Origin of the sequence: Caldovatus aquaticus (genome assembly GCF_019458025.1) — a bacterium.
In the GTDB taxonomy this organism is placed as follows: Bacteria; Pseudomonadota; Alphaproteobacteria; order Acetobacterales; family Acetobacteraceae; genus Caldovatus; species Caldovatus aquaticus.
Genome location: NZ_JAHZUY010000006.1, coordinates 1 through 55521, shown reverse-complemented (window position 1 = coordinate 55521; position 55521 = coordinate 1). Strand labels below are relative to the sequence as shown.

Genomic DNA, 55521 nt, shown 5'->3' with positions numbered 1-55521 from the left:
CGGCGCTCGGCGGCGAGGTCCACGGGCGGCGGCGCGCCCTCCTCGCGCCCGGCGATCTCGCGCAGCCAGAGCGACTGGCCGAGATGCCCGCGCGTCGCGCCGACCAGGACCAGCTCGCAGCCGGGGACGAGGGCGAGGCCGATCGCGCGCGCCGCGTCCTCGATCACGCCGACGCCGCCGATCGCCGGGGTGGGGAGGATCGCACGGCCCTCGGTCTCGTTGTAGAGCGAGACGTTGCCGGAGACGACCGGGAAGTCGAGCGCGCGACAGGCCGCCGCCATGCCACGGATGCAGCCGGCGAACTGGCCCATGATCTCCGGCTTCTCGGGGTTGCCGAAGTTCATGTTGTCGGTGATGGCGAGCGGCGTGGCGCCGGTCGCGGTGATGTTGCGCCAGGCCTCGGCGACCGCCTGCTTGCCGCCCTCCTCCGGGTCGGCGGCGCAGTAGCGCGGCGTGCAGTCGGTGGTGAGGGCGAGGGCGCGGCGGTGGCCCTCGATCCGGACGATGGCGGCGTCGGCGGCGCCGGGGCGGCGGACCGTCTGGCCGCCGACCGTGCTGTCGTACTGGTCCCAAATCCAGCGCCGCGAGCAGAGGTCGGGCGAGCCGACCAGGCGGCGCAGCGCCTCCTCGATGCCGACCGGGTCGGGGACGGAGGCGGGATCGAGCGGGGGCGGCTTCGGCGTCTCCGCGGTGGGGCGGCGATAGAGCGGGGCCTCGGATTCGAGCGGGGCGAGCGGGATGTCGGCCTCGACGGCGCCCTTGTGGCGGATGACGATGCGGCCGGTGTCGGTGAGCCGGCCGATCACCGCGAAGTCGAGCTCCCACTTGCGGAAGATCGCCTCCGCCTCGGCCTCGCGGCCGGGCTTGAGGATCATCAGCATCCGCTCCTGGCTCTCGGAGAGCATCATCTCGTAGGCCGACATGCCCTCCTCGCGCTGCGGCACGGCGTCGAGGTCGAGCTCGATGCCCATGCCCCCCTTCCCCGCCATCTCGACCGAGGAGGAGGTGAGGCCGGCGGCGCCCATGTCCTGGATGGCGACGATGGCATCGGTCGCCATCAGCTCGAGGCAGGCCTCGATCAGCAGCTTCTCGGTGAAGGGGTCGCCGATCTGCACGGTGGGGCGCTTCTCCTCCGCGTCGGCGGAGAATTCGGCGGAGGCCATGGTAGCGCCATGGATGCCGTCGCGCCCGGTCCTGGAGCCGACATAGACGACGGGGTTGCCGACCCCGGTCGCCCTCGCGGTGAAGATGCGGTCGGCGCGGGCGATGCCGACCGTCATGGCGTTGACCAGCGGATTGCCGTTGTAGGCGGGGTGGAAGTTGACCTCGCCGCCGACGGTCGGCACGCCGACGCAGTTGCCGTAGCCGCCTATGCCACGCACCACGCCGTCCAGGATGCGGCGGGTGAGCGGCAGCTTCGGGTCGCCGAAGCGCAGCGCGTTGAGGTTGGCGACCGGGCGCGCGCCCATGGTGAAGACGTCGCGCAGGATGCCCCCCACCCCGGTCGCCGCGCCCTGATAGGGCTCGATGAAGCTCGGGTGGTTGTGGCTCTCCATCTTGAAGACGGCGGCGAGGCCGTCGCCGATGGCGATCACGCCGGCGTTCTCGCCCGGGCCCTGGATCACCCAGGGCGCCCTGGTGGGCAGCTCGCGCAACCACACCTTCGAGGACTTGTAGGAGCAGTGCTCCGACCACATGACCGAGAACACGCCGAGCTCGGTCAGGCTCGGCACGCGGCCGAGGATGGCGAGGACGCGGCCGTATTCCTCGGGCGTGAGGCCGAACTCGGCGGCGAGCTGTCTCGCGCGCCCGGCGGGGAGCGGCTGGGGGGCGGAGTCGGCGGTCATCGGCGGTCTCAGGCGGGGGCGGCGGCGAGTGCGTCCACCAGGCTCTCGAACAGCGGCAGGCCGTCGGTGCCGCCCAGCAGCGGGTCCACGTAGTTCTCCGGGTGCGGCATCAGGCCGAGGACGCGGAGGTTGGGCGAGAGGATGCCGGCGATGTTGCGCGCGCTGCCGTTCAGGTTCGCCTCCGCGGTCGCCTCGCCGCGGGCGTCGCAGTAGCGGAAGGCGACGAGGCCCTCGCCCTCCAGCCGGTCGAGCGTCGCGGCGTCGGCAAAGTAGTTGCCGTCGCCGTGCGCCATCACCGAGCGGAACACCGCCCCCTGCTGCCAGCGGCCGGTGAAGGGCGTGCCGGCGCGCTCGACGCGCAGGTGGCAGTCCATGGAGAGGAAGCGGAGCGAGGCGTTGCGCAGAAGGGCGCCGGGCAGCATCTGGGCCTCGCAGAGGATCTGGAAGCCGTTGCAGACGCCGAGCACGTGGCCGCCGCGCGCGGCGAACTCCCGCACCGCGCGCATGATCGGCGAATGCGCCGCGATCGCGCCGCAGCGCAGGTAGTCGCCGTAGGAGAAGCCGCCGGCGAGGACGACGAGATCGGTGCCGCGCGGCAGCTCGGTCTCGCGGTGGAACAGCAGGGCGGGCGGGCGGCCGGCGGCGCGCTCGAGCGCGATCGCCATGTCGCGCTCGCGGTTGGTGCCGGGGAAGACGATGATGGCGGCGTTCAGGGAAGCCTCCTTCGAGCCGGGGGCCGGGGAGAGATGGCGTGCGCCGGGCCGGGCCGGAAGCCCGTCCGACCCGGCGGGCGCCCTCACCCGCCCTGCCAGATCCTCAGCCAGTTCAGCCCGCCGAGCGTGGCCAGGGTGACGAGCACGGCGATCGCGGCGGCGGTGACCCAGCGGTTCAGCGCCCGCTTCTGCGCCGCGATCCAGCCCTCGACGAGGCCCGGACGGCGCCTGCCCGCCGCGCCGGCGCGGGCGGCGGCGCCCATCCGCTCCTCGCGCCAGCGCAGCCCGGTCGCGATCACCACCGTCAGGACGACCATCACGACCAGGCTGGCCTTGATCATCGGCGCCCTCCCGGCGGCGCGGCGGCCCTCGCCGCCACCTCAGGCGATCTCCACGCGGTAGCTCTCGATCACCAGGTTGGCGAGCAGGCGCCGGGCCATCTCCTCGGCCTGCGCCTTCGCCTTCGCGGGATCGCTCTCGGCCAGTTCGAGCTCGATCACCTTGCCCGCGCGCACCTCGCCGACGCCGGCGAAGCCGAGATTCGCGAGAGCGTGGCCGATCGCCTTGCCCTGCGGGTCGAGGACGCCGGCCTTGGGCATGACGGTGACGCGGGCGCGGATCACTGCATCAGCTCCGGGCCCTTGAGGTCGCGCACCCCGGCCTCGGGCAGGATGCCGAGGCGGCGCGCCACCTCCTGGTAGCCCTCCTCGACCCGGCCGAGGTCGCGGCGGAAGCGGTCCTTGTCCATCTTCTCGCCGGTCTTGGCGTCCCACAGCCGGCAATTGTCGGGCGAGATCTCGTCGGCGACGACGATGCGCATCTCGTCGTTCTCCCACAGCCGGCCGAACTCCAGCTTGAAGTCCACGAGCAGGATGCCGACGCCGAGGAACAGGCCGGAGAGGAAGTCGTTCACCCGCAGCGCCAGCGCCACCATGTCGTCGAGGTCCTGGGTGGAGGCCCAGCCGAAGGCGGTGATGTGCTCCTCGCAGACCATCGGGTCGCCGAGCTGGTCGTTCTTGTAGTAGTATTCGATGATCGAGCGCGGCAGCCGCGTGCCCTCCTGGATGCCGAGGCGCTGGGAGAGGCTGCCGGCGGCGATGTTGCGCACCACCACCTCGAGCGGGATGATCTCCACCTCGCGGATGAGCTGCTCGCGCATGTTGAGGCGGCGGATGAAGTGGGTGGGGATGCCGATCTCGCCGAGGCGCAGCATCAGGTATTCGCTGATGCGGTTGTTCAGCACGCCCTTGCCGGTGATCGTGCCCTTCTTCTGCGCGTTGAAGGCGGTGGCGTCGTCCTTGAAGTACTGCACCAGAGTGCCGGGTTCGGGGCCTTCGAACAGGATCTTGGCCTTGCCCTCGTAGAGCTGCCGGCGTCGCGCCATGGTCGGGGAATCCTCAGATCGCCGCGGTCCGAGGGAGGGGCCGGGCGTGTCGGAGGCGATATAGCAAGGCGGGGCCGGCGAGGCCACCCGGCGCCCCGCGCACGGCAGGGCGCGGGGAGGAGGATGGGCGGCCGGCCCGCACGGCCGGCCGCCGCGCCGCCCAGGCCATGACGGTCCAGGCTTGGCGGCGAGCGCTCCCGGCGAGAGGGCATCGGGCCGGCCTTCCGCCGCCATCAATAACATTTCGGCAACCAGCCATTCATGCGGGCCGGAAGGACAGGAACGGCCCGAAGGAATCGTCAGGCCAAAATTGCATGGCTGAAATGCTCGCATAACGTGGCCGATCATCCTGGCGAAAAAACGCCTTCTTCCAGGGAGCGGCCGGCCCCGAAGATTTCAGCCGCGCCGGAATTCCACCCTGCCTGCCCCATTTTCTCCGCCGCCCGCCTGTGGCATGGACCCCGTTCCAACCCAAGGAGAACCCTGCTGGCCATGCCGAGCGACCGCGACGCCCCCGACGCTCCCCGCCCCCTCTCCGCCGATCTCGGCTGGATCCTCCTGTTCGTCGCCGTAACGGCCTTCGCCGTCGCCGGCATGATCGGGGTGGTGCGGCTGTAACCGCCCCCACTCCCCGTCCGGCAGCCGCCCGCGGCTTCCGCCCGCGCGGGCCGCGGCTACCCGTCCGGCCGTCCCCGCCGCATACGCCCGCGCGACAGCTCGGTGACGACCCCGTGCAGGGTGCGCAGCTCCTGCTCGGTGACCTCGCCGCGCTCGAACCAGTGGCGCAGGTTGCGGATCATGCCCGGGCGCTTCTGCTCGTGGTCGAGGAAGCCGCTGGCGTCCAGCTCCGCGATCAGGCGATCGAGGAACGCCTCGAGCTGGGCCTTGGTGGCGGGGCGGGTCTCGTTGGTCATCAGCACGCGCGGCGGCGTGGCCTCGGCCGCCGTCCACCACTCGTAGGCCAGCACCATCACCGCCTGGGCGAGGTTCAGGCTCATGAAGGCGGGGTTGAGCGGGTAGCGCACCAGCGTGTCGGCGCGCGCCAGGTCCTCCGCGGTGAGGCCGGCGCGCTCGGGGCCGAACAGCACCGCGGCGCGCAGGCCGCGCGCGGCGATGTCGCGCAGCTCGGCAGCGGCGGCGCGCGCCGTGAGCACCGGGATGATCACGTGGCGCGGCCGCGGACAGGTGGCGAGGACGCGGTGGCAGTCGGCGACGGCGCTGGCGACGTCCGGGAACACCTGCGCCGCCTCGAGGATGCGGTCGGCGCCGGCCGCGGCGCGCCAGGCGTGGGGCTGCGGCCAGCCGTCGCGCGGCGCCACCAGGCGCAGATGGAACAGCCCGCCATTGCCCATGGCACGGGCGACGGCGCCGATGTTCTCGGCGAGCTGCGGACGGACCAGGACGATGATCGGGCTCTCCCCGGGCGGCGGGGCGAGGTCGGCGCCGCCGTCGCGGCCGGTCATGCGCGGCGCCAGGTGGTGCCCTGGGGGCCGTCCTCGAGGACGATGCCCCGGGCCGCCAGTTCGTTGCGGATGCGGTCGGCCTCGGCGTAGTCCCGGCGCCGGCGCGCCGCGGCGCGGGCGGCGATCGCGGCCTCGATCGCCGCGACGTCCTCGCCGCCATGCAGCCAGGCCACCGGGTCGGCGGCGAAGAGGCCGAGCGGGGCCGCGGCGCGGCGGAACGCCTCCGCCGCAAGACCCGGGACGACCGGCCAGTCGCGGCCGATGCGATGCAGCACCGCAGTCGGCGAGCCGCCGACGCTCGCGACATTCTCGAGCGTGCGCAGGTCGCGCAGGCGGGCGAGCGCGAGCGGGGTGTTGAGGTCGTCGAGCAGCGGCGCGATCGCCCATTCCGCCATCTCGGCGATGCGCGCCTGGTCGGCGGGCGGCGCCGCCGCGCGCGACAGCATGGCGTAGACGTCGTCGAGCTCCTTGCGCGCCTCCTCGAGCGCGGGGAAGCTGAAGTCGAGCTCCTGCCGGTAGTGGGTGCGCAGCAGCAGCAGCCGGAACGCCTCGCCGGCCCACGGCCCGCGCGCGAGGATGTCGCGCACGGTGAAGAAGTTGCCGAGCGACTTCGACATCTTCTCGCCGTTGACCAGCAGCATGCCGTTATGCAGCCAGTACCGCGCCATGATGGGCGTGCCGAAGGCGCAGCGGCTCTGCGCGATCTCGTTCTCGTGGTGCGGGAAGATCAGGTCGTGGCCGCCGCCGTGGATGTCGAACACCTCGCCGAGATACTTCCACGACATGGCGGAGCACTCGATGTGCCAGCCCGGCCGGCCGCGGCCCCAGGGGCTGTCCCAGCCGGGCAGCTCGGGCGGCGAGGGCTTCCACAGCACGAAGTCGGCCGGGTCGCGCTTGTAGGGCGCGACCTCGACGCGCGCGCCGGCGATCAGCTCCTCGCGCGAGCGGCCGGACAGCCGGCCGTAGTCCGGGAAGGTGGCGACCGAGAACAGCACGTGGCCGTCCGCCACGTAGGCGTGGCCGCGCGCGATCAGGCGCTCGATCAGTGCGACCATCTCGGGGATGGAGGCGGTGGCGCGCGGCTCGTGGTCCGGAGGCAGGCAGCCGAGCGCCGCCATGTCGCGGTGGAACTCCGCCGTGGTGCGCTCGGTGATGGCGGCGATCGGTTCGCCGGTCTCGAGGGCGCGCGCGTTGATCTTGTCGTCCACGTCGGTGATGTTGCGCACGTAGGTGACGCGCGGGTAGAGGCGGCGCAGCAGCCGGTAGAGCACGTCGAACACCACGACCGGCCGCGCGTTGCCGAGATGCGCGAGGTCGTAGACGGTGGGGCCGCAGACATACATGCGCACATGCTGCGGGTCGAGCGGGACGAAAACCTCGTCCGCGCGGGTCAGGCTGTTGTGCAGGATCAGCTCGGGCATGTCAGCTCGCGGAGGTGGCGGCGCTGCGGAGGCGCTGCGCGGCGCGCTCGCGCCCGATCAGCGGCAGCAGGGTCTTGAGGTCGGGGCCGTGCTCCTCGCCCGTGAGGGCGAGGCGCAGCGGGCGGAACAGGGCGCGGCCGCTGCGGCCGGTGCGCGTCCGGAGCGCCTCCGTCCAGGCGGACCACGTCGTCTCGTCCCAGGGCTCGGGCGGCAGGGTGTCGAGCGCGGCGCGCAGGAACTCCCCCTCCCCCGGAAGCGCCGGCGGGACGATGGTGCCGCGCACCACCTCCCACCAGACGCGCGCCTCGGCGAGAAGATCGAGGTTGCCGCGCACCGCGAGCCAGAAGCGCTCGTCGGCGCCCTCCGGCAGCCTGTCGCGCACCGCCTCGAACGGCGCCTCGCGCAGCGCGCGGCGGTTCAGGGCGAGGAGCTGCTGCGGATCGAAGCGCGCGGGCGAGCGCGAGACCTGGGCGAGGTCGAATTCCGCGACCAGCTCGCGCGGCATCGCCGGGCGCGGGTCGCGCGCGGTGCCGAGCGCGGCGAGGTAGCCGGCGAGCGCGGCGGGCTCGATCCCGTCGCGGCGGAGCTGGCGCAGCGAGACGCTGCCGAGGCGCTTGGAGAGCGGGCCGCCCTCGGCGTCAACGAGCAGCGGCAGATGGGCGAAGGCGAGCGCCGCCGGGTCGCCGCCGAGCGCCTCGTAGAGGTCGAGCTGGATGCCGGTGTTGGTCACGTGGTCCTCGCCGCGCACCACATGGGTGATGCCGGTCTCGAGGTCGTCCACCACCGACGCGAAGGTGTAGAGCGGCGTGCCGTCGGCGCGGATCAGCACGGGGTCGCTGACGGCCTGCAGCCGCACCTGGCGCTCGCCGAGCACCAGGTCGCGCCAGGCGATGGTGCGCGCGGAGAGCAGGAAGCGCCAGTAAGGCCGCTTGCCGTTGGCGAGGGCGCGCTCGTACTGCTCGCGCGTCATCTTGAGCGCCTCGCGGTCATAGACCGGGGGGCGGCCCTCGCGCAGGCGCCGCTCGCGCTTGGCGCGCAGCTCCTCCTCGCTCTCGAAGCAGGGGTAGAGGCGGCCCGCGGCCTTCAGGCGCTCGGCGGCGGCGGCGTAGCGGTCGAGGCGGTCGGACTGGCGCAGGAACTCGTCCCAGTCGAGGCCGAGCCAGCGCAGGTCCTCCTCGATCGCGGCGGCGAACTCGGGCTTCGAGCGTTCGCGGTCGGTGTCGTCGAGCCGCAGCAGGAAGGTGCCGCCGTGGCGGCGCGCGACGAGCCAGTTGACGAGCGCGAGGCGCGCGTTGCCGACATGGAGGAAGCCGGTCGGCGCGGGGGCGAAGCGCAGCTTCATCCCGGCGCCCGCCGCCGGCGGGGTCCGGGCGCGGCGCAGCGGCGCGCGCTGCCGGCGCGGCCGCTCACGGCTCCTCGTCCCCCTCGTCGCCGCCGGCGTAGCGCCGCGGATCGAGGGCGCGCCAGTTGCGCTCCTCCGCGTCGGCGACGGGGATGCGGGCGAAGTCGCGCAGCTCGGTGGCGCTGCGCCAGGCCTGGTCGTCGCGGCCGACGATCTCGGCATCCTCGCCGTAGGCGAACCAGGCCTCCAGCACCTGCTCCGGCGTCATGCCGGGAGCGCGGCAGCGCTCGACCGAATCCCGCACGTAGCGGCGGGCGAAGGCGTTGGCGTGCGCGAGCGTGGCGAAGCCGCGGACCACCTCGACCGGCTCGCTGCCGTTGGCGCCGGACAGGTCGCGGATGCGCACCGCATAGCCGCCGGGGGTGCCGAACAGCCCGCTGTCGAAGACGCTGCCGCCGCTCATGCCACGAGGTCCGTGAAGCCGTTGGTGATGGGGTAGCGCCGGTCGCGCCCGAAGGCGCGCTGGGTGATCTTCACCCCCGGCGGCGCCTGGCGGCGCTTGTACTCGGCGCGGTCGAGCATGCGCCAGACGCGCAGCACCATGGCGCGGTCGAACCCTTCCGCGACCATCGCCTCCACGCTCTTCTCGCCCTCGACCAGGCCCTCCAGGATCGCGTCCAGAACCTCGTAGGGCGGCAGGGTGTCCTGGTCCTTCTGGCCGGGCTTGAGCTCGGCGGAGGGCGGCTTGGCGATCACCCGCTCCGGCATCACCGGGCCGCGCGGGCCGAGCGCGCCGGGCGGGAGGTTGGCGTTGCGCCAGCGCGCGAGCGCGAAGACGGTCGTCTTGTACACGTCCTTCAGCACCGAGTAGCCGCCGCACATGTCGCCGTAGAGCGTGGCGTAGCCCACGCTCATCTCGCTCTTGTTGCCGGTGGTGAGCAGCATGTCGCCGAACTTGTTGGACAGCGCCATCAGCGTGACGCCGCGGATGCGCGCCTGGATGTTCTCCTCGGTGGTGTTGGGCGGGAGGCTGCCGAAGGCCGGCGCCAGCATGGCCCGGAAGGCCTCCATCGCCGGGCCGATGCCGATCGTCTCGTAGCGGATGCCGAGCAGGTCGGCGACGGCGGCGGCGTCCTCCAGGCTCTCGCGGCTGGTGTAGGGCGAGGGCAGCATCACCGCGCGCACGCGCCGCGGCCCGAGCGCGTCCGCAGCGACCGCGGCCGAGAGGGCGCTGTCGATGCCGCCCGAGAGGCCGAGCACCACGCCGGGGAAGCGGTTCTTCTCCACGTAGTCGCGCAGGCCGAGCATCATCGCGCGGTAGATCTGCTCGAGGCGCGGCACCGGCGGCGGCAGGGGCCGCGGCGCGCAGACCAGGCGCCCGCCCTCGCGCCGCCACTCGGTCAGCGCGATCGCCTCCTCGAACATCGGCAGCACCGCGGCGAGCGAGCGGTCGGGGTTGAGGACGAAGCTCGCGCCGTCGAAGACGAGCTCGTCCTGGCCGCCGACCTGGCCGAGGAAGACGAAGGGCAGGCCCGTCTCCACCACCCGCGCGATGCCGAGCTGGAGGCGGCGCTCGTGCTTTTCCGCCTCGAAGGGCGAGGCGTTGATCGAGAGCAGGATCTCGGCGCCGCTCTCGGCCAGCGTCTCCGAGACGGCCTGGAACCACCAGTCCTCGCAGATCATCAGGCCGAGGCGGAAGCCGCGGAAGGCGACGGGCCCCGGACACGGACCGGGATCGAAGACGCGCTTCTCGTCGAACACGCCGTAGTTCGGCAGCTCGTGCTTGGCGCGGCGGGCGAGGGTGCGGCCGCCCTCGAGGACGAACAGTGCGTTGTAGAGCTTGTCTCCGTCCTGCCAGGGACCGCCGACCACGAGGCCGGGGCCGCCATCCGCCGTCTCCTGCGCGAGGTCGGCGATGGCGGCGGCGCAGGCCTCGACGAAGGCCGGCTTGCGGACCAGGTCCTCCGGCGGGTAGCCGGAGATCGAGAATTCGGGCGTGACGACGAGATCGGCGCCGTGCCGTGCCGCTTCCGCCCGCGCCCGGCGGATGCGCTCCGCATTGGCGCGGAGGGCGCCCATGTGGGGGTTGATCTGGGCGAGCGCGATGCGGAGCGTGTCGGCGGCGGCCATGGCTGCCGGAACCTAGGGAGGCGGGGGGTGAGGGTCAACGCGCGGGGCCGGGCCACCCCCCGCGGCGCCGGTCAGGTCGCGGCCCCGGCGGCCGCGCCCGTGCCGCCGCGCCGCCGTTCGCCGTTGCGGCGGAGGAGGAATTCGCGCCCGACCTTCACCCGCGGCGTGCCGTCGTATTCGACGATGTCGGCGGTGGCGTAGGTCTCGCTCCAGGCCTCGGGGAGGAAGCTCCCGGTGCCGACCAGGTCGATCGGCGCCCGGGCCTCCGCCATCACCCGGCACTTGGCGACATTGAAGCCGGAGGAGGCGACGATCCGCACCTTGGGGAAGCCGGCCTCGTCCAGCGCCTCGCGCATGCGCCAGATGGCGGCGGCGGAGACGCCGGTGCCGACCAGGTAGCGCAGCTCCGTCTCGCTGCGGTAGCGGCGGATCGCCTGGGGCGCGTGCCGCTCCAGCACGGCGTAGCTCTCCGCCGGGTCGAGGGTCTCGAGGAAGCGGCCGCCGTGGGTGTCGAGGCGCACCGCGAGGCGCCCGGCGGCGGCGAGCTCGGGGAAGCGGCGGCAGACGGCGAGGCCGTCCGTCACCTCGCGTCCGAAATAGTCCGTGAGGACGGTGAGGTCCTCGTCCGGGAAGGTCTCGTGGAACATCTCGGCGGCGCGCACGGTCGAGCCGGCGTAGCCGATCAGCGCGTGCGGCATGGTGCCGCGCCCGCGCGCGGCGCCGAAGTAGTGCGCGGTGGCGTCGCTGGCGCCGCCGATGAAGCCCCTGGCGCCCTCGCGCCGCGCCGCCGCGCTGCCGACGGCGGCAGCGTACTCCATCATCTCCTGCATCTCGAAGCCGGCGCAGTGGCGCGCCTCCATGGCGAGGAAGGCGACCTGCGGCAGCTCCAGGCACATCTGGTAGGCGTTGTGCGCGGCGACGCAGGGCGGGCCGAGCTTCTGCAGGTAGATCGTCTCGAGATCGGCGAGCTGCGCGAGCGAGCCGGTGATGTAGAAGATCGGGTCGCCGGCGCCGACCCAGCGGCCCTCCTCGTGCATCAGCTCGATCTCGAAGCGCGTGCCGCGCGCGGCAGCGACGCGCTCGAGCCATTCGATGGCAAGGCGCGGGGCGGAGATGACGGGGCGGCGCATGAACACCGCGTAGGTGACGCGGCAGTCGCCGAAGCGGGAGACGATCGCCCGGGTGCGGTTGAAGTAGCTGTCGGTGCGCGCGGCGATGACGGCGTCGGAGACGTCCGAGGCGGACGGCTCCCGCCCTGCCGCCGGCCCCGCCGTCACGGCGCCGCCGCCCGCGCCGTCACTGCGCCGCCTGGGCCGGCGCGGCGTCGGCCCGCGCGCGGCGCGCCTTCAGCTCCTCGGCGAGGAGGAAGGCGAGCTCCAGCGACTGCTCGGCGTTGAGCCGCGGGTCGCAGAAGGTGGCGTAGTTGGCCGCGAGGTCGGCCTCGGAGAGGCGGTGCGCGCCGCCGAGGCATTCCGTCACCTCCTGCCCCGTCATCTCGACATGCACGCCGGCGGGCCAGGTGCCCTCCGCGTGGTGGACCTCGAAGAAGCGGTGCACCTCGGCGAGGATCGCGTCGAAGCGGCGGGTCTTGTAGCCGTTCACGGTGGTGGTGTTGCCGTGCATCGGGTCGCACAGCCAGACCACGTGGCGCCCGGCACGCTGCACGGCACGGACCAGCGGCGGCAGCTTCGCCTCGACCTTGTCCGCGCCCATGCGGGAGATCAGGGTCAGGCGCCCCTTCTCGTTCGCCGGGTTGAGAATCTCGGTCAGGCGGACCAGCTCGCCCGCGTCCATGGTGGGCCCGACCTTCATGCCGATCGGGTTCCTCACGCCGCGCAGGAACTCGACATGGGCGCCGTCCGGCTGGCGGGTGCGATCGCCGATCCAGAGGAAGTGGGCGGAGCAGGCGTACCAGTCGCCGGTGGTGGAATCGATCCGCGTCAGCGCCTGCTCGTAGGGCAGCAGCAGGGCCTCGTGGCTGGTGTAGAAGTCGGTCTCGCGCACCTCGCGCAGCTCGCCCATGCCGCAGGCGGACATGAAGTTCAGCGTCTCGTCGATGCGGTGCGCGAGGTCGGCGTAGCGGTCGGCGAGCGGGCTGCGCCGCACGAAGCCGAGGTTCCAGCGGTGCACCTGGTGCAGATCGGCGTAGCCGCCGGTGGCGAAGGCGCGCAGCAGGTTGAGCGTGGCGGCGGACTGCAGGTAGGCGAACTCCATCCGGCCCGGATCGGGAACGCGCGCCTCGGCCGTGAACTCCGGGCCGTTGATGATGTCGCCGCGGTAGGAGGGAAGCGTCACGCCGTCGCGCGTCTCGGTGTCGGAGCTGCGCGGCTTGGCGAACTGGCCGGCCATGCGGCCGAGCTTCACCACCGGCAGGGCGGCGCCGAAGGTCAGCACCACCGCCATCTGCAGCAGCACGCGGAAGGTGTCGCGGATGATGTTGGCGTTGAAGTCGGCGAAGCTCTCGGCGCAGTCGCCGCCCTGGAGCACGAAGGCCTGGCCGTCCCCGGCGCGGGCGAGCGCGGCCTTGAGGCGCCGCGCCTCCCCGGCGAAGACCAGGGGCGGGAAGCCCGCGATCCGGCGCTCCATGGCCTCCAGACGCGCGGGGTCGGGGTAGTCCGGGACCTGCCGGATCGGCATGGCCCGCCAACTGCCCGGGTGCCACGCGGCGCGCGCCGTGTTCATCAGCCAACTCTCCCTTGCGAGCGCGGGAGATTAGCGCCCGGCGGCCCGGCGATCCACGGGGGGAGGGCCCGGCCCGGGCTATTCCGCCGCCCGGGCCTTCTCGGGCAGCCCGGCCTCGCGGACACGGGTGCGGAGGGTGACGAACTCCTCCGCCGCGGTCGGGTGGATGCCGATGGTCCGGTCGAAGTCCTCCTTGGTCGCGCCCATCCCCACGGCGATGCCGATGCCCTGCATGATCTCGGGCGCGTCCTCGCCGAGCATGTGGGCCCCGAGGACCTTCCGGCTGCGCTGGCAGACGACGAGCTTCATCAGGGTGCGCCGCGGCCGGCGGCTGATGGTGTGGCGCATCGGGGCGAAGCGGGTGAGGTAGATGTCGCAGGGCCCCTGCGCCGCGGCGTCGGCCTCCGTCATGCCGACGGTCGCGATCGGCGGGGCGGAGAAGACGGCGGTCGGGACGTTGCGGTAGCTGACGCGGCGCGGCGCATTGCCGAACAGCGTGTCGGCGAGCGCGTGGCCGGCGGCGGTGGCCATCGGCGTGAGGTTCAGCTTGTCCGTCACGTCGCCGATGGCGAAGATGTGGGGCCGGGTGGTGGCGTGGTCCTCGTCCACGATCACCGCCCCTTCCTCGGTGCAGGCCACCCCCGCCGCCTCCAGGCCGAGGCCGCGGGTGTTGGGTGCGCGGCCGGTGGCGAAGAGGACGCAATCGGCCTCGATCTCGTCGCCGCGGCGGGTGCGGAGGACAAGCGCCCGGCCGCGGCGCTCGAGCGCGGCGGGCTGCTGGCCGGGGTGGAGGCGGATGCCCTGGGCGTCGTAGGCGTCGCGCAGCGCGGCGCGCAGGTCGTGGTCGAAGCCGCGCAGCGGCAGGTCGGCGCGATAGACCAGGTCCACCTCGGCGCCAAGGCCGTGGTAGATGCCGGCGAACTCCACCGCGATGTAGCCCGAGCCGACGATGGCGATGCGCCGCGGCCGGGCGTGCATGGTGAAGACGTCGTCCGAGATCAGCCCGAGCTCGGCGCCCGGGATGTCCGGGCGCGTCGGGCGGCCGCCGGTGGCGATGACGATGCGCTCGGCGGTGACGCGGGACTCGCCGACCTGGAGGGTGTGCGGATCGAGGAAGGCGGCGCGGCACTCGAAGACGGTGCAGCCCGCGTTCTCGAGCAGGCTCCGGTAGAGGGCGGAAAGGCGCTGCACCTCGGCGTCGCGGGCGGCGGCGAGCTTCTCCCAGTGGTGCGGGCCCTTGCGCACGTCCCAGCCGAAGGCGGCGGCATCCTCGATCCAGGCGCCGTATTCGGCGGCATTGACCATGATCTTCTTCGGCACGCAGCCGACATTGACGCAGGTTCCGCCCCAGAAACGCTCCTCGGCGACGGCGACGCGCGCGCCGTGGCCCGCGGCGATGCGTGCGCAGCGCACGCCGGCCGAGCCGCCGCCGATGACGAAGAGGTCGTAGTCGTAGGGCATCGCGGGGGGATCCTGGGCTGTGCCTCGCCGGCGGGCGGACCGGCCGGCCTCCGGCCTGAATGCCCGCTTCGCGCGGCGGGCGCCAGGGGTTGCGCCCGGGCGCCTCCCGCGCCGGCCGGGCGAAGGGCCGGCGCTCCGGGTTCGCGCCGGGCCGGGCGCGGCGCGAGGCATCCGCTGCCGGCGAGAGGGGCGCGCCGGAGAGGAGGCACCGGCCAGGCGGGTCGCAGCGGCCCGGAAGCCCCCGATGCCGCCCGACTTTCCGATGGCACAACGGTTTCCGAGTTGATAACGTCCGCGTGAACCTGACCGAGGGGGATGGGCATGGTTCGCGCCAAGCTGGCCGGTGCGCTGTTCGGTCTTGCCCTGCCGGTCGCGCTTGCCATGCCGGCGGCGGCGCGGTCCGGCCTGCCGGGTCCTTCGGTGCCGGCCGCGCCGGGGCCGGCGCCGGTCAGCGAGCAGACGCTGCGGGCCGGCGCCTTCCGGATCGCGGACATCCCCGTGTACTGCGGCCCGGTTCCCACGGTCGTGGTGCCCCGTCTCGGCGACCTCGCGCAAGCCAGCCCGAGGCCGACGCAGATCCTGCTGCACCCGGCGTTCTTCGAGCAGGACCCGCTGGTCCAGTTCTTCGTGTACGGCCACCAGTGCGCGCACGTGAACGGCGTGAAGGCCGAGGCCCAGGCGGATTGCGCGGCCATCCGCCTGGGCCTGGCCATGGGCTGGTTCACCGCGGACACCCTTCCGTACCTGCTCGAGGAGCTCGAGCGGGGCGTCCCCGGCTGGACCCATTCGCCCGGCCCGCAGCGGGTCCGGGCCATCCTTCCCTGCGCGCACGCCCGCCCGCCCCGATGAGGCCGGGGGGCGGCGGACCTCCCTCCCCCCGGCCCCCGGCGGGCGGCCGCCCGCCTCAGGTGCCGATGCCGCCGAGGGCGAGGTACTTGATCTCGAGGTACTCCTCGATGCCGTAGTGGCTGCCCTCGCGCCCGAGGCCGGACTGCTTGAAGCCGCCGAACGGCGCCTCGGCGGTCGAGATGATGCCCTCGTTGATGCCGACAATGCCGTATTCCAGCGCCTCGGCGACGCGGAAGATGCGGCCGACGTCGCGGGCGTAGAAATAGGCGGCGAGGCCGAACTCCGTGTCGTTGGCGAGGCGGATCGCCTCCTCCTCGGTCCTGAAGCGGAACAGCGGCGCGACCGGGCCGAAGGTCTCCTCCCGGAAGATCAGCGCGTTCGGCGGGACGTCGGCGAGGACGGTCGGCTCGAAGAAGTTGCCGCCGAGCGCGTGCCGCTTGCCGCCGGTGACGATCCGCGCGCCCTTGGCCACGGCGTCGGCGATGTGCTCCTCGACCTTCGCCACCGCGGCGGCGTTGATGAGCGGGCCCTGCGTGACGCCGGGCTCCATGCCCGGGCCGACCTTCAGCGCCTCGACCGCGGCCTTCAGCTTCTTGGCGAAGGCGTCATAGACGCCGTCCTGCACCAGGATGCGGTTGGCGCAGACGCAGGTCTGGCCGGTGTTGCGGTACTTCGAGGCCATCGCGCCCTGCACCGCGGCGTCGAGGTCCGCGTCGTCGAAGACGATGAAGGGGGCGTTGCCGCCGAGCTCCATCGAGGTCCGCTTGATCGTCGGCGCGCACTGCGCGAGCAGCACCCGCCCGACCTCGGTCGAGCCGGTGAAGGAGAGCTTGCGCACGATCGGGTTGGAGGTGAGCTCCTTGCCCGTCTCGCCCGAGGGGCCGGTGATGACGTTGCACACCCCGGGCGGCATGCCCGCGCGCTCGGCCAGCACCGCGAGCGCGAGGGCCGAGAACGGCGTCTGCGAGGCCGGCCGGATCACGCCGGTGCAGCCCGCGGCCCAGCCGGGCCCGGCCTTGCGGGTGATCATGGCGGAGGGGAAGTTCCAGGGCGTGATCGCGGCGAAGACGCCGACCGGCTCCTTCTGCACGATGATGCGCCGGCCCTTGGCGTTCTGCGGGATGGTCTCGCCGTAGACGCGGCGCGCCTCCTCGGCGAACCACTCGATGAAGGAGGCGGCGTAGGCGACCTCGCCCTTGGATTCCGCGAGCGGCTTGCCCTGCTCGGCGGTCATGATCGCGGCGAGGTCGTCGGCGTGCTGGTGCATCAGCTCGGCGAGGCGGCGCAGGATCGCGGCGCGGTCCTTCGCCAGCATGGCGCGCCAGGCGGGCCAGGCGGCGTTCGCCGCCTCGATGGCGCGGCGGGTCTCGGCGGCGCCCATGGCGGGGACGGTGCCGACGAGCTCGCCGTTGGCGGGGTTCCTCACCTCGATGGTGCGGCCGCTGTCGGCCTGCACCCATCGGCCGGCGATGTAGTTCGCCTGGCGCAGCAGCTCCGGGTCCTTGAGCGGCAGCTTGGCGGTGACATCGAGCATGGCGGCGTCTCCCCGTTCGGGCGTGCGGGGAGGATAGGCCGATGGCGGGAGGCTGTCAGCCCGGGCGCGCGGCGCGCCCCGCGCCGCTACTCCACCGTCACGCTCTTGGCGAGGTTGCGCGGCTGGTCCACGTCCGTGCCCTTCAGCACGGCGACGTGATAGGCGAGGAGCTGCACCGGGATCGCATGCAGGATCGGCGCCACGAAGGGGTGCACGCGCGGCAGCTCGATCACGCGCTCGGCGAAGCGGCGCAGCGCCGGGGCGCCCTCGGCGTCGGTGAAGACCATCACGCGCCCGCCGCGCGCGGCGGCCTCCTGCAGGTTGCTCGCGGTCTTCTCGAACAGCGGGCCGGAGGGGCAGAGCGCGATCACCGGCACCGCCGGGTCGATCAGCGCGATGGGGCCGTGCTTCATCTCTCCGGCGGCGTAGCCCTCGGCGTGGATGTAGCTGATCTCCTTGAGCTTGAGCGCGCCCTCGAGGGCGATCGGGTAGAGGTTGCCGCGGCCCAGGAACAGCACGTCGCGCGCCGGCGCCACCTCCTGCGCCAGCGCCTGGATGGTCCTGCCGTCCTCGAGCAGCGCCGCGGCGTGGCCGGGCAGCTCGAGCAGCGCCGCGGTGAGCCGCGCCTCCTCCTCCGGCGCGAGCCGCCCGCGCGCGCGGGCGAAGCCGATGGCGAGGGAGGCGAGGACCGAGAGCTGCGCGGTGAAGGCCTTGGTCGAGGCGACGCCGATCTCCGGCCCCGCGACGGTGAGGAGGCGCGCGTCGCTCTCGCGCGCCATGCTGCTCTCGTCCACGTTCACCACCGCGAGCGTCCGCTGGCCGCCCGCCTTGAGCAGGCGCAGCGCGGCGAGGGTGTCCGCCGTCTCGCCGCTCTGGCTGACGAGGAGCGCGGCGCCGCCCTCGGCGAGCGGCGGGTCGCGGTAGCGCAGCTCGCTCGCGATGTCGGCCTCGACCGGGATGCGGGCGAGCCCCTCGATCCAGTAGCGGCCGACCAGGCCGGCGAGGAAGGCGGAGCCGCAGGCGGTGACCGTCAGCCGCGGCACGGCGGCGGGATCGAAGGGCAGCGGCGGCAGCGCGACGGCGCGGGTCGCGGGCTCGACGTACTGGCGCAGCGTCTCGCCGATCACCACCGGGTGCTCGTGCAGCTCCTTCTCCATGAAGTGGCGGTAGTTGCCCTTGCCGGTGGCGGCGCCGGACAGCGCCGTGACGCGGACCTCGCGCTCCACGGGGCGGCCGAGGGCGTCGAAGAAGCGCGCGCCGGTGTCCGACAGCACCGCCCAGTCGCCCTCCTGCAGGTAGGCGATGCGGCGCGTCAGCGGCGCGAGGGCGAGGGCGTCGGAGCCGACGAACATCTCGCCCTCGCCGTAGCCCACCGCGAGCGGCGCGCCCTGGCGCGCGGCGATCAGCGTGCGCGGATGGCCGGCGAACACCATCGCCACGGCGAAGGCGCCGTGCAGGCGCCGGAGCGCGCGCGCCGTCGCCTCCTCGGGCGAGGCGCCCTGGGCGAGCAGCCAGTCGAGCAGGCGGGTCAGCGTCTCGGTGTCGGTCTCGGTCTCGAACTCGGCGCCCCGGGCCTCCAGCTCGGCGCGCAGCTCGGCGTGGTTCTCGATGATGCCGTTGTGCACCACCGCCACGCGGCGCGTGGCGTGGGGGTGGGCATTGCGCTCGGTCGGCGCGCCGTGCGTCGCCCAGCGGGTGTGGCCGATGCCGGTGGTGCCGGGCAGCGGCGCGCGCTCCAGCGCGGCGGCGAGGTTGGAGAGCTTGCCCTCGGCGCGCCGCCGCTCGATGTGGCCGTTGACCAGGGTGGCGATGCCGGCGCTGTCGTAGCCGCGGTATTCGAGGCGCCGCAGGGCCTCGAGCAGACGCGGCGCGGCCTCCGCGCGCCCGACCACGCCGACGATGCCGCACATGGCTCAGCCCCTTCCCTGCCGTCCCCCGACGCCGCGCCCCGGCTTCACCGCCTGGCGGCCGCGCGCGATCGCCAGCGCGTCGTCGGGCACGTCCTCGGTGATGACGCTGCCGGCGCCGACCAGCGCCCGCGCGCCGACGCGCACCGGCGCGACGAGGGCGGTGTCGGAGCCGATGAAGGCACCCGCGCCGATCTCGGTGCGGTGCTTGGCGACGCCGTCGTAGTTGCAGGTGATGGTGCCGGCGCCGATGTTGGCGCCGGCGCCGATGGTGGCGTCGCCGAGATAGGCGAGGTGGTTGGCCTTCGCCCCCTCCCCCAGCACCGCCGCCTTCAGCTCGACGAAATTGCCGACATGGGCGCCGGCCTCGATCACCGTGCCGGGACGGAGCCGGGCGAAGGGGCCGACGACCGCGCCGCGCCGCACGACGCAGCCCTCGAGGTGGGAGAAGGCGCGGATCTCCGCCCCCTCCTCCACCGTCACGCCGGGGCCGAACACCACGTTGGGCCCCACCGTCACGTCCGCGCCGAGCCGCGTGTCGTGGCTGAGGAACACCGTCTCCGGCGCGACCAGCGTCGCCCCCGCCTCCAGCGCGGCGGCGCGCAGCGCGGCCTGGACCGCAGCCTCGGCCGCCGCCAGCTCGGCGCGGCTGTTGATGCCGCGCAGCTCGGCCTCCGGCGCCTCGACGGCGACGCAGCGCCGGCCCTCGGCGCGGGCCAGCGCGACCACGTCGGTCAGGTAGTACTCGCCCTTGGCGTTGTCGTTGCGCACCGCGCGCAGCCAGCGCAGCAGGTCGGCGGCGCGGGCGCAGAGGACCCCGGCGTTGCACAGCCCCTCGGCGCGCTCGGCCTCGGTCGCGTCGGCCCACTCGACGATGCGGGCGACGCCGCCCGCGCCGTCGCCGATGACGCGGCCGTAGCGGCCGGGATCGGCCGGACGCATGGCGAGCAGGGCGAGGTCCGCCTCCCGCCGCGCCGCGCGCAGGCGGCGCAGCGTCGCCGGCCGGATCAGGGGGGTGTCGGCGTAGAGCACGGCGGCGTCGCCCTGCCATCCCTCGAGCAGCGGCGCGGCCTGCAGGGCGGCGTGCGCGGTGCCGAGGCGTTCGCGCTGCACCGCCACGGGATGCGGCGCGGCGGCCCTCTCCAGCGCCGGCATGTCCGGCCCGACGACCACCACCGTGCGCTCGAACGCCGCCTCCACCGCCGCGAGCAGGTGGCGCAGCATGGGCCGGCCGGCGATCGGGTGCAGCGCCTTGGGCAGCGCGGAGCGCATCCGCGTGCCGAGCCCGGCGGCGAGGACGATGGCGACGGCGGGGGCGGCCGGATCGGTCATGCCGACCGGTTAAGCCGCCGCCGGCAGCGGGGCAAGCGCCGTTCGGGACCGCCGCGGTCAATCCGTTTTGCGCGATGTGACCGGCGTCCCGCCCCGCAGGCGGCGGGCGGCCCTCCTGCGGCGGCCCGCCGCGCCGCTAGGGCGCAGGCCTGCCGCACGGCGAAGGGCGGGCGTGCGGCGACACGCTGCGACCTTGGGCGCCATTCCCCCGCGTGGCGCGCCGCGGCGGGGACCGGGCGACTCCGCCGCGCCGCGCGACGCCGGGGGCGCCGTCGGGCTCTCCGCCCCGGCCCCCCGCCCGGCGGCGACGAGGCCGCCTTGTTCGCGCGTCCCGACGCCGCCACCGGGTGGCTCCCGACGCGGCGGCGCGGATTCCGGCGAATCGCCGCTTGCGCCGGGGAGGGCGGCGTCGGCGCCCGCTCGGCCCCTGCGGCGCCGCGGCGGATCGCGCCGCGGATTGCGTGCCGGCGGCGCCTCCCCTAAGCGGCGGAGGATGCCGCGCACCGCGCTGTTCGACCTCGACGGCACGCTGGTGGACAGCGTCCCCGACCTGCACGCCGCGACCGACCGCCTGATGGCCCGCCTCGGCCTCGCCGGGTTCGCGCGCGCCGAGATCGTGGCCATGGTGGGCGACGGCGCGCGGGCGCTGGTCGAGCGGGCGCTCGCCGCGCGCGGCCGCGGCTTCGACCAGGCCGCGCTCGACGGCTTCCTCGCCGACTACACGGCGCACGCGGCGGTGCGGACCCGCCCCTTCCCCGGCATCCCGGAGGCGCTCGACGCGCTCGCCGCCGCGGGCTGGCGGCTCGCCGTCTGCACCAACAAGCCGGAGGCGGCGACGCGCGCCCTGCTCGAGGGGCTCGGCCTGCGCGGACGCTTCGCCGCCATCGGCGCCGGCGACAGCTTCGCGGTGCGCAAGCCCGACCCGGGCCATCTCCTGGCGACCCTGCGCCTGGCCGGGGGCGCCCCGGCAGCCGCGGTGATGGTCGGCGATCACCGCAACGACGTGCTGGCCGCCCGCGGCGCGGGCCTGCCCTGCGTCTTCGCCGCCTGGGGCTACGGCCCGCCCGCCATGGCCGAGGGCGCGGCGGCGCTGGCGCGGAGACCGGACGAGCTGCCCGCGCTGCTGCCCCGCGTGCTGGCCGCGGCGCGCCCCGGCCCGCGCGACGGCGGGTCCGGCGCGACCAGATAGGCCTCGACGGTGCCGAGCCGGCGCGTCGCCACGGCGAGCCGCACCGGCACCGGCGGGCCGCCGGGGACGAGCGGCGCCAGCCAGGCCTCGCCGCGGTGCGGGCGGGCGCGTTCCTCCGGGTCCTGGTCGCGGCGGAACCCGGCCACCTGCCGGGCCTCGAAGCCGCAGCGCAGCGCCTCGCCGGCCCAGGCGTCGCGCCAGGGCGGCAGCACCTCGCGCCCGGCGGTGCGCAGCGCGTAGTCCATGCGCCGCCGCCCGTCATAGACCGCCGCCGCGGCCTCACAGCGCCCGGTCGCGGCGACGATGCGGCCAAGCCGGACCAGGGCGGAAAGCGCGTCGAGCGTGCCGCGACGCAGCGCGGGCGGCACCGGCTCGTGCCCGGCGGGGGCAGGCGGGTCGTCGAGCCGCGGCACCGGGTCGGCGCCGTGCCAGTCGAGCCAGAGGCGCCGCGGCCGGCCGCGCCAGACGCCCTCGGAGCGGTAGTGCCTGGGCCGCGCCTCGGTGCCCCGCAGGCCGCCGCTCGCCTCGCTGACCTGCTCGCCGGGCATGGCGAGGGCAAGGAGGCCGCGCGGGCGCAGCGTGGCGCGCAGCCGGTAGCTCTCGCCCCCCACCTCGACCTGCGCCTCGATGTCGAGCACCGGCAGGCCGGCGGCGAGCACGCGGTAGCGCGCCGGGAACGCCGCCTCGCCGCGCGCCGGCGCGGCCGCGGCGGGCAGGGCCAGCGACGCGGCGAGGGCAGCGCGGAGGAGAGGGCCCCGGCTCATGCGCCCGCATCGCGCGCCGCGCCCCGCGCCGAGTCAAGCGCGGCGGAGGGACGGCGGCCGCGGCGCCGCGGCCGGCGCGCTTGACTTGCGCCGGCCGCGCACCTATCCGTGCGGTCCCCTCGGGCGCGTAGCTCAGCGGGAGAGCATCCGCTTCACACGCGGGGGGTCGCAGGTTCAATCCCTGCCGCGCCCACCATCCCTTCCCCGGCACGCCCCCTGGCCACCCACAGCGGTTGCGGCGCGCGCCGCCGGCGCGCCCCGGGCGAGCGGTCCGCCGGCACGCGGCCGGCCGCCGGCGCCGCCCGGCGCGGCGCTCAGCTGTTGCCGACGGCGGCGCCCATCACCTCGCCGATGCCGTGACGGATCGCGAGGTCGGCGATGCCATCGAGCGGCGTCTCCTCGCGGTTCACGATCACCAGCCGCGCGCCGTTGCGCTTGGCCATCTCCGGGAAGCCCGCCGCCGGATAGACGACGAGCGAGGAGCCGAGGACGAGGAACAGGTCGCAGGCCCGTGTCTCCGCCTCGGCGCGGATCATCGCCGCCTCCGGCATCGCTTGGCCGAAGCTGATGGTCGCGGTCTTGACCAGGCCGCCGCAGGCGGCGCAGTCCGGCACGTCGCCGTCGCGCTCGAAGGCGAGGCGGAGCGGCTCGAGCTCGTAGCGCATGCCGCAGTCCAGGCACCGCGCGTAGGTGGCGTTGCCGTGCAGCTCGATCACCTTGTCCTCCGGAACGCCGGAGGCCTGATGCAGCCCGTCTATGTTCTGGGTGATGACGGCGCTCGCCTTGCCCTCGCGCACGAGCCGCGCCACCGCGCGGTGGCCGCGGTTCGGCTGCGCCGCGCGCAGCACCGGATCGGTGGCGAATTTGCGCCGCCAGGCCTCGCGCCGCATCGCGGGGGAGGCGACGAAATCCTGGAAGCAGATCGGCCGCATCCGGGTCCAGATGCCGGTCGGGCTGCGGAAGTCGGGGATGCCGGACTCGGTGCTGATGCCGGCCCCGGTGAACACCACGGCGCGGCGCGCGGCGACGAGCATGGCGCGCAGCGTCGCGATCCCGGACTCGGCGCTCGTCATCGCGCGCTCCCTCGCCTCGCGCGGGCCCCGCTCATTCGGCGCGGATGCCGAGCTGGCGGATCAGCGGGCCGAACGCCTCCCGCAGCTCGCGCAGCATCGCCCGGAAGCCGTCGGGGCCGCGCGGCGCCACCTCGAAGCCGATGGCGGCGAAGCGCTCGCGCACCTCGGGCGTCGCCAGGCCCTTCTCCACCTCGGCGAGCAGGCGGGCGACGATCGGCTGCGGCGTGCCCGCGGGCACCATCAGCCCGTTCCAGCCGCCGATGTCGTAGCCCGGCAGGTCGGCCGCCTCGGCCAGCGGCGGGATGCCGGGCAGGAGCGCGCTCGGCCGCCCGAGGGTCTGGCCGAGCGGGCGGAGCTGGCCCTGGCGCACCAGCGCGCCGGCGCCGGCCGGCGTCTCGATCGCGTAGTCCACGTGGCCGGCGAGGAAGGCGGCCATCGCCGGGCCACTGCCCTGGAACGGCACGTGCAGCGCCTCGAGCCCGGCGCGGGCGTTGAACAGCGCCGTCACCATGTGCTGCGCCCCGCCGGTGCCGGAGGAGGCGTAGCTGTACTTGCCGGGATTGGCCTTCACGTGCGCGACGAAGGAGCGCGCGTCCGTCGCCGGGAAGCTCGGGCGCACCAGCAGCATGTAGGGGGCGGCGCCGAAGCTCGCGACCGGGGCGAGATCGCGCTCCACGTCGTAGGGCGTGCGCTGCACCAGCGGCTGGAAGGTGATCGGGCCGATCGAGGCGGCGAGCAGGGTGTGGCCGTCCGGCGCCGCCTTGGCCACCGCGTCGGTGCCGATCTGCCCGCCGGCGCCGGGCCGGTTCTCCGGCACCACCGGCTGGCCGAGCGCCGCCGTCAGGAACTGGGCGACGACCCGACCGATCAGGTCCGTCGCCTGGCCCGGCGGCCAGGGGATCACCATGCGGAGCGGCCGCCCCGGCCAGGGAGCGCCCTGGGCGCCGGCGGGACGGGGCGCGGCGAGCGGCGCGAGCGAGGCGGCGAGCGAGAAGCCGCGGCGTCCGAGCATGGGACGATCCCTCCGTGCAGCGGTCCGGTTTCTTGTGGTCGTCCCTTCTACCGATCGCGGGCGGCGCGTGTCACTCTTTCTTCGCCGGCGCCCGGCGCCGCTCGCTCCGGCCGGCGGAGGGGACGGCATGTTCGAGGGCTTCGCGCGCACCGAGATCGCGACGGCGGGCGGCGCCGCGCGCATCCATCTGCGCCACGGCGGCAGCGGACCGCCGCTCCTGCTGCTGCACGGCAACCCGCAGACCCATGTCGCCTGGCACCGCATCGCGGGGCGGCTCGCCGAGCGCTTCCACGTCGTCGCGGCGGACCTGCGCGGCTATGGCGACAGCGTCGGCCCCGATCCCTCGGATACCGCCGCCTACACCTTCCGCGCCATGGCCGAGGACCAGGTCGAGGTGATGCGCGCGCTCGGCCACGAGCGCTTCATGGTCGCGGGCCACGACCGCGGCGCGCGCACCGCGCACCGCATGGCGCTCGACCATCCGGAGCGGGTGGAGCGCCTGGTGCTGCTCGACATCCTGCCGAGCCGGCACATCTGGCGGAACGCCTCGGCGGAGTGGGCGCTCGGCTCCTGGCACTGGCCGTTCATGGCCCAGGGCAACGGCCTGCCGGAGCGGATGATGGAGTCCGTGCCGCCGGAGTGGTTCATGGAGCGCACGATGGGCCGCCCGGACGTCGGGATCTCGATCTCCGCGCCCGAGGCCTACGCCGAATACGTGCGCCGCTTCACGCCGAAGACGATCCGCGCCTCCTGCGCCGACTACCGCGCCGCGGCGACGCTCGACCGGGCGATGGACGAGGCGGACCGGGACCGGCGGATCGCCTGCCCGACCCCGGTGCTGTGGGGCGAGCGGAGCCACACCGGGCGGGTCTTTGGCGACGTGCTCGCCATCTGGCGCGACTACGCGGAGGATGTTATTGGCGCCCCGCTCGCGTGCGGCCACTACGTGCCGGAACACGCGCCGGAGGAGACACTGGCCCGGTTCCTGCGCTTCTTCGGCGCGGCGCCGGACCGGCCGCGCTCCGGCCGCGCCCCGGCCGGAGGCGGCGGCAGCCGCGCCGCGGGCAAGCGGGAGAGACGCCGATGAGCTTCGTCACGCCAGAAGGGCGGCCGGGCCGCCGCGATCTGCTGCTCGGCGCGGCCGCATGGGGCGCCGCCGGGGCGCTCGCCCCGGGCCGGGCGGCGCGGGCGCAAGACTTCGCCGGCAAGACGATCGAATGGATCATTCCGCTGCAGGTGGGCGGCGGCTCCGACACCTGGGCGCGGTTCCACCTGCCCTTCCTCAGCCGCTACCTGCCCGGGCACCCGACCATCGTCGTCCGCAACATCACCGGCGGCGGCGGCATCAACGGCACCAACCAGTTCGCCGCCCGGGCGCGGCCGGACGGGCTGATGATCCTCGGCACCACCGGCTCGATCCAGTTCCCCTACCTGCTGGGCGATCCGCGGGTGCGCTACGACTACAAGGCCTGGGCGCCGGTGCTCGCCGGCCCCACCGGCGGCGTGCTCTACGTGCGGCCGGAGCTCGGGGTGCGCGGCGTCGCCGACTTCGCGAAGCTGAAGGCGTCCCCGGGCCTCAAATACGGCAGCCAGGGGCCGACCTCGCTCGACATCGTGCCCGCCCTCGCCTTCGAGGTGCTCGGCCTCGACGTGCAGATCGTGTTCGGCATGCAGGGGCGCGGCGCGGGCCGCCTCGCCTTCGAGCGCGGCGAGACGCCGATCGACTACCAGACCACCTCCGCCTTCAACGCCCAGGTCATGCCGCTGGTGCGCGAGGGCAAGGCGGTGCCGCTGTGGTCCTGGGGCGCGCTGAACGCAGAGGGCGAGCTCACGCGCGACCCGAACTTCCCCGACCTGCCGCACTTCGCCGAGTTCGCCACCGCCGCGCTCGGCGCCCCGCCCTCCGGCCCGGCCTGGGAGGCGTGGCGGACCCTGTTCGTCGCCGGCTTCGCGGCACAGAAATTCGTGGTGCTGCCGAAGGAGACCCCGGCGGCGATCCTCAACGCCTACCGCTCCGCCTTCGCCAGGACGCTCGCCGATCCCGAATACCTCGAGAAACGGCGCACCGTGATCGGCGAGTACGACGAGGTGACGGGCGAGGCGTGCGAACGCGCCTACGCCGCCGCCACCACCATGAACGAGGCCACGCGCGAGTGGGTGCGCGACTGGCTGCTCCGCCGCTTCAACCACCGCCTGTGAGCGCGCCGCTCCAGCGCCGCGCCGGGGCCGTGCGGCCGTGATCGACGCGCTGCTGTCGGCGCTGCTCGCGCTCGCGAGCCCCGAGCGGCTGATGTACATGGCGCTCGGGGTCGGCATCGGCTACGCGATCGGCGTGCTGCCGGCGCTGGGCGGGCTCGCCGGCCTGTCGCTGGTGCTGCCCTTCATCTACGGACTCGACCAGGTGGCGGCGCTCGCCATGCTGGTCGGCCTGGTCGCGGTGGCGGCTACGGCGGACACCTTCAGCTCGATCCTGATGGGCATCCCCGGCTCCTCGGCGAGCCAGGCGACGATCCTCGACGGCTTCCCGATGGCGCGGCGGGGCGAGGCGGCGCGGGCGCTCTCCGCCTCCTTCATCGCCTCGATGGTGGGCGGGATCGTCGGCGCCGTCATCCTGACCGGCGCGGTGCTGGTGGCGCGGCCGCTGATCCTCGCCCTCGGCACCGCGGAGCTGTTCATGCTGGCGGTGCTCGGCCTCTCCATGGTCGGGGTGCTGGCGGGGCGGAGCTTCGCCAAGGGCCTGATCGCCTGCGGCATGGGGCTCGCGCTGGGAACGGTCGGCGCGGCGCCGGCGACCTCGGAATACCGGCTCGACTTCGGCACCATCTACCTCTCGGACGGGCTGCCGCTGCCGGTGCTCGTGCTCGGCATCTTCGCCCTGCCGGAGATCGTGGACCTCGCGCGCAGCGGCGGCGCGATCTCGCAGACGGCGGAGCTGGGCCGCGGCTGGCTCGCCGGCCTGCGCGACACGCTGCGCCACTGGTGGCTGCTGGTGCGCACCTCGGCGATCGGCAGCGTGCTGGGGGCGATCCCGGGCCTGGGCGGAAGCGTCACCGACTGGATCGTCTACGGCCACGCGATCCAGACCGAGAGGAACGGGCAGTTCGGCAAGGGGGACGTGCGCGGCGTGATCGCCGTCGAAGCCTCGAACAACGCGCGCGAGGGCGGCGCCCTGGTGCCGACGCTGTTCTTCGGCATCCCCTCCTCGGGCACGATGGCGGTCTTCCTCGGCGGCATGACCCTGATCGGGCTCGAGGCCGGGCCGCAGCTCGTCGGCAACCGCCTGGACCTGACCTACGCGATCATCTGGTCGCTCGCAATCGCGAACGTGATGGGCACGGCGCTGTGCTTCCTCACCTCGCCTCTGATCGCGCGGCTGACCGTGATCCGCTTCGGGCTGATCGCGCCCTTCATGGTGATGGTGGTCTGCTTCGGCGCGTTCAACACCAGCCGCGACCTCGCCGACCTGGTGCTACTGCTCGGCATCGGCGTGCTCGGCCTGCTGATGCGCCGCTACGGCTGGCCGCGGCCGCCCTTCGTGGTGGGCTTCGTGCTGGCGCAGCCGATGGAGACCTATCTCTACCAGGCGGTGCAGTTCCACGGCTGGTCCTTCCTGCTGCGCCCGGGCGTGCTGGCGATCGCCGCGCTGGTCGTCGCCGCCGTCGCCCTCGGCATTCGCCAGCGCAGGCTGGCCGAGGCGGAGGAGGAGACGCCGCGGGCCATGGAGACCCGCCGCGCGCAGGCGCTGTTCGCGCTCGTGCCGGTGGCGCTGTTCGCCGCGGTGCTGGCGGACTCGCTGCGCCACAGCTTCCTCGGCGCGGTCTTTCCCGCCACGGTGGCCGCGGTGATGCTGCTGCTCAGCGTGCCGGTAGTGCTGCGCCTCGGCTTCGCGGGCCACCCGGGCGGGCTGCTGCACGACGCGGAGGCGCAGCCCGATCCGCAGCTCGGCGGGTTCTGGACCCACCTCGGCTGGATCGCCGGGCTGGTCGCGCTCTCGGCGCTGGTCGGGTTCTTCCTCGCCAACATCGTCTTCTTCCTCGCCTTCCTGCGCCGCGCCGCGCGCTGCTCCTGGCCGACCGCCCTGGCGCTGACCGCGGCCGCCTGCGCCCTGCTGCTGGTCTCGGCGCACTTCCTCGTGCTCGACTTCCCGGCCGGGCTGCTGCAGGCCGCGACCGACCTGCCCTGGCCGCTGCGCTGAGCGCGACGCGCGGCGGGACGGGCGCCGCGTTGACGCCTTCCGCGCGCGGCCGGTAGGCTTCGCGCGGCCGCGCCGGGCGGCGGTCGGCGCGATCCGGGTGCTGCTTCCCGGCCCGACGCTCCCGATCGTCGCCGAGCCGGCGGCGGAGAAGGCCCGGCCGCAGAGCGACTACGCCGCGAAGTTCAGCGCGCCCTTCGTGATCGCCACCTGCCTGCTGCGCGGGCGCTTCGGCCTTCCGGACTGGCGCCGGAGGCCCTGGCCGATCCGCGCGTCCTCGCCCTCTGCGCGCGCACACGCTGCGAAGCGGACCCGGAGACCGCCTTCCCGACCTACTTCTCGGGCGGGGTGGAGGTGGAGCTGCGCGACGGGCGGCGATTGCGGCGGCATGTGCGCGTCAACCGCAGCGCCGGGGAGCGGGCGCTCGGCGAGGCGGAGGTCTCGGCGAAGTTCCTTGCCGCCGCCGGCCCGGTATTCGATTCCGCGCGGGCGGAACGCGCCCGGCAGGCGATCCTCGCCCTCGACCGCGCTCCGGTGCGCGAGGCGGCGCGCGCGCTCGCGGCGCCGTAGGTGCGGCCGCCCTTCCCGCGACGGGGGCCGCGAGCCGATCGTCGCGGCCGTCGCCAGCCGCGAGCGGGCGGCGCTCGAAGCCGAGGGGCCCCGCAGCCGCGCGCAACCCGACGCGCAGGGCGCGCACGCCCCCGGCAGGCCCGCTGCGCCGACCTTGACAGGACGGATATATTTTTTCTTTCGTTGCAAACTGGCGGGCGGCAGGGCGCGTTCGTGCCGCGACCGCGCTACCCCGCTCGCCCCGGGGCCGGCGCGGGAGGCGAGGGAGACAGCGATGGCAAGCGCCGGACTGGAGGTCTTCGACAGGACGCTTCAGATCACGCATGTCTGGCTCGGCGAGATCGAGGCACGGCTCGGCCCGGACCGGCATCTCGCCTGGCGGGCGCTCGGCGCCGTGCTCCACGCGCTGCGCGACCGTGTTCCCGCGGATCTCGCCGCGCATGTCGGCGCGCAGCTGCCGCTGCTCGTCCGCGGCCTCTACTACGAGGGCTTCGATCCCAGCCGGCACCCGGACAAGGCGCGCACGCTGGAGGCCTTCCTCGAGCGCGTGAAGGAGGGCCTTGCCGGGACGCGGCCCGTGGCGGCGCGGGACGCGGCGCAGGCGGTCCTCCGCGTGCTCGCGCACCACCTCGATCCCGGACAGGTCGGCAAGCTGGCGCGGGCCCTGCCCGAACCGGTGCGGGACTTCTGGGCCGAGGTCGCGGCGATCCCCGTGCCGACGGAGGAGGAAGAGCGCCCGCCGGGGCATCGCGGCGGCGCCTGAGCAGGGCGGCCGGCCGGCGCGCGGATCAGAGCAGCCAGCGCCGCGCCAGGCGCTGGGCGAGAGGCCCCCGCGGCGGCGCGGTGCCGTCCTCCGCCCATCCGGGCAGGCCGGTCGGCAGCATCCGGCCCGCGCGCGGCGCGACCGGCACCGCCACCACCGCCTCGGAGAGACGCGCGATGCGCTCGCGGATCGTGGGGTGGGTGCGGAACCAGCGCAGCCAGCGCGCGCCGCTGCGGCTGGCGAGGCGTTCCCAGTCGTCGCCCTGCAGCCGGTCGAGCCGCGCCAGCGCCGCGGCGAGCCCGGCGGGATCGCCCGTCAGCTCGACGGCACCGGCATCGGCGAGCAGCTCGCGCCGGCGCGAGAGCGAGAGGATGAGCAGGTCGCCCAGCGCCGGCCCCGCCATCAGCAGCAGGATGGCGGCGGGCGACGGCGCCTCGCCCGCGGCCAGCAGCACCGGGAGCCAGAGCAGCAGCAGCGCGGCGCCGAGCGCGCCCATCAGGCGGGTGAGCGAGGCGGCCGCCGCCGCGAGCCGCATCACTTGCACGTCGCCATGCCGGATGTGGGCGATCTCGTGCGCCAGCACGGCGGCGAGCTCGCGCGGCGGCAGCGCGCGCAGCAGCGCATAGGTCAGGGCGATGCTCGGCCGCGCCCTGTCGCCTGCCGCCATCGCCTGGAGCAGGGAGGGCGAAGGCAGCAGGAACAGCGCCGGCGCCCGCGGCAGCCCGGCGCGCCGCGCCAGGATGCGGACCATCGCGTGCAGCTCCGGCGCCGCCTCTGGCGGCAGCGGCACGCCGCCGAGCAGCCGGCGGAACATCGCCCCGCCCGGCGCCGGATCGAACAGCATCAGCAGCAGCGCCAGGCCGGCCGCGATCGCCAATCCGCCGGGCCCCGCCACCACCAGCCCGGTCAGCGCCGCGAGCGCGGTGAGGCCGAGCAGGAGGAGGGCCGACTGCCAGCGGTTCCACCGCGCCTGCCGCGCCAGCGCCGCAGCGTCGAGCGCCAGGCGGTAGGCCGCCACGCCGCCCTCAGCCTTCGTCCTCGCGGGCCTCGCCGCGGAGCGCCGCCAGCACCTGCGCGCGCGCCGGCTCCGGGAGCGCGGCGAGCGCCGCCCCCACCTGCCGCAGCGCCCGGCGCAGCCCGTGGATCTGGTCGAGCAGGGCGAGCGCCACGTCCACCCCCTCCTCGTTCACGCCGAGCCGCTCGGTGAGGTCGCGGATCAGGGCGGCGCGCGCGAGCTCGGCCTCGGACAGGTCCGGGCCGGAGCCGATCCAGCCGGCCTCGATCCAGGCCTCGAAGGTCCGCTCGGCGATGCCGGCGCGGAGCAGGAATTCGGCGCGGGCGATCATCCCCTCCCCTCCCGCGGATTGTGGGCGCGGCCGGCGGCCCAGTTGCGCGCGAAGGCCTCGAGCTCCGGGTCGGGCTTGTCGGGCAGGAAGATGCGCAGCTCGGCGTAGGCGTCGCCGCGCGTGCCGTCCGGGCGCGGCACGCCGCGGCCGCGCAGGCGCAGCACCGTCCCGGTGTTGCTCCAGGGCGGGATCGTGACCATCACCGGTCCGGCCGGCGTCGGCACCTCGACCTTGGCGCCGAGCACCGCCTCGACCAGGCTCACCGGCAGCTCGAAATGGATGTCGTCGCCGCGGCGGGTGAAGCGGTGATGGCCGCCGACCTCGAGCTCGACCAGCAGGTCGCCGGGCGGGCCGCCGCCCAGGCCGGGCTGACCCTTGCCGCGCAGGCGCAGCACCTGGCCGTCATGCGCGCCCGGCGGCACCTGCACGTCCACCACCGAACCGTCGGGCAGGACCAGGCGCTTGGTCGCGCCGTTGATCGCCTCGAGGAAGTCGAGGTGCAGGCGGCCCCGCAGATCGGCGCCGCGCATCCGGATCCTGCCCTCGAACCCGCCCGTCCGGGCGCCGGCGGCGCGGCGGCCGAAGATCGCGGCGAGCAGGTCGTCGGCGTCGAGGATGTCGGCGAAGGCGGATTCGGAGGCGTAGAGGTCGTCCGCCGTGCCCGCGTGCTCGCGCCAGAAGCGGCGCGGCTGCGGGCGCTCCGCGCCGGTCGCGTCGATCTCGCCGCGGTCGTAGCGGGCGCGCTTCTCCGGATCGCTGAGCAGGTCGTAGGCGGCGGAGATCTTCTTGAAGCGCTCCTCCGCCGCCTTGTCGCCGGGGTTGAGATCGGGGTGCAGCTTGCGCGCGAGCTTCCGGTACGCCTTCTTGATCTCCTCGGCCGAGGCGTCGCGCGCGACGCCGAGCAGCGCGTAGGGGTCGTCGCTGGCGTCGCTCATGGCGCGGCGGGCACCGGGCGGGAGGCGCCGGCCCGGCGGGGCGGCCCGGCGCGATCCGCCGCCCGCTCGCCGCCGCGCTGCGCCGCGGGCCGCGGGCGCACCGTCCGCCGGAGGGGTTCGACCATGCCTGTTCTCCTCCTCGCGAGGTCCGATCCGACGCGTTGCGCCGCTTAAGACGGCATCGCGGCGCGCCGCGTCAAGGCGCTGCCGGCCGCCGGCCGGCGGACCGGCGGCCGCGCCGCGTTCCGGTCAGCCATGCGTCTCGCCGATCCGCGCCAGGCGCTGCATCACCTCCTCGCCCAGCAGCGGGTTGCCGAGCCGGGCCCAGACCGGGCGCATCGCCTCGCGCCACTCGGCGCGCTGCTCGGGCGTGAGGGCGTGGACGGTGGCGCCGAGCGTGGCGATGCGCTGATAGGCCTCCTCGTTGATGCGCTCGGTGTTGGCCCAGTTCCACTCGGTCGCCTTGCCGAGGCTGCGGCGCACCGCCTCGCGCGTCGCCGCCGGCAGGCGCTCCCACCAGGCCTTGTTGGTGCAGACGACGTAGAAGTCGAGCACGTAGCCGATGCGGGTGATGTGGTTGGCGATCTCGTAGAGCTTGCTGGCGAGCCAGGCGTTCGCCACCGGCTCCACCGCATCGATCACGCCCTGGGCGAGCGCGGTCGGCACCTCGCCCCAGTCGATCGTCACCACGTTGGCGCCGAGCTGGCGGAACGCCTCGACGTAGTTGGCGCCGGCGGGCACCCGGATCTTGACGCCGCGCATGTCGGCGGGACGCAGGATCGGCGTGCCGCGGCGGCCGACGTCGCGGTGGCCGTTGAGCCAGAAGGCGACCGGCTCCATCGCCTTGGCGCGCAGCTCGCCGAACAGGGCGCGCGAGAGGTCCTCGTCCTCGATCACCGCCTGCAGGGCGCGCGGCGTCGGCAGCAGGTAGGGCAGGCCTAGCACCGCGAGCTTCGGCGCGGTGGCGGCGTAGATGCCGGCAACCGGCGCGATGAACTGGATGGCGCCGAGCTGCAGCGCCTGCACCTGGCCGCGCTGGTCGTAGAGGGTGCCGGAATGGTGGAGCTGCACCTGCACGCGCGGCCCGAGCTCGGCCTCGATCTCGCGCTTGAACAGCTCCCAGGTCTGGCCCTTCAGCGAGGTCGCCTGGGTGTCGTTGTTGATGACGATGCGCGTCGCGGCCTGGGCACGCGCAGCGCCGCAGGGCGCCAGGGCGAGCGCGGCGAGGCCGCCGAGCGCGGCGCGGCGGGGGACGGTCATGGCGGGCTCCCTCCCGGTGAGTCTGCTGGCCCGAGCATCGCCCTAGAACAGGACGCCCGGCAAGAAGGTGGAGAGCCAGGGCACGTAGGTGACGAGCAGCAGCATCAGGAAGGCCACCGCCACCCACGGCAGGGAGGCGATCACCACCTCGTGGAGCGGGACGTTGGCGATGGTGGAGGAGACGTAGAGGTTGATCCCGACCGGCGGGGAGATCAGCGCCAGCTCGATGTTGACCACCACGATGATGCAGAGGTGCAGCGGGTCCACGCCGAGCTCCACCGCCGCGGGGAACAGGATCGGCATGAACAGCAGGATCATCGGCACGCCGTCCATGAAGATGCCGGCGACGATCAGGACGACGTTGACGAGGAGCAGGAACAGCCATTGCGGCATCCGCACCTCGACCAGCCACTGCGCGAGCGCGGCGGGCACCCCCTCCTGCGTCAGGAAGAAGGAGAACAGGATCGCCATGGTGGTGATCCAGAAGATCATGCCGACGCGCGGCGTCACCGCGAGCATGGTGCGGAGCAGCCCGGCCAGGGTGGTGTCGCGGTAGACCAGCGTGCCGATCAGCGCCGCGAGCGCGGTGCACACCACCGCCGCCTCCGTGGGGGTGAAGATCGCGCCGCCCCCGACGCGGTGGCCGAGGACCTCGAAGGCCGGGAAGCCGTAGATGCCGACCACAAGCAATGCGGGCAAGCTCAGCGCCGGCAGCGCGTCCCGGAAGGCGGCGCGGCGCTCCGCCCAGGACAGGCGCGGGGCGACCGGCACGCGCTCGCGGATGGCGAGGAGGCGCGCGAGCGCCATCAGCAGCAGGCCGAACACGATCCCCGGCAGGACGCCGGCGACGAACAGCTTCGGGATCGAGGTCTCGGTGAGGAAGCCGTAGAGCACCATCGGGATCGAGGGCGGGATGAGGATGCCGAGCGAGCCCGCGGTGGTCATCGAGCCCACCGCGTAGCGCCGCGAGTAGCCCTGGCGGATCATCGCCGGGATCATGATCCCGCCCACCGCCGCGACGGTCGCCCCGGAGGAGCCGGAGATCGCGGCGAAGAACATGCAGGCGAGGATGCCCGTCATGCCGATGCCGCCGCGCCAGTGCCCGACCAGCGCCTGGGCCAGCGCCACCAGGCGGCGCACGATCCCGCCCGTCTCCATGAAGGCGGCGGCGAGGAAGAAGAACGGCACCGCCATCAGCGTCGTGCTGTCGATGTTCGAGAGGATCTTCTGGCCGATCAGCGGCAGCGGGATCGGGTCGAACAGCAGCAGCGCGACGAGGGTGGAGGCGCCGAGCGTGACCGCGATCGGTGCGCCGAGGACGGCGAGCAGCACGAACAGGCCGACGGCGGTGGCGACGGCGGCGGACATCGGCGCGCGGCCTCCCGCTCAGCGCGCCGCGGGGGCCGGCGGGGGCGGGCCGTCGGGCTGCCAGGGGTTGCCGCCCGGCGGGGCGAGGGTCGCCGGCAGCAGCGCGGCGTAGCGCACGCACATCAGCGCGAGGAACAGCGGCGTGACCAGGTAGGCGACCCACTCCGGCACGCCGGACTCGACGTTGGTGGTGCCGACCGCGATCAGGAAGTCGAGGTAGCCGAGCGCCGCCCACAGCATCGTCCCGCAGAAGGCGAGGTTGATCGCGAGGTTGGCGAGCTCCGCCGCGCGCCGCGCCGGCGGCGGCAGCCGGTCGAGGAACAGGTCCACGCGCACGTGCAGGCCGTCGCGCACGGCGCGCGCGGCGCCGATCAGGCAGGCCCAGACCGTGAACTTGACGAAGGCCTGCTCCGACCAGACCACGCCGGCGTTGAACACGTAGCGCGCGACCACCTGCGCCACGCCGGCGATCAGGGCGGCGGAGAAGAAGAACGCCATGCCGAAGGTCTCGAGGCGGTCGATCAGGCGCAGCAGCATCGCGGCGGGTTCCGGCATCGGGTGGCGCGCAGCGGGGTTCGGCCGAGCCTCCGGGCGATGCCCCCCACGCGCCTCCCTCCCCTGCGCCGCGAACCTCGCACCGGGTAGCGCCGGCGGCAAGGGGAGCCGCGCGATTGACGCGGCCGCTGGGCGGGCCGAGAGTCGCGGCGGCGGTGGCGGGGCCCCGCGTGCCGCAGGGGCCCGGAGAACGCACGCGATGCCGAAGGCCATGCCGAGCAGGAGCGCGGCGCGACGCGCGGGCAGCGCCTGCAGCGGAACGGGCGGGAAGCGGCGCCGGATCCGGGACGCGGCGGAGAGTTCGCCCGCCGCGCGGCGGGGGACGCGCCGGCGACCGGAGCCGCGTCCCCGCCGCCACCGCTCTGCCCGGCCCGGGCCTCCGCGAATCTCGCGCGCGGCGCGGCTCTGGCGATCACGATCACCCTCCTCCGCCCGCGGATGCAATGCGACCTCGACGACGGCGACGCCCCTGGCGGCCGGCAGCACGCGCCGCTGCTCGAGCGGGCGGTGCCGGAGTGAAGCCGCCACGCGACGGAAAGGCCGCTAGGGAACACGGCGCCATGCATGTCCCTCCCCTCCCCCCGCCGACCGGGGCCGCCGCGGTGCCCGACAGCCGCGGGATCAACCTCTACCGGGCCGACCCGGACCTGCGCCGTCTGCTCGGGCTCTACCTGCCGGCGGCGCTCGTCGCGCATCTCGAGCCGCATCTCGACCGCCTCGGCGCCCTCGCCGGGGGCGCGCTGGACGAGCTGGCCGCGACCGCCGACCGCAACCCGCCGGTCCTGCGCCACCGCACACGCACCGGCGAGGAGGCGCAGAGCATCGAATACCATCCCGCCTATCGCGAGATGGAGCGCATCGCCTTCGCCGAGTACGGCCTCGCGGCGATGTCGCACCGCGGCGGCGTGCTGGGCTGGCCGGAGCCGATGCCGCCGGCGGTGAAGTACGCCCTCACCTACCTCTTCGTGCAGGCGGAATTCGGCCTCTGCTGCCCGGTCAGCATGACCGACAGCCTGACGCGCACCCTGCGCAAGTTCGGCGACCCCGCCCTCGTCGCCCGCTACCTGCCGGCGCTGACCAGCCAGGACCTCGACGCGCTGCACCAGGGCGCGATGTTCATGACCGAACAGGGCGCCGGCTCCGACATCGCCGCCACCGCCGTGCGCGCCGCTCCCCTCGCCGACGGCACCTGGGCGCTGACCGGCGACAAGTGGTTCTGCTCCAACCCGGACGCCGAGCTCGCCATGGTGCTGGCGCGGCGCGAGGGCGGGCCGCCCGGCCTCAAGGGCGTATCGCTGTTCCTGCTGCCGCGCACCCTGCCCGACGGCATGCCGAACCGCTACCGGATCGTGCGCCTGAAGGACAAGCTCGGCACCCGCTCGATGGCGAGCGGCGAGATCCGCCTCGAGGGCGCTGTCGCCTGGCTGGTCGGCGAGCCCGAGGCCGGCTTCAAGCAGATGGCGGACATGGTGAACAACTCGCGCCTCTCCAACGGCGTGCGCGCGGCGGGGCTGATGCGCCGCGCCGTCACGGAGGCGCTGTTCGTCGCCCGCCGCCGCGTCGCCTTCGGCCAGCGCCTGATCGAGCTGCCCCTGATGCGCCGCCAGCTCGGCAAGATGCTGGTCCGGGCCGAGCAGGCGCGCAGCATGATGTTCCAGACCGCCGAGGCGCTGCGGCGCAGCGACGCCGGGGAGCCGGGCGCCTACCCGCTGCTGCGCATCCTGACGCCGCTGATCAAGTTCCGCGCCTGCCGCGACGCGCGCCGGGTGACGGGCGACGCGATGGAGGTGCGCGGCGGCTGCGGCTACATCGAGGAGTGGCCCGACCCGCGCCTGCTGCGCGACGCCCATCTCGGCTCGATCTGGGAGGGCACGAGCAACATCGTCGCGCTCGACGTGCTGCGCGCCGCCGCGCGCGAGGGCGCGCTGCCGGTGCTGGCGGCGCATGTGCGCGGCCTGCTCGGCAACGGCGAGGCACTGCCCGGGGCGCTGCCCGCGCTGGACCGCGCCGTGGCGCTGGCCGAGGCGGCGCAGCGGGACCACGCCCTCGCGCGCCAGGCGGCCTCCGCGCTCTACCACGTGACCAGCGCCGCGGCGATGGCGTGGGAGGCGGCGCGGCTGCGCGACGGCCGGCGCCTCGCCCTCGCCCGCATGGCGCTGCGCCATCGCGTGCTGCCGCGCGACCCGCTGGCTGCCGAGGATCCGGACGCGCCGGCGCTCGCCGAAGTTCTTGCCGAGGAACCCGCGCTCGCGTGAGGGACGCGGCATGCGTTCCGGGGCGCGCCGCCCGCCGGCGCCGGCCCTGCTGCTGCCGGCCGGGGTCCCGGTTCGGGACATCGCGCGGCCGCGGGCGCCGCGCTTCCGCCGCTAGCCGTCCGGCGGCGCCCGCGGCGTTGCCGCCTTCTCCAGCGCGGCGCGGAACACGATGCCCGCCGCTTCCAGATCGCCGGGCTCCCGCGGGATGTCCAGGATGAAGGCCGAGGCGCCGAGGCCGAGATAACGCGCGACCTCGGCCGCGACGGTGCCGTAGTCGCCGACCAGATAGGGGCAAAAGGTGCTGTAGTTCTCGAACGGCCAGAGCCAGTACGGATTCTCCTGCGCCGCCGCCTCCCGCGCGAGGTCCGAAAGCTGCCGGTGCCAGACCGAGTCGCTGGTCCGCATCGCCAGGCCGTGCGCGAGGCGTCCGCGACGGTCCGCGGGGAAGCGTTCCCAGGCGGCGCGCCAGGCCTCCTCCGGGTCCGCCCGCGCGATGATCCCGATGCGCACGCCGCGCCGCAGCCCGGCGGGAAAGGCCTCCTCGCCGGCGGCCGCCTCGGCCGGCGGCCGCGGGTACTCGATCGCGGTCGCGCCGATCGCCGCCGCGGCGGCGCGGCCCGCCGCGGAGGAGCCGGAGATCAGCAGGCCCGGGAAGAGCTCGGCCGGCAGCGCGGGCGTCACGCGCAGGCCGCGGACCCTGTAGTACCGGCCCTCGAAGGTGACGGGCCGGTCGGCCTCCAGCAGCTGGCGCATGATGAGCGTGTACTCGATCGTCCGCGCGTAGCGGTCGTCGTGCGGCGTCTCGTCCCCGAGCGCGAGCAGGTCGTTCCGGAAGCCGCCGGCGAGCATGTTGAGGCAGATCCGCCGCCCGTGCAGGAAGCCGAGCGAGGCGACCATCTTCGCGGCCGCGTAGGGGTGCATGTAGACCGGCTGCACGGCGACGAGCGGGCAGAGCCGGCGCGTTCCCTCCAGCACGGCCTGCGCGACCAGCCACGGATCGGCGATGCCGTTGTCGGTGTAGATGAGCATCCCCGCGCACCCGGCCTCGTCGCTCCAGGCCGAGACCTCCAGCGCGCGGCGCAGGTAGTCGGCGGCCGGGAACTCCTTCGACTGCGGACAGGTGGTGAAGACTTCGAGCGCGCCACCGAGATCGAGCATCGCCTCCTCTCCTTCCGCCGGCTGTCACGCGGCCGAACGGGCCGGGGGCCGCCCCCGGCCGCCCAGACGCCGCCCCCGCAGCGAGAAAAAGGGCATCGCGTCGTTGGCCCGCAGGTACCCCGCATCGAGAGCGGCGGGAGCCGGCGCGCCCGTCCCGGGCCACCAGTAGCTGGGCAGCCCCTGCCTGGCGACGAAGCCGGCCCGGCGGAGCGCCGCCACCTTCTCCGGGCCGGAGGCGCCGCAGCGGATGATCCCCGCGCCGCGCGCCGCGAGGCGGTGCGCCGTCTCCGCGACGATCCAGTCGGCCACCGGCTGCGCATCGTGCGCGATCTGCAGGTGCACGATGGTTCCGTCGAAGCCGGAGGCCACGGGCTCGAGCTGCGAGAGCGAGAAGCCGACCGGCCGTCCGTCGAGGAGGAAGGCGAGCCCGAGCGGCCGCGCGAAATCGGGCGGCGTCCTCGCGATCCAGTCCAGATCGGCCTGCTCGAGAAGCTGCACCAGCCCGCCGCGCTGCGGCAGGGGGAGCGGCGCGGGCGTCCCCGGCCGCCACTCGCTGACCCGGGCGACGCCCGGCGGCGGGGGCGCCCGGTGCAGCGGCCGCAGGGGAAGGAAGCCCGGGATGGCCCTGGCGAGCGCTTCCCGCTCCGGCCATTTCCGCCGCAGCAGCGAGCCCGCGAGGCTGCGCACCCTGACCGGCAGCACGTACTTCTGCACCTCCGGCAGGGGCGTCCAGCGCAGGCGCGGCAGCATCGCCAGGGTCGCCTCCGTGCCGCCGATCGACAGGCTCGGCTCCGGACCGGCCATGATCTCGCGCATCAGCCGGAGGCCGAGGCCGAGCGGGCGGTACTGCGGCAGGCAGAACCAGTCGCAGGTCTCGCGCACGAGGATGCGCCGCCCGTCGAGGAGATAGGGCCGCAGGAAGGAATCGAGCATGGCGACGCAGCGCTCGCCATCGAAGGCGAGCCAGGCGGCGTTGCCCGGCGGGCGCTCGTGGAACCGCCAGCGGATCAGCGTGCGCGCGAAACCGGGCTCCAGCTCCTGGTCCCAGGTGTCCGGCAACAGGCTCTCGAAGGCTGCCCGGTTGGTTCCGTCGAGCTGCGCGAGCCGCAACTCCATGTTTCCCGCCTCCAGGCCGCCCCGCCGGCGGAGCCGCGCTTCCCGCGCCTCAGGCGAACGCGCCGGCGAGCTTGCCGAGCGTGATGCCGGTCTCGAAATCGATGCGCAGCGGGTCGAAGGTGCGGCCGCCGCTCTCCTCCACCTCGAGGATGACGTCGAGCAGCCCCTGCGAGTCGATGACCCCGAGGTCGAGGAGGTCGGTCTCCTCCCCGATCCCGGCCGCCGGGATGCCGGCCTCGCCCAGCTTCCGCGCGAGCGCCTCCGTCAGGAGCCGCAGGATCGTGTCGTCCGTCCGCTCGGTCGTCTGCGCATCTGGCTGCACGGCCGTCACTCCACCATCCGCCGCAAGCGGGCGTAGTCCGTCTTGCCGTTGTCGTTCACCGGCCATTCGGCGACCCGGTGGACGCGGGACGGCACCATGTAGGGCGGCAGGCTCCGCCGGCAGGCGTCGAGGACCGTCTCGTTCGCCGGCGCCTCCTCGGTGACGAAGGCGACGATGCCGCGGGCGAAGCCGTCCTCGTCCGCCGGCCAGGCCATCGCCGCCGCGCTGTCGCAGCCCGCGGCATGGCGCAGCGCCGCCTCGACCTCCTGCAGCTCCACGCGATGGCCGCCGATCTTCACCTGGCGGTCCATGCGGCCGAGGAAGAGGAGACCGTGCCCGGGGGCGAGCCTGGCGCGGTCGCCGGTGCGGTACCATTGCGTCCCGGGCGCGCTTCCGGCCGGGGGGCGGAAGCGCTCGGCGGTGAGGTCCGGACGGCGCCAGTAGCCGTCGGCCACCTGGCTGCCGCCGAGGAAGAGCTCGCCGTCCTCGCCGGCGGCGGCGGGGCTGCCGTCCTCGCGCAGCACCACCGCCTGCTGGCCGGGAAGGGGCGTGCCGATCGGCACGATGTCCGGCAGGCGCGCGATGGCCGCGGGGTCGCGCGGCAGGCGGAAGGCGGTGATGGCGATGGTCGCCTCGGTCGGCCCGTAGAGGTTCTCGATCAGCGAGTTCGGCGCGGCAGCGGCCCAGCTCTCGGCGATCCGCCTGGGCAGCGCCTCGCCGCAGAAGAGGCTCCAGCGCAGGGTCGGAAAGTCGCCCGGGCGCAGCAGGCGCAGGCGCGCCATGAAGGCCGCGGTCGAGGGCACCGAGAACCAGAAGGTGAGCGCGTTGCGGCGCACGAACTCGCGCGGCGCCATCCTCGCCCCTTCGGGGGGGCAATAGAGCGCGGCGCCGGCACCCCAGCACAGGAACAGGTCATGGACCGAGAGGTCGAAGGTCAGGTCGAAGAGCTGGGTGAAGCGGTCCTCCGGCCCCGGCCGGTACCGCTCCGCGGCGCTGCGGAGATACGCCGCGACGTTCGCCTGGCGCACGAGCACGCCCTTGGGGGCGCCGGTGCTGCCGGACGTGAAGAGCAGGTAGGCGCCGTCCTGCGGGCTGCCAGGGCGGAGGGCGCCGGCGCCCGTCCCGGTCAGGTCGCGGCCGCAGAGGAAGCGGTGGTGCGGCAGGGTCGCGCCCCAGGCGGGCGGCGCCGGCGCATCCGGCATCAGCACCAGGACCGGGTGCCGCGTCAGGCCCAGCGGTTCGCGTGCGGCGGCGGCCGACCGCACGTCCACGACGAGCGCGTCCGCCTCCGCCGCCGCGAGCGCCTGCGCGAGCCGCGCTGCGGGATGACGCGGATTCAACGGCACGTAGGCCGAGCCCGCGAGGAGCGCGCCCGCGACGCCGGCGAAGGCCGAGAGGCTTCGCGCGCCGAGGACGGCGCAGCGCCGGCCGGGGCCCGCCAGGCCTGCCTCCGCGAGCGCGCCGGCGATGGCTGCGGCGCGCGCAGACAGTTCCTGGTAGGTGACCGCGCGCCCGTCCACCCACAGCGCGACGCGGCTGGCGTGGCGGGCCATGCTCTCGCGCAGCATTGCGCCGAGGGTCCCGGCCGGTTCCGGCGCATCGCGCGGATCGGCGAACGTGCCGACCTGCGGTGTGGGCGACATGCTGACCTCCTGGCGGTGCGCCTGCCGGGTCTTCGTCGCTGCCGCGGCCAGCCGTGCCGGCACCGGTGCGGACGGCACGTCGCCGGGATGCGCTGGCGGGAACGAACTTCTCATCCGATCATGGAATATGTATCGGGATTCTTTCAGAAACACGGAAACATGCGCCATATTGTCAAGACAGTACTAAAGATGATTGCAGGATTTCTCGATTTTCCGTAAGGAATTGACCATATCAGATCCGGCCTCTTGCATTTTTGATTTCAGTAATACTGACAACCCCAGGGACGAACGATAATAGAATGATGATTTTTTCCAACAAACATTCATGCGATCGCCCTTCCCACCCATCAAAAATCGGTGAAAATGCAGCCTCCTCGCGAGCGCATCCTGCCGCGCGGCCGCAGCGGAGCATCGCCGGCCGACCCTCGGCCCGCCCGCGGATCAGGCCGCCCGTCGCGGGCACGACCGCATGGCCGGAAGAGCGCGCCTGCGCGTCCGGACCGCGCGCGAGCCGGCGCGGCCGCGGGCCTCGCCCCCCGGCGCCGCCGGCCGGCAGGCGGAGGGACGCCGGACCACCGCACGCGGAGCGGTTCCCGGCGCGCCGGGTCGGTTCCTGGTGAGGGGCGAGGCGAATGACCTCGTTCCTGGTCGTCGGGGACGGGTTCGCGGCGGCGAAGGTCGCCGCCGCGGTGGCCTCGGCGCCGGGGACGCGCCTCGCCGCGCTGGCCTGCACGCGGCCGCCGCATCAGGCGGCGGCGGCAGGTCGCGGCGGCGTCGAGATCGTCGCAGCGGACCTGCTTGCGCAGGAGGCCGGCCTGTCCCGCGTGCGCCGGCTCGGCGCCGACTGGCTCCTCTGCATCAATGCCACCGTCCTCCTGCCGGCGCCGCTCCTCGCGCTCTTCGGCGGAGGGGCGCTGAACTGCCATCCGGGCCCGCTGCCGGAATACGCGGGCCTGAACGCCCACCAGTGGGCCATCCGGAACGGCGAGACCGCCTACGGGGTCACCGTGCATCGCATGGAGGCGCGGGTGGACGCCGGCCCGATCGTCGCCGCGCGGCGCTTCCCGATCCGCCACGACGACACCGGCCTGTCCCTGTTCCGCAGGGCGCTGGCGGAGGGCGCCGATCTCCTCGCGGCGCTCGTCGGGCGCATCGCCGCCGGCGAGACCCTGCCGTCGGTGCCGCAGGACCTTTCGCGCCGGCGCCTCTACCGGCGCCGCGACGCGCCGGAGGGCGGGATCGACTGGCGGTGGCCGGCGGATCTCGTCATCCGCCATGTCCGCGCCGGGAATTACGAGCCGTTCCGGTCCCCGACCTACGTCGCCCGCATGGACACGCCTGCCGGCTGCCCGGTCGAGGTCCTGCGGGCCGAGCCCGCCGGCCCGACGGCCCTTGCCCCCGGCAGCCTCGTCGCGTTGCCGGAGCAGGGCCCCGTTGTCGCCTGCGGCGATGGCCTGGCGGTGCGCATCGCGCGCGCCCGCGACATCACGGGCCTGCTGGACGCTGCCCGCTGGCGGCGCCATTTCGGGCTCGCCGCATCGCTCCCCTGACCGGCGCAAGGCGGCGCGCCCGTTCGGCTCGCCGCCGGAGTCGCGGACCGCCTCCCGGTTCCGCGACGCGCAGCGGGCGAGACGCGCCTGCTTCCGGCCGCGCGCATGACCTGCGGCGCTCCTTGCCGGAAGGCGCGGCGCGGGCGCTCCCCCACGCATCGCCGGGCCCGGCGCGCGGAGCGGCGATCGCAAGGCCGGCGTGGCTGCCCGGATGGTGCCCGGGCGGGAGCGATCCCGGGGCCGGAGCCGGCCCGGAGCGCCCGGCGCTGCCCTGACGTTCGATAGGAAGGCCCGGAAGGGATCCGTGGTAGCGGCGGGCGGGCTCGAACCGCCGACCCCGGCATTATGAGTGCCGTGCTCTAACCAGCTGAGCTACGCCGCCGGAGGGACGCAGAACGCGGCGGAGTTAGGCGCCGCCCCCGCCGCTGTCAACCGTCACGCCACCGCGCGCCGCGGCGCCTCCGCGCCCGCCTGCGCCGCACGGATGAAGCCGCCGCCGAGCACCCGCTCGCCGTCGTAGAGCACCGCCGCCTGCCCGGGCGCCGCGATGCCCGGCGTCTCCAGCATCAGCCGCAGCGCCGCACCGTCCCAGTGGGCCAGCGCCGGCTGCGGCGCCTCGCGCGCGCGCAGCTTCACCGTGCAGGCGAGCGGCGCCGCGGGCGGCGCGCACAGCCAATTGACCTCGCCCGCCACGACCTCGCGCCGCGGCAGCGCCCCGCGCGGCGCCACCAGGATGCGCCGCCGCCCCGCATCGATGCCGGCCACGAACAGCCGCTCCTCGCCCTGCCGCGCGGCGGCGCCGAGGCCCCGCCCCTGCCCCACCGTGTAGCGGGCGATGCCGCGGTGCGTGCCCAGCACGCGCCCCTCCAGCGCGTGCACGATCTCGCCCGGCGCGCCCGTTTCCGGCCGCAGCCGCTCGACCAGCTCGTGATAGTTGCCGCGCGGGACGAAGCAGATGTCCTGGCTGTCCGGCTTCTCCGCCACCGGCAGGCCGAGCCGTGCCGCCTCCGCCCGCACCGCCGCCTTGGACGCGAACTCGCCGAGCGGGAAGCGGCAGAAGGCGAGCTGCTCGCGCGTGGTGGCGAACAGGAAGTAGCTCTGGTCGCGCGCGGGATCGGCGGCGCGGTGCAGCTCGGGGCCGTCCGGCCCCTCGACGCGGCGCGCGTAGTGCCCCGTCGCCAGCGCCTCGCAGCCGAGGTCGCGGGCGAGCCCGACCAGGTCGCGGAACTTCACCGTCTGGTTGCAGCGCACGCAGGGGATCGGCGTCTCGCCGCGCGCGTAGGTGTCGGCGAAGTCCTCGATCACCGCGCGGCGGAAGCGCTCCTCGCGGTCGAGCACGTAGTGCGGGATGCCGAGCGCGTCGGCGACGCGCCGCGCGTCGTGGATGTCCTGGCCGGCGCAGCACGCGCCCTTGCGCGCGCCGGTCGCGGCGCCGTGGTCGTAGAGCTGCAGGGTGGCGCCGATCACCTCGTGGCCCTGCTCGGCGAGCAGGCCGGCCGCCACCGAGCTGTCCACGCCGCCCGACATGGCGACGAGGATGCGCATGGCTATCCCCGACCCGGGCGCGGCGCGCGCATCAGCGGCGGGCCTTCTCGTACTCCGGCGCCGCGCCGCGCGCGGCGTCGAGGCCCATCTGCCAGAACCGCGCCTCCAGCCGCGCCGCCTCGGAGAAGATCGCCGACAGCATCGGGAACCGCGCCTCGCCGCCGTGCGAGACGCCGAGCGCGTCGATCCGCGCCGCCGCCGCCTGCGCCAGCGCCTGGTAGCCGGGCGCGGCGTAGGTGGCGATCCAGGTCTCGTAGGGGTTGCCCTCGCGCCGCCGGCCGGGGTCGTGCTCGATGCGCAGCGCCACCTCGGCGTAGCCCACGGTGCAGGGGGCCAGCGCCACCTCGAGGTCGAGGATGTCGCCGGCGAGCCCGCGGTCGATGACGTAGCGCGTGTAGCTGACCGTCTCCGCCGCCTCCGGCGTCGCCAGCACCTCGGCCTGGGAGATGCCCCAGCCCTCGCAGTAGCGCAGGTGCATCAGCGTCTCGGAGAGGATCGCGCCGATGTCGGAGACCTTCGCGCGCATCGCCTCCACGCTCTCCGCCTTGAAGAGGGCGAGCGCCTTGGCGCGGGCGAAGTGGATCAGGAACAGGTAGTCCTGGATCAGGTAGCGCCGGAAGGCGGCGAGCGGCAGCGTGCCGTCGGCGATCGCGCGCACGAAGGGATGCCAGGTGTAGGCCTCCCACTCGGCGGCGCAGGCGGCGCGCAGGCGGCGGTAGAGCCCGCCCTCGGCGCCGAACCCGGTCTCCCACGGCCGCGCCACGGTGTCCCGCTCCCCTCAGCCCATCGCGTTGCGCGTGCCCTTGGGCAGCTTCACCACCAGCCCGTCCAGCGCCTCGGTCATGATGATCTGGCAGCCGAGCCGGCTCGTCTCCTGCAGGTCGAAGGCGAGGTCGAGCATGTCCTCCTCGTCCTCGGTTGGCTTCGCCAGCTTCCCGTACCAGCCCGGGTCCACGATCACGTGGCAGGTCGAGCAGGCGAGCGAGCCCTCGCAGGCGCCCTCGATGTCGATGCCGTGGCGGTGCGCGATCTCCAGCACCGAGAGGCCGAGCGGCGCGTCCACCTCGCGGCGCGTGCCGTCGCGCTCGATGAAGGTCATCCGGGGCATCGTCACTCCGCCGCGTCTCGGGAAGCCTCGCTCAGGGCCTGGCGCCAGGCGGCGGCGAGCGCCGCGGCGGCCCGGTCCACGTCGGCCGGGGAGGTAAAACGGCCGATCCCGATGCGCAAGGTGGCGCGCGCCCGCTCCTCCGGCAGCCCGATCGCCCGCAGGACGTAGGAGGGCTCGACCTCGGCCGAGGAGCAGGCGGAGCCGGTGGAGACGCAGACCGCGGGCGCCGCCGCCATGATCGCCTGCGCGCTGACCGGCCCCGGGAAGGTCAGGTTCAGGTTCCCGGCGACGCGCCGCTCGGGGTGGCCGTTCAGGGCGAGGCCCGGCACCGCGGCCCGCAGGGCGGCGAGGAAGCGGTCACGCTGGCCGGCGATCCGGCCGGCGTCCAGCGCCCCCTCGGCGGCGGCGATCCGCGCCGCCTCCCCGAACCCCACCGCCAGCGGCGTCGGCAGGGTGCCGGAGCGCAGGCCGCGCTCCTGCCCCCCGCCCGAGAACAGCGGCGCGAGCCGCACCCGCGGCCGCCGCCGCACGTAGAGCGCACCGATCCCCTTCGGCCCGTAGATCTTGTGGCCGGAGAGCGAGAGCAGGTCGGCGCGGATCGCCTCGACGTCGAGCGGAATCCGCCCCGCGCCCTGCGCCGCGTCGGTGTGGAACAGCGCCCCGGCCTCCTTCGCGAGCGCGCCGATCGCCGCGAGGTCCTGGATGACGCCGATCTCGTTGTTCACCGCCATGACCGAGACCAGCAGCGTCGGCGCCTCGGCGAGCGCCGCGCGCAGCCGGTCGAGGTCGAGGAGGCCGTCCGGCCCGACCGGCAGCACCACCGGCTCGAAGCCCTCGGCGGCGAGGGCGCGCACGCTCTCGAGGACGCATTTGTGCTCGGTCGCGAGGGTGATGATCCGCTTCCGCCCGTCCCCCTGCGCCGCCGCGAAGCGCGCCGCGCCCTTGATCGCCAGGTTGTTGGCCTCGGTCGCGCCGGAGGTGAAGACGATCTCCCGCGCCTCGGCCCCGATCAGCCCGGCGACCTGCGCCCGCGCCTCCTCCACCGCCGCCTCGGCGGCGCGGCCCAGCGCGTGCTCGACCGAGGCGGGATTGGCGAAGTTCTCCTCCCACCACGGCCGCATGGCGGCGAGCACGCGCGGATCGAGCGGCGTGGTGGCGTGGTTGTCGAGATAGACGGGGCGATTCGGCGCGGCCATGGCGCGAATGTGGAACGTGGCCCCCGCCGGCGGAAGATGCCCCGGTGCGCGGCCGCCATGCCGCGGCGCACCAGGCCGCCGCCGGGGCGTTCCGCCCGGCCGCCCGCGACCGGCCTTCAGGCGGCGCTGCCGTTCAGACGCTGCATCAGGCGGCCCGCCGCCGCAGCCGCTCCCGCATCGCCCCCCAGGCGGCGAGGAAGCGCTCCACACTCGCCCCGCCGGCGTTCCACGGCAGGGAGACGCGGATCGCCTCCCCGGCCGCGGCGCCGAGGCCCATCGCCTCCAGCACCGGGCTGCGCGCCACCTTGCCGGAGGAGCAGGCGGCGCCGGCGGACACCCGCACCCCGGTGAGGTCGAGCGCGATCACCTGCGTCTCCGCCGGCACGCCGGGCAGCAGGATGCAGCTCGTGTTGGGCAGCCGCGGCGCGGCGGCGCCGACGATCCGCGCCTCGGGCGCCAGCGCCCGCACCCCCTCCTCCAGCCGGTCGCGCAGCGCCGCGAGGGCGGCGGCGCGCTCGGGCAGCGCCTCCGCGGCGGCGGCGGCGAGGCCGGCGATCGCCGGCAGCGGCTCGGTCCCGCCGCGCCGGCCGCGCTCCTGCCCGCCGCCCGGGACCAGCGGGGCCGGGTCGAGGCCGGGCCGCAGCAGCAGGGCCCCCGCTCCCTTCGGCCCGCCCAGCTTGTGGCCGGAGAGCGCCAGGCTGTCGGCGCCGAGCGCGGCGAGGGAGACCGGCACGCGCCCGGCCGCCTGCACCGCGTCCACGTGCAACAGCGCGCCGTGGGCCCGGCACAGCGCCGCCGCCTCGGCGAGCGGATGCAGCACGCCGGTCTCGTTGTTGGCCGCCATCAGGCAGACCAGCGCCGGCGGCGCGGCCGGCCGCGCGAGCAGCGCGGCGAGCGCCTCGAGATCCGCTTGGCCGTCGCTCCGCACCGGCACCGTGACGACGGCCTCCCCCGCGACCGCCCGCGCCGCCGCCCAGACGGAGGGGTGCTCGGTGGCGCCGACCAGGAGGCGGCGCCCGGCGCCGAGGCCGTGGAGGGCGAGCGCGTTCGCCTCCGTGCCGCCGGCGGTGAACACCACCCCGGCCGGCCGCGCGCCGAAACGCGCCGCCACCTGCTCGCGCGCCGTCTCCAGGAGGCGCCGCGCCGCACGGCCCGCAGCGTGCACCGAGGAGGGGTTGCCGGGCAGGTCGAACGCGGCGATCGCCGCCTCCCGCGCCGCCGGGCGGAGCGGCTCGGTCGCGTTGGCGTCGAGATAGGTTTCGGCGTGCGCGCCGGCCTCGCCGCGCGGCATCGAAAGACTAGTCCCCGCCTGCCGCCGCGGCCGCGGCCAGCGGCTCCGGCCCGGCCGCCGGCACCCGGTCCTCGGCCTGGAGCGGCGGCAGCGGCGGCGCGGCGCGGCCGGCCACCCGGCCGCAGACCACGTCCTCCAGGGTCACGCCGGCGAGGAAGTGCCTGATCTGCGCGCCGAGTTCGTGCCACAGGTCGTGCGTCAGGCAGCGCTGGCCGCCGGCCAGGCAGCCGGACGAGCCGCCCTCGCAGCGCGTGGCGATGATCGGTTCCTCCACCGCGTCCACGATGTCGGCGATCGCGATGGCGCCGGGCGGCTGGGCGAGGCGGTAGCCGCCGCCGGGCCCGCGCGCCGAGACGACGAGGCCGGCGCGCCGCAGCTTCGCGAAGAGCTGTTCCAGATACGCAACCGACAACTGCTGCGCGGCGGCGATGTCTGCGAGGCAGGCGGGGGGCGGCAGCGGGCCGCCGCCGTTCGGCGAGGCGCCGCGCGCGGCCATTTCGGCCAGCGCCATGACGGCGTAGCGCCCGCGGGTCGAAAGCCTCATGCCCCGCCTCCGCCGGTGGGCGCCGGCATTGCTGCCATGCACAGTCGAATGACCGTCATGCCCTGAATCCGTTATGAAAACCGCGCGCCGGTCCCTATATTCCCGGCGCCCCCGGGACGGGAACCCGATCCGGGGGCCGATCTCGGTGTGACCGGAGCATGTGACGCTTGGTCGGCGGACCGCGGTTAGGCGCTGTGCCGCAGGGAGAATTATGGTTTCCCGACCTCGCCAGTCAACAATGCGCCGGCCGGTTCCGGGCCGGATGTGGTCCGGCCCGGGCGCAGTCGGCCGGGAGAAGCCCGCGCCGGCCACGCACGGCGCCGCACGCGGCAGGGTGGGCGCCGCGTCCGGCCGACGCACCGGATCGGCAAGTCGGGTTCCAACCAGGCGGCGGTGCGCCTGGGAGTCCGGAGCGGCGACAGGACCCGGCGCGAGGCGCAGCCGGCCTGTCGCCGGCGCCTCCCCGGACTGCCGGAGCGGGCCGACGCGGCGAAGAGAACCGGACGCGACGCGACGATGCCAGAAGTGATGTTCGCCGGACCGGACGGCCGGCTCGAGGGTCGCTACCACCACTCCAAGCAGCCCAACGCGCCGGTGGCGCTCGTCCTGCACCCCCACCCCCTGCATGGCGGGACCATGAACAACCGGGTGGTGCACGGACTGTTCGAGCGTTTCCGCGACATGGGCTTCTCGGTGCTGCGCTTCAACTTCCGCGGCGTCGGCCGCAGCCAGGGGCGCTATGACGGCGGCATCGGCGAGATCTCCGACGCGGCGGCGGCGCTCGACTTCCTCCAGGCGGTCAACCCGAACGCGTCCTCGCTCTGGGTCGCGGGCTACTCCTTCGGCGCCTATGTCGGCATGCAGCTCCTGATGCGCCGGCCGGAGATGAGCGGCTTCGTCTCCGTCGCCCTGCCCGCCTCGCACTACGATTTCGGCTTCCTCGCCCCCTGCCCGTGCAACGGCCTCGTGGTGCACGGCGCGGAGGACGAGCTGGTGCCGGAAGGCAGCGTGCGGAAGCTGGTCGAGAAGCTGAACACGCAGAAGGGCATCCGGCTCGACTACCGTGTCCTGCCGGGCGCGGGCCACGTCTTCACGCCGGAGCAGACCGCGACGATCGCCGACATGGCGGAGGACCACGTGCAGGCGGCGCTGAACCGCAGCCGCATGCCGCTCGCCGCGGACTGAGGCGCGGCGCTCCCCCTCATCCGGCCACCGCCGGACGGCCACGCCGCGGCCGGCCACGTTTTCCGCCGCCAGCGGGCGGCACGGCAGGCCGCGGTCGTCGCGCGCGCCGCGCCTTGCGGAAACGTGACGCCGGGCCCCGCCTTCCTCTTTGACCGTTGCGCCCGCCACCGGCACGGCTTCCCGGCCGGCACGCCCGGGAAGCGGCGGAACCGAGAGGGAGGAAGCCACCATGGCCGACCAAGCGGCCCTCCGCGCGATGCGCGAGGTCAATCGCCTGTTCGAGGAGGAGGTCGTCGGGAAGGGGGATTTCGCCGCGCTCGACCGGATCTACACGCCCGACGCCAGGCTCCTCCCGCCCGACGGCGCCATGGTCGAGGGGATCGAGAACATCCGCGCGTTCTGGCGCCAGGTGGAGCAGGATCTTGGCGTCACCTCGGTCCGGCTCGAACCCTTCGAGGCCGAGGCGGCCGGCGACACAGCCTACGAGGTCGGGCGCGGCGAGGTCGGCACGGCGAGCGGCGCGGTCCGGATCCAGTACATGGTCGTCTGGAAGCGCCAGGACGGCGCCTGGCGGTAGCATCGCGACATCTGGAACGTCTCCGCCTGAGCGCCGCGCGCCAAGCGGCGCCGCGCCGGCCCGGTCAGGGGGGCGGCTGGATCCGCCCTCCCGGCAGCGGGCGCGGCGCCCCCGTGGTCCCGGGGAAGGTGAGCGGCAGTCCGCGGGCCACGCGCGCCGCCAGCACGCCGAAGGCCTGCGCCTCGAGCGCATCGCCATCCCAGCCCGCCGCCTCCACCGGCCGCACCGGCTCCGCCAGCGCCTCGGCGAGGGCCCGCATCAGCGCCGCGTTGCGCCGCCCGCCGCCGCTCACCAGCCACTGCCGCGGCGGCGCCGGGAAATGCCGCGCCGCGGCCGCAACGCAGGCGGCACAGATGGCGACCAGCGTCGCCGCGCCGTCGGCGGGCGAGAGCGCGCCGATCCCGGCGGCCTCCAGCGCCGCGTGGAAGTCCAGCCGGTCGAGGCTCTTGGGCGGCGGCGCGGCGAGGTAGGGGTGGCCGAGCAGCCGCGCCAGCACTGCCCCGTCCGCCCGGCCCGCGGCGGCCAGCGCCCCGTCGCGGTCGAAGGGCAGGCCCGCGCGGCGCTGCACCCAGTCGTCGAGCGGCCCGTTCGCCGGCCCGGTGTCGAAGGCGAGCAGCGCCCCGTCCGCGCCGATCCAGGTGACGTTGCCGACGCCGCCCAGGTTCAGCACCGCGAGCGGCTTGGCCAGCGGCTCGGCCAGCGCCGCGTGCACCACCGGCACGAGCGGCGCCCCCTGCCCGCCCGCCGCAACGTCGGCCGCGCGGAAGTCGAACGCGACCGGCATCCCGGTCAGCCGCGCCAGCAGCGCCGCGTCGCCGATCTGCCAGGTCCGCCGCGCCGCCGGACGGTGCAGGATGGTCTGGCCGTGGAAGCCGATCAGGTCGGCGGGCGCGCCGAGCGCGGCCACCGCCTCGGCATGGCGCTCGGTCAGGCGGCGGACGCAATCGGCCAGCTCCGGCTCGTCGCCGCGCAGGCCGGGCGCCGCGTCCAGCAGCGCGCGCAGGTCGCGCCGCAGGGCGGCGTCGTAGGGCAGGGTCCGGCGCGGGCCGAGGCGGCCGATCCGCGCCCCGTCCGTCTCCACCCAGGCGGCATCCACGCCGTCGAGGGAGGTGCCGCTCATCAGGCCGATGGTTCTCAGCATGCCCATGCCGTGCTAGCCGCTCCCGCCCGGGTCCAGAGACTGCCGCCGAGAGCCCCTACGCCATGAGCGCCGCCCCGACCAGCGACTTCCTGCGCGAGGCGCAGGAGCGCGGCTTCATCCACCAGATCACCGACGCCGCGGCGCTGGACGCGCGCCTCAAGGCCGGCCCGGTCGCCGCCTACATCGGCTTCGACTGCACGGCGGACAGCCTGCACGTCGGCCACCTGCTCTCGATCATGCTGCTGCGGCTGTTCCAGCGCACCGGGCACCGGCCGGTGGTGCTGATCGGCGGCGGCACGACCAAGGTCGGCGACCCCTCCGGCAAGGACGAGGCGCGCCGCCTGCTCTCCGAGGCGGAGATCGAGGCCAACAAGGCCGGCATCCGCCGCACCTTCGACGCCTTCCTCGACTTCGGGCCCGGCAAGGCGCTGATGCTCGACAACGCGGAGTGGCTCGATTCGCTGCTCTACATCCCCTTCCTGCGCGACATCGGGCGGCACTTCAGTGTCAACCGGATGCTGACGATGGACAGCGTGCGGCTCCGGCTCGAGCGCGACCAGCCGCTGTCCTTCCTCGAGTTCAACTACATGCTGCTCCAGGCCTACGACTTCCTGGAGCTCTACCGGCGCCACGGCGTGATCCTGCAGATGGGCGGGTCCGACCAGTGGGGGAACATCATCATGGGCGCCGACCTGGTGCGCCGGCTGGAGGGCGCCGAGGCCTTCGGCCTGACCACGCCGCTGATCACCACGGCGAGCGGCGCCAAGATGGGCAAGACCGCGGCGGGCGCGGTCTGGCTCAACCCGGAGCGGGTGTCGCCCTACGACTACTGGCAATTCTGGCGCAACGTGGACGACGCCGACGTGGGCCGCTTCCTCGCCCTGTTCACCGAGCTGCCGATGGCGGAGGTGCGCCGGCTCGCGGCGCTACGCGGGGCGGAGGTGAACGAGGCCAAGAAGGTGCTTGCCACCGAGGCGACGGCGCTGCGGCACGGACGCGCCGCGGCGGAACTCGCCGCCGAGACGGCGCGCCGCACCTTCGAACAGGGCGAGACGGCGGAGACCCTGCCCTCGGTGACGCTGCCCGCGGAGATGCTCGCGGCGGGCGCGCCGGTTGCGGCGGTGCTCGTGCGGGCGGGCCTTGCGAAGTCGAACAGCGAGGCGCGGCGGCTGGTGGCGCAGGGCGGCGTCCGCCTGAACGACGCGCCGGTCACGGACCCCACCGCGACGCTCACCGCGGAGATGGTCGCAGCCGGTCCGGTGAAGCTCTCCGTCGGCCGCAAGCGCCACGTGCTGGTGCGGGCAGCCTGACGCGGCATCCGAACGGCAGGACCGCCCGAGGGGCCGGCCCGCCGGCCCGCGGCGGGACGCGCGCGACGGCCCGCCCGCGCCCGGCGCCGCTCCGGAGCCGTTGCCGCCCGGCCGTGCGCGCGGCAACGGCCCCGCCTCGTTGTCTGCCGGGCGGATTCACGCGCCCGGCTGTTCCCCGCCGTCCGCGATCGTCTCTAGCCGACCAGCCGGGGCACGCGCCGGCGGGGGATCGGCGTGCCGAGCTCGGGGCACCTGGTGATGTTCACGTTCGTCACGCCCGAGCCGGACAGGTCGATCGTCCCGCCGATCAGCACCGTGCATTGCGAGGGGCTGACCTGGTCGCCGCCGTTGTAGCGGACGTAGGCGTTCGGGAAGTACATCCCGCCCTCGAGGACCTGCTTCGCGCCGCCGTTCATGACGACCGCGGGGTTGCCGCTGTTGTTGTTGTGGGCCCGCGGATCGCGGAAGAACAGCACGCCGCGGTAGTCGGGATCGGAGCGGGGCACGCGCGGGGCCTGAAGCTGGACGTCGGCGGTCGCGTTGATGACCGGACCGCCGATCCTGCTCAGGTTGTTGCCGGTGAATACGATCGTCACGCCGCGCCCCTCGCCGCACCCGACGCAGCGGACGACGCCGCTCTGGATGCGCAACGACGCCTCGTGGAAGTAGTAGGTGCCCGGGCGCATCTCGAGGGTGGCGGTGCCGCTGAGCGCGAGATCGGTGCAGTACGCCCGGCCGCCGTTGTCCTCATACGGCAATATCTGGCCGGAGGCGGGTGATGCCATGCAGGTGGCGGGGTTCGACGCGCTGAAACCCGGCAGGACCTTGCGGTCCAGGAACTGGAAGACGTTCTCGATCGGCGGCGCCCAGGTCGTGAAGGGCTGCTCCAGCGTGACGGAACGGTTGGCGCAGCCGTCGCAGCCGCCGGCGCTGTAGAGCGAGTAGGCGATCGCCGTCGCCGTGTTGCCGACCTGGATCGCGTCCGCGGCCCTGTAGTTGGAGGCGAGGAGGCAGGTCGGGCCGGCGGTCGTGCTCCGGCCCGTCATGATCAGGGGCCCGGTCAGCGCCAGCACGCAGGCATCGGTCGTGAGCGCAAGCGTCGCGACCGCGCGCGCCGCCACCGTGACGTCGCGGCCGAAGACGAGCCGGGACAGGCCGCTCGGCTGGACCTGCTCGATCACCACCTCGACCGCGTAGGGATCGTTGGCGTAAGGGCCGGAGGGGAGCGGGGTGGTCACGCTGACCGTCGTGCCGGGCCGCACCGGGAAACCGTTCCGGCGGGCGACGTCGCGCGCCATCTCGGTCGCACCGCTCGCCCCGCGCCCGTAGGAGATCGCGATCGCCGCCGAGATCGCGGCGCTGTCGGCGGCCGTGACCGCGGCGCGCCGCGCCAGGAGCCAGCCGCCGGCATCCGTCGCCAGCGCGGCGAAGCCGAGCACGGTGCTGGCGGTGGCAGCGATCGCGAGGCTGCTTACGCCGCGGCGATCGCCGAGAGCACGCCGGATCCCGCGCGCCAGGGCGCCGGCCGGCCGCCTGGCGGGATTGCGCGTCATCTTCTCCTCCTCTGCCTCGCGGAAAGGGTGAGGCCGAGGCGCCGATCCGCCGGGACGGGGCGGGCGCCGCACCGCATGGGCCGGCCAGGGATCCTGCCGCCGGGGGAGCGCCCTTCTCTGGCCATGCCCCGCCCGCCCTGTCGGCGAGCGCCTCAGGCCGTCGGCACGGTTTCGCTCCAGCGAAGGGCAACTGGGACCCGCGCCTTGTCCGGCGCGACAAGCATCCGGGGTGGGCTCTCGCGCACCGCCCGCCGTCCTCGCTGGCGCAGCGCCGCAACGGCGAGGAAGCAGAGGGACGCGGCGAACGGTATCGCGGCGAGGGCAGCCCAGCCGGTTCCGGGCCGGACGACGGCGAGGGTGGTTCCGACCCCCGCGAGCGCCGACGCGGCGAGCGCGCACTTCTCGGCGACGGAGAACCGGAACGGTGACACTTCCCTCATGGCGCTTCCCTCCCGACCTGGACACAAAGAACGATAATGAATTATTGATCAAAGTCCAATACTACCTAAAGGTAATGGCCACAATATTGTTTCAACAGTCATGGAAGGCATATTTGCTTCCTAATAAGGTGGCATAAATTTTATTTTTTGAAATTTCCTGGGGAGATTTTCTGGATGATTGACTATATTCGACGGATCGCAATTTTCGGTGCCAAATCTCGAAAATGATCCCCCGTCCGCGCGCCCCCTCCTGAGCCCTTGGAGCCCCCCGCGGAGACCCCTGCGAAACGCGCCCGATCGGGTGAGGCAGGTGTGAGGGCGGCCTGGAAGCGGCCTTTGTGTTCGGTTTCGGTGTCTGGCGGCAGGCCGGGGGGCGCGCGTCGCCTGTCAGGCGAGGAGGCGTTCGGCGCGGCGGAGGTTCATGGCGGTGCAGGGCAGGTGCAGAGGGGCGCCGTTGCGCCGCAGGCTGCGGCGGCGGACGCGGCGCCAGCCGTG

50 protein-coding genes, 2 tRNA genes and 1 pseudogene (1 of these 53 only partly in view) are annotated in these 55521 nt (G+C 74.6%); 14 read left to right on the top strand and 39 right to left on the bottom strand.

All coding sequences use genetic code 11. The features are described 5' to 3' along the window. The 5 genes from purL to purC form a co-directional block, all read right to left on the bottom strand. Window positions 1-1847: the 5' portion of a phosphoribosylformylglycinamidine synthase subunit PurL gene (gene purL / locus K1J50_RS04405; protein WP_220116225.1), read on the bottom strand. The gene continues 379 nt to the left of window position 1, outside the view; 1847 of the gene's 2226 nt are visible here — the first part of the coding sequence; its start codon is at window positions 1845-1847; the stop codon falls past the left edge of the window. A gap of 8 nt (window positions 1848-1855) precedes the next feature. Then, window positions 1856-2560, bottom strand: coding sequence for a phosphoribosylformylglycinamidine synthase subunit PurQ (gene purQ, locus K1J50_RS04400; RefSeq protein ID WP_220116302.1), 705 nt, complete (start codon window positions 2558-2560; stop codon window positions 1856-1858). Between the two features lie 83 nt (window positions 2561-2643). Continuing rightward, a complete protein-coding gene (locus K1J50_RS04395; protein ID WP_220116224.1) occupies window positions 2644-2901 on the bottom strand; it encodes a hypothetical protein in 258 nt (85 codons plus the stop codon). Between the two features lie 39 nt (window positions 2902-2940). After that, entirely contained in the window at window positions 2941-3180 is a 240-nt protein-coding gene (purS, locus tag K1J50_RS04390) for a phosphoribosylformylglycinamidine synthase subunit PurS (RefSeq protein WP_220116301.1), read from the bottom strand. Continuing rightward, a complete protein-coding gene (purC, locus tag K1J50_RS04385; RefSeq protein ID WP_220116223.1) occupies window positions 3180-3944 on the bottom strand; it encodes a phosphoribosylaminoimidazolesuccinocarboxamide synthase in 765 nt (254 codons plus the stop codon). The genes purS and purC overlap by 1 nt, the downstream gene beginning before the upstream one ends. 492 nt (window positions 3945-4436) lie before the next feature. On the opposite strand from purC, the gene K1J50_RS18960 reads away from it, so the two are divergent. Then, on the top strand, window positions 4437-4562 hold the full coding sequence (locus K1J50_RS18960) for a hypothetical protein (protein WP_255574917.1): 126 nt from the start codon (window positions 4437-4439) through the stop codon (window positions 4560-4562). A gap of 56 nt (window positions 4563-4618) precedes the next feature. Here the strand turns inward: K1J50_RS18960 and K1J50_RS04380 are convergent, their stop codons facing one another. From K1J50_RS04380 to gorA, 8 genes are all read right to left on the bottom strand, one after another. Next, window positions 4619-5407 carry an RNA methyltransferase gene (locus K1J50_RS04380; RefSeq protein ID WP_220116222.1) on the bottom strand — a complete coding sequence of 263 codons (789 nt, stop codon included), beginning with the start codon at window positions 5405-5407 and terminating at the stop codon, window positions 4619-4621. After that, window positions 5404-6828: a cysteine--tRNA ligase gene (gene cysS / locus K1J50_RS04375; protein ID WP_220116221.1), complete on the bottom strand. Its 1425-nt coding sequence runs from the start codon at window positions 6826-6828 to the stop codon at window positions 5404-5406. Before cysS ends, K1J50_RS04380 begins: the two co-directional genes overlap by 4 nt. Window position 6829: 1 nt before the next feature. Continuing rightward, window positions 6830-8170, bottom strand: coding sequence for a glutamate--tRNA ligase (gene gltX / locus K1J50_RS04370; protein ID WP_220116220.1), 1341 nt, complete (start codon window positions 8168-8170; stop codon window positions 6830-6832). 64 nt (window positions 8171-8234) lie between these two features. Next, entirely contained in the window at window positions 8235-8633 is a 399-nt protein-coding gene (locus tag K1J50_RS04365; RefSeq protein WP_220116219.1) for a hypothetical protein, read from the bottom strand. Beyond that, on the bottom strand, window positions 8630-10300 hold the full coding sequence (locus K1J50_RS04360; protein WP_220116218.1) for an NAD+ synthase: 1671 nt from the start codon (window positions 10298-10300) through the stop codon (window positions 8630-8632). The genes K1J50_RS04365 and K1J50_RS04360 overlap by 4 nt, the downstream gene beginning before the upstream one ends. A gap of 71 nt (window positions 10301-10371) precedes the next feature. Then, window positions 10372-11577 (bottom strand): beta/alpha barrel domain-containing protein, encoded by a 1206-nt coding sequence (locus K1J50_RS04355; RefSeq protein ID WP_220116217.1) that lies wholly within the window; start codon window positions 11575-11577, stop codon window positions 10372-10374. Between the two features lie 19 nt (window positions 11578-11596). Then, window positions 11597-12982 carry a class II 3-deoxy-7-phosphoheptulonate synthase gene (locus K1J50_RS04350; RefSeq protein ID WP_220116216.1) on the bottom strand — a complete coding sequence of 462 codons (1386 nt, stop codon included), beginning with the start codon at window positions 12980-12982 and terminating at the stop codon, window positions 11597-11599. A gap of 78 nt (window positions 12983-13060) precedes the next feature. Beyond that, entirely contained in the window at window positions 13061-14443 is a 1383-nt protein-coding gene (gorA, locus tag K1J50_RS04345) for a glutathione-disulfide reductase (RefSeq protein WP_220116215.1), read from the bottom strand. A gap of 321 nt (window positions 14444-14764) precedes the next feature. Between gorA and K1J50_RS04340 the strand changes: the two genes are divergently transcribed. Next, window positions 14765-15292, top strand: coding sequence for a hypothetical protein (locus K1J50_RS04340; protein WP_220116214.1), 528 nt, complete (start codon window positions 14765-14767; stop codon window positions 15290-15292). A 55-nt stretch (window positions 15293-15347) separates the two neighbouring features. Here K1J50_RS04340 and K1J50_RS04335 read toward each other — a convergent pair whose 3' ends face one another. From K1J50_RS04335 to glmU, 3 genes are all read right to left on the bottom strand, one after another. Then, window positions 15348-16826, bottom strand: coding sequence for an NAD-dependent succinate-semialdehyde dehydrogenase (locus tag K1J50_RS04335; protein ID WP_220116213.1), 1479 nt, complete (start codon window positions 16824-16826; stop codon window positions 15348-15350). Between the two features lie 86 nt (window positions 16827-16912). After that, the gene (gene glmS / locus K1J50_RS04330; RefSeq protein ID WP_220116212.1) at window positions 16913-18736 is read right to left on the bottom strand and encodes a glutamine--fructose-6-phosphate transaminase (isomerizing); all 1824 of its coding nucleotides are present in this window, start codon (window positions 18734-18736) and stop codon (window positions 16913-16915) included. Between the two features lie 3 nt (window positions 18737-18739). After that, window positions 18740-20065 (bottom strand): bifunctional UDP-N-acetylglucosamine diphosphorylase/glucosamine-1-phosphate N-acetyltransferase GlmU, encoded by a 1326-nt coding sequence (gene glmU / locus K1J50_RS04325; RefSeq protein WP_220116211.1) that lies wholly within the window; start codon window positions 20063-20065, stop codon window positions 18740-18742. A 493-nt stretch (window positions 20066-20558) separates the two neighbouring features. Between glmU and gph the strand changes: the two genes are divergently transcribed. Further along, entirely contained in the window at window positions 20559-21254 is a 696-nt protein-coding gene (gene gph / locus K1J50_RS04320) for a phosphoglycolate phosphatase (protein ID WP_220116210.1), read from the top strand. A 53-nt stretch (window positions 21255-21307) separates the two neighbouring features. Here the strand turns inward: gph and K1J50_RS18955 are convergent. Further along, window positions 21308-22018: pseudogene (locus K1J50_RS18955) on the bottom strand (DUF3108 domain-containing protein); the annotation flags it as partial. 121 nt (window positions 22019-22139) lie between these two features. Between K1J50_RS18955 and K1J50_RS04315 the strand changes: the two are divergent. Beyond that, window positions 22140-22214: transfer RNA gene (locus tag K1J50_RS04315), tRNA-Val, on the top strand. A 118-nt stretch (window positions 22215-22332) separates the two neighbouring features. Here K1J50_RS04315 and K1J50_RS04310 read toward each other — a convergent pair. Both K1J50_RS04310 and K1J50_RS04305 read right to left on the bottom strand, forming a co-directional pair. After that, window positions 22333-23091 (bottom strand): SIR2 family NAD-dependent protein deacylase, encoded by a 759-nt coding sequence (locus K1J50_RS04310; RefSeq protein ID WP_220116209.1) that lies wholly within the window; start codon window positions 23089-23091, stop codon window positions 22333-22335. A gap of 31 nt (window positions 23092-23122) precedes the next feature. Further along, a complete protein-coding gene (locus K1J50_RS04305) occupies window positions 23123-24103 on the bottom strand; it encodes a Bug family tripartite tricarboxylate transporter substrate binding protein (protein WP_220116208.1) in 981 nt (326 codons plus the stop codon). 127 nt (window positions 24104-24230) lie between these two features. Between K1J50_RS04305 and K1J50_RS04300 the strand changes: the two genes are divergently transcribed. From K1J50_RS04300 to K1J50_RS04280, 5 genes are all read left to right on the top strand, one after another. Beyond that, on the top strand, window positions 24231-25190 hold the full coding sequence (locus tag K1J50_RS04300; protein WP_220116207.1) for an alpha/beta fold hydrolase: 960 nt from the start codon (window positions 24231-24233) through the stop codon (window positions 25188-25190). Further along, a complete protein-coding gene (locus K1J50_RS04295; protein WP_220116206.1) occupies window positions 25187-26302 on the top strand; it encodes a Bug family tripartite tricarboxylate transporter substrate binding protein in 1116 nt (371 codons plus the stop codon). The genes K1J50_RS04300 and K1J50_RS04295 overlap by 4 nt, the downstream gene beginning before the upstream one ends. 37 nt (window positions 26303-26339) lie before the next feature. After that, entirely contained in the window at window positions 26340-28298 is a 1959-nt protein-coding gene (locus K1J50_RS04290; protein WP_220116205.1) for a tripartite tricarboxylate transporter permease, read from the top strand. A gap of 207 nt (window positions 28299-28505) precedes the next feature. Beyond that, window positions 28506-28865 carry an MmgE/PrpD family protein gene (locus K1J50_RS04285; protein ID WP_220116300.1) on the top strand — a complete coding sequence of 120 codons (360 nt, stop codon included), beginning with the start codon at window positions 28506-28508 and terminating at the stop codon, window positions 28863-28865. A 274-nt stretch (window positions 28866-29139) separates the two neighbouring features. Next, the gene (locus K1J50_RS04280; protein ID WP_220116204.1) at window positions 29140-29628 is read left to right on the top strand and encodes a DUF2267 domain-containing protein; all 489 of its coding nucleotides are present in this window, start codon (window positions 29140-29142) and stop codon (window positions 29626-29628) included. A gap of 25 nt (window positions 29629-29653) precedes the next feature. Here the strand turns inward: K1J50_RS04280 and K1J50_RS04275 are convergent, their stop codons facing one another. The 6 genes from K1J50_RS04275 to K1J50_RS04250 all read right to left on the bottom strand — a co-directional run bounded on the left by K1J50_RS04275 (window position 29654) and on the right by K1J50_RS04250 (window position 35092). Continuing rightward, a complete protein-coding gene (locus K1J50_RS04275) occupies window positions 29654-30646 on the bottom strand; it encodes a M48 family metalloprotease (protein WP_220116203.1) in 993 nt (330 codons plus the stop codon). Between the two features lie 7 nt (window positions 30647-30653). Continuing rightward, the gene (locus K1J50_RS04270; protein ID WP_220116202.1) at window positions 30654-30974 is read right to left on the bottom strand and encodes a chaperone modulator CbpM; all 321 of its coding nucleotides are present in this window, start codon (window positions 30972-30974) and stop codon (window positions 30654-30656) included. Continuing rightward, the gene (locus K1J50_RS04265; RefSeq protein ID WP_220116201.1) at window positions 30971-31909 is read right to left on the bottom strand and encodes a DnaJ C-terminal domain-containing protein; all 939 of its coding nucleotides are present in this window, start codon (window positions 31907-31909) and stop codon (window positions 30971-30973) included. The genes K1J50_RS04270 and K1J50_RS04265 overlap by 4 nt, the downstream gene beginning before the upstream one ends. A 249-nt stretch (window positions 31910-32158) precedes the next feature. After that, window positions 32159-33169: a TRAP transporter substrate-binding protein gene (locus K1J50_RS04260; protein WP_220116200.1), complete on the bottom strand. Its 1011-nt coding sequence runs from the start codon at window positions 33167-33169 to the stop codon at window positions 32159-32161. Window positions 33170-33211: 42 nt separating this feature from the next. Continuing rightward, window positions 33212-34537 (bottom strand): TRAP transporter large permease, encoded by a 1326-nt coding sequence (locus K1J50_RS04255; RefSeq protein ID WP_220116199.1) that lies wholly within the window; start codon window positions 34535-34537, stop codon window positions 33212-33214. A gap of 18 nt (window positions 34538-34555) precedes the next feature. Beyond that, a complete protein-coding gene (locus tag K1J50_RS04250; protein WP_220116198.1) occupies window positions 34556-35092 on the bottom strand; it encodes a TRAP transporter small permease in 537 nt (178 codons plus the stop codon). Between the two features lie 560 nt (window positions 35093-35652). Between K1J50_RS04250 and K1J50_RS04245 the strand changes: the two genes are divergently transcribed. Next, window positions 35653-37347, top strand: coding sequence for an acyl-CoA dehydrogenase family protein (locus K1J50_RS04245; protein WP_220116197.1), 1695 nt, complete (start codon window positions 35653-35655; stop codon window positions 37345-37347). A gap of 111 nt (window positions 37348-37458) precedes the next feature. Here the strand turns inward: K1J50_RS04245 and K1J50_RS04240 are convergent, their stop codons facing one another. Genes K1J50_RS04240 through K1J50_RS04225 form a run of 4 tightly spaced genes read right to left on the bottom strand, consistent with a single transcriptional unit; the run spans window position 37459 to window position 41586 of the window. Beyond that, window positions 37459-38505, bottom strand: a complete 1047-nt coding sequence (locus K1J50_RS04240) for an LLM class flavin-dependent oxidoreductase (RefSeq protein WP_220116196.1) — start codon at window positions 38503-38505, stop codon at window positions 37459-37461. 24 nt (window positions 38506-38529) lie between these two features. Beyond that, entirely contained in the window at window positions 38530-39621 is a 1092-nt protein-coding gene (locus K1J50_RS04235; protein WP_220116195.1) for a hypothetical protein, read from the bottom strand. 49 nt (window positions 39622-39670) lie between these two features. Beyond that, window positions 39671-39952 (bottom strand): phosphopantetheine-binding protein, encoded by a 282-nt coding sequence (locus K1J50_RS04230; protein WP_220116194.1) that lies wholly within the window; start codon window positions 39950-39952, stop codon window positions 39671-39673. After that, on the bottom strand, window positions 39949-41586 hold the full coding sequence (locus K1J50_RS04225) for an amino acid adenylation domain-containing protein (RefSeq protein WP_220116193.1): 1638 nt from the start codon (window positions 41584-41586) through the stop codon (window positions 39949-39951). The genes K1J50_RS04230 and K1J50_RS04225 overlap by 4 nt, the downstream gene beginning before the upstream one ends. A gap of 632 nt (window positions 41587-42218) precedes the next feature. Here K1J50_RS04225 and K1J50_RS04220 point away from each other — a divergent pair. Next, window positions 42219-43136 carry a methionyl-tRNA formyltransferase gene (locus tag K1J50_RS04220; protein WP_220116192.1) on the top strand — a complete coding sequence of 306 codons (918 nt, stop codon included), beginning with the start codon at window positions 42219-42221 and terminating at the stop codon, window positions 43134-43136. 305 nt (window positions 43137-43441) lie between these two features. On the opposite strand, the gene K1J50_RS04215 is transcribed toward K1J50_RS04220, so the two are convergent. From K1J50_RS04215 to K1J50_RS04185, 7 genes are all read right to left on the bottom strand, one after another. Then, window positions 43442-43518: transfer RNA gene (locus K1J50_RS04215), tRNA-Met, on the bottom strand. A gap of 53 nt (window positions 43519-43571) precedes the next feature. Continuing rightward, entirely contained in the window at window positions 43572-44681 is a 1110-nt protein-coding gene (mnmA, locus tag K1J50_RS04210; protein WP_220116191.1) for a tRNA 2-thiouridine(34) synthase MnmA, read from the bottom strand. 31 nt (window positions 44682-44712) lie between these two features. After that, window positions 44713-45444: a thiaminase II gene (gene tenA, locus K1J50_RS04205; protein ID WP_220116190.1), complete on the bottom strand. Its 732-nt coding sequence runs from the start codon at window positions 45442-45444 to the stop codon at window positions 44713-44715. Between the two features lie 15 nt (window positions 45445-45459). Beyond that, on the bottom strand, window positions 45460-45789 hold the full coding sequence (locus K1J50_RS04200; RefSeq protein ID WP_220116189.1) for a ferredoxin family 2Fe-2S iron-sulfur cluster binding protein: 330 nt from the start codon (window positions 45787-45789) through the stop codon (window positions 45460-45462). A gap of 2 nt (window positions 45790-45791) precedes the next feature. Then, window positions 45792-46985, bottom strand: coding sequence for a cysteine desulfurase family protein (locus K1J50_RS04195; RefSeq protein WP_220116188.1), 1194 nt, complete (start codon window positions 46983-46985; stop codon window positions 45792-45794). Window positions 46986-47130: 145 nt separating this feature from the next. After that, window positions 47131-48276, bottom strand: a complete 1146-nt coding sequence (locus K1J50_RS04190; protein ID WP_220116187.1) for a cysteine desulfurase family protein — start codon at window positions 48274-48276, stop codon at window positions 47131-47133. A 7-nt stretch (window positions 48277-48283) separates the two neighbouring features. Beyond that, window positions 48284-48820 carry an Rrf2 family transcriptional regulator gene (locus K1J50_RS04185; RefSeq protein ID WP_220116186.1) on the bottom strand — a complete coding sequence of 179 codons (537 nt, stop codon included), beginning with the start codon at window positions 48818-48820 and terminating at the stop codon, window positions 48284-48286. Window positions 48821-49336: 516 nt separating this feature from the next. On the opposite strand from K1J50_RS04185, the gene K1J50_RS04180 reads away from it, so the two are divergent. Then, window positions 49337-50005, top strand: coding sequence for an alpha/beta hydrolase (locus K1J50_RS04180; RefSeq protein WP_220116185.1), 669 nt, complete (start codon window positions 49337-49339; stop codon window positions 50003-50005). A gap of 229 nt (window positions 50006-50234) precedes the next feature. After that, a complete protein-coding gene (locus K1J50_RS04175; protein ID WP_220116184.1) occupies window positions 50235-50582 on the top strand; it encodes a YybH family protein in 348 nt (115 codons plus the stop codon). Between the two features lie 64 nt (window positions 50583-50646). Here the strand turns inward: K1J50_RS04175 and K1J50_RS04170 are convergent, their stop codons facing one another. Beyond that, entirely contained in the window at window positions 50647-51720 is a 1074-nt protein-coding gene (locus K1J50_RS04170) for an anhydro-N-acetylmuramic acid kinase (protein WP_456304550.1), read from the bottom strand. Window positions 51721-51785: 65 nt separating this feature from the next. Here K1J50_RS04170 and tyrS point away from each other — a divergent pair, with 65 nt between their 5' ends. Further along, window positions 51786-53033 carry a tyrosine--tRNA ligase gene (gene tyrS / locus K1J50_RS04165; RefSeq protein WP_220116183.1) on the top strand — a complete coding sequence of 416 codons (1248 nt, stop codon included), beginning with the start codon at window positions 51786-51788 and terminating at the stop codon, window positions 53031-53033. A gap of 194 nt (window positions 53034-53227) precedes the next feature. Here the strand turns inward: tyrS and K1J50_RS04160 are convergent, their stop codons facing one another. Both K1J50_RS04160 and K1J50_RS04155 read right to left on the bottom strand, forming a co-directional pair. Next, a complete protein-coding gene (locus K1J50_RS04160; RefSeq protein WP_220116182.1) occupies window positions 53228-54586 on the bottom strand; it encodes a hypothetical protein in 1359 nt (452 codons plus the stop codon). A 152-nt stretch (window positions 54587-54738) separates the two neighbouring features. Continuing rightward, window positions 54739-55026, bottom strand: a complete 288-nt coding sequence (locus K1J50_RS04155) for a hypothetical protein (RefSeq protein WP_220116181.1) — start codon at window positions 55024-55026, stop codon at window positions 54739-54741. Window positions 55027-55521 lie beyond the last annotated feature (495 nt).

Coding starts and splice junctions, on each gene's coding strand:
- K1J50_RS04395 (WP_220116224.1), bottom strand. CDS start 2,901: ATGATCAAGGCCAGCCTGGTCGTGATGGTCGTCCTGACGGTGGTGATC.
- purC (WP_220116223.1), bottom strand. CDS start 3,944: ATGGCGCGACGCCGGCAGCTCTACGAGGGCAAGGCCAAGATCCTGTTC.
- K1J50_RS18960 (WP_255574917.1), top strand. CDS start 4,437: ATGCCGAGCGACCGCGACGCCCCCGACGCTCCCCGCCCCCTCTCCGCC.
- K1J50_RS04380 (WP_220116222.1), bottom strand. CDS start 5,407: ATGACCGGCCGCGACGGCGGCGCCGACCTCGCCCCGCCGCCCGGGGAG.
- cysS (WP_220116221.1), bottom strand. CDS start 6,828: ATGCCCGAGCTGATCCTGCACAACAGCCTGACCCGCGCGGACGAGGTT.
- gltX (WP_220116220.1), bottom strand. CDS start 8,170: ATGAAGCTGCGCTTCGCCCCCGCGCCGACCGGCTTCCTCCATGTCGGC.
- K1J50_RS04365 (WP_220116219.1), bottom strand. CDS start 8,633: ATGAGCGGCGGCAGCGTCTTCGACAGCGGGCTGTTCGGCACCCCCGGC.
- K1J50_RS04360 (WP_220116218.1), bottom strand. CDS start 10,300: ATGGCCGCCGCCGACACGCTCCGCATCGCGCTCGCCCAGATCAACCCC.
- K1J50_RS04350 (WP_220116216.1), bottom strand. CDS start 12,982: ATGAACACGGCGCGCGCCGCGTGGCACCCGGGCAGTTGGCGGGCCATG.
- gorA (WP_220116215.1), bottom strand. CDS start 14,443: ATGCCCTACGACTACGACCTCTTCGTCATCGGCGGCGGCTCGGCCGGC.
- K1J50_RS04340 (WP_220116214.1), top strand. CDS start 14,765: ATGGTTCGCGCCAAGCTGGCCGGTGCGCTGTTCGGTCTTGCCCTGCCG.
- K1J50_RS04335 (WP_220116213.1), bottom strand. CDS start 16,826: ATGCTCGATGTCACCGCCAAGCTGCCGCTCAAGGACCCGGAGCTGCTG.
- glmS (WP_220116212.1), bottom strand. CDS start 18,736: ATGTGCGGCATCGTCGGCGTGGTCGGGCGCGCGGAGGCCGCGCCGCGT.
- glmU (WP_220116211.1), bottom strand. CDS start 20,065: ATGACCGATCCGGCCGCCCCCGCCGTCGCCATCGTCCTCGCCGCCGGG.
- gph (WP_220116210.1), top strand. CDS start 20,559: ATGCCGCGCACCGCGCTGTTCGACCTCGACGGCACGCTGGTGGACAGC.
- K1J50_RS04310 (WP_220116209.1), bottom strand. CDS start 23,091: ATGACGAGCGCCGAGTCCGGGATCGCGACGCTGCGCGCCATGCTCGTC.
- K1J50_RS04305 (WP_220116208.1), bottom strand. CDS start 24,103: ATGCTCGGACGCCGCGGCTTCTCGCTCGCCGCCTCGCTCGCGCCGCTC.
- K1J50_RS04300 (WP_220116207.1), top strand. CDS start 24,231: ATGTTCGAGGGCTTCGCGCGCACCGAGATCGCGACGGCGGGCGGCGCC.
- K1J50_RS04295 (WP_220116206.1), top strand. CDS start 25,187: ATGAGCTTCGTCACGCCAGAAGGGCGGCCGGGCCGCCGCGATCTGCTG.
- K1J50_RS04280 (WP_220116204.1), top strand. CDS start 29,140: ATGGCAAGCGCCGGACTGGAGGTCTTCGACAGGACGCTTCAGATCACG.
- K1J50_RS04270 (WP_220116202.1), bottom strand. CDS start 30,974: ATGATCGCCCGCGCCGAATTCCTGCTCCGCGCCGGCATCGCCGAGCGG.
- K1J50_RS04265 (WP_220116201.1), bottom strand. CDS start 31,909: ATGAGCGACGCCAGCGACGACCCCTACGCGCTGCTCGGCGTCGCGCGC.
- K1J50_RS04260 (WP_220116200.1), bottom strand. CDS start 33,169: ATGACCGTCCCCCGCCGCGCCGCGCTCGGCGGCCTCGCCGCGCTCGCC.
- K1J50_RS04255 (WP_220116199.1), bottom strand. CDS start 34,537: ATGTCCGCCGCCGTCGCCACCGCCGTCGGCCTGTTCGTGCTGCTCGCC.
- K1J50_RS04250 (WP_220116198.1), bottom strand. CDS start 35,092: ATGCCGGAACCCGCCGCGATGCTGCTGCGCCTGATCGACCGCCTCGAG.
- K1J50_RS04245 (WP_220116197.1), top strand. CDS start 35,653: ATGCATGTCCCTCCCCTCCCCCCGCCGACCGGGGCCGCCGCGGTGCCC.
- K1J50_RS04240 (WP_220116196.1), bottom strand. CDS start 38,505: ATGCTCGATCTCGGTGGCGCGCTCGAAGTCTTCACCACCTGTCCGCAG.
- K1J50_RS04235 (WP_220116195.1), bottom strand. CDS start 39,621: ATGGAGTTGCGGCTCGCGCAGCTCGACGGAACCAACCGGGCAGCCTTC.
- K1J50_RS04225 (WP_220116193.1), bottom strand. CDS start 41,586: ATGTCGCCCACACCGCAGGTCGGCACGTTCGCCGATCCGCGCGATGCG.
- K1J50_RS04220 (WP_220116192.1), top strand. CDS start 42,219: ATGACCTCGTTCCTGGTCGTCGGGGACGGGTTCGCGGCGGCGAAGGTC.
- mnmA (WP_220116191.1), bottom strand. CDS start 44,681: ATGCGCATCCTCGTCGCCATGTCGGGCGGCGTGGACAGCTCGGTGGCG.
- K1J50_RS04200 (WP_220116189.1), bottom strand. CDS start 45,789: ATGCCCCGGATGACCTTCATCGAGCGCGACGGCACGCGCCGCGAGGTG.
- K1J50_RS04195 (WP_220116188.1), bottom strand. CDS start 46,985: ATGGCCGCGCCGAATCGCCCCGTCTATCTCGACAACCACGCCACCACG.
- K1J50_RS04190 (WP_220116187.1), bottom strand. CDS start 48,276: ATGCCGCGCGGCGAGGCCGGCGCGCACGCCGAAACCTATCTCGACGCC.
- K1J50_RS04185 (WP_220116186.1), bottom strand. CDS start 48,820: ATGAGGCTTTCGACCCGCGGGCGCTACGCCGTCATGGCGCTGGCCGAA.
- K1J50_RS04180 (WP_220116185.1), top strand. CDS start 49,337: ATGCCAGAAGTGATGTTCGCCGGACCGGACGGCCGGCTCGAGGGTCGC.
- K1J50_RS04175 (WP_220116184.1), top strand. CDS start 50,235: ATGGCCGACCAAGCGGCCCTCCGCGCGATGCGCGAGGTCAATCGCCTG.
- tyrS (WP_220116183.1), top strand. CDS start 51,786: ATGAGCGCCGCCCCGACCAGCGACTTCCTGCGCGAGGCGCAGGAGCGC.
- K1J50_RS04160 (WP_220116182.1), bottom strand. CDS start 54,586: ATGACGCGCAATCCCGCCAGGCGGCCGGCCGGCGCCCTGGCGCGCGGG.
- K1J50_RS04155 (WP_220116181.1), bottom strand. CDS start 55,026: ATGAGGGAAGTGTCACCGTTCCGGTTCTCCGTCGCCGAGAAGTGCGCG.